General features: G+C 46.5%; 33 protein-coding genes (2 of these 33 only partly in view). 24 read left to right on the forward strand and 9 right to left on the reverse strand.

Translation table 11 applies throughout. From position 1 onward, the window contains the following. Nucleotides 1-119: the start of an NUDIX hydrolase gene (locus QMY49_RS07230; RefSeq protein WP_047517261.1), read on the reverse strand. It extends 298 nt beyond the left edge of the window; the window shows 119 of its 417 coding nt (coding positions 1-119); the start codon lies at nucleotides 117-119; its stop codon lies beyond the left edge, outside the window. A gap of 243 nt (nucleotides 120-362) precedes the next feature. After that, nucleotides 363-2,381: a methyl-accepting chemotaxis protein gene (locus tag QMY49_RS07235; protein ID WP_283313715.1), complete on the reverse strand. Its 2,019-nt coding sequence runs from the start codon at nucleotides 2,379-2,381 to the stop codon at nucleotides 363-365. 141 nt (nucleotides 2,382-2,522) lie between these two features. Between QMY49_RS07235 and QMY49_RS07240 the strand changes: the two genes are divergently transcribed. After that, the gene (locus QMY49_RS07240) at nucleotides 2,523-3,011 is read left to right on the forward strand and encodes an NlpC/P60 family protein (RefSeq protein ID WP_017817422.1); all 489 of its coding nucleotides are present in this window, start codon (nucleotides 2,523-2,525) and stop codon (nucleotides 3,009-3,011) included. Nucleotides 3,012-3,046: 35 nt separating this feature from the next. Here the strand turns inward: QMY49_RS07240 and QMY49_RS07245 are convergent, their stop codons facing one another. From QMY49_RS07245 to QMY49_RS07255, 3 genes are all read right to left on the reverse strand, one after another. Continuing rightward, nucleotides 3,047-3,391, reverse strand: coding sequence for a DUF3802 family protein (locus tag QMY49_RS07245; protein ID WP_005445842.1), 345 nt, complete (start codon nucleotides 3,389-3,391; stop codon nucleotides 3,047-3,049). Nucleotides 3,392-3,700: 309 nt separating this feature from the next. After that, on the reverse strand, nucleotides 3,701-4,663 hold the full coding sequence (locus tag QMY49_RS07250; RefSeq protein ID WP_005445843.1) for a GGDEF domain-containing protein: 963 nt from the start codon (nucleotides 4,661-4,663) through the stop codon (nucleotides 3,701-3,703). Further along, a complete protein-coding gene (locus QMY49_RS07255; protein ID WP_005445844.1) occupies nucleotides 4,663-5,631 on the reverse strand; it encodes a response regulator in 969 nt (322 codons plus the stop codon). The genes QMY49_RS07250 and QMY49_RS07255 overlap by 1 nt, the downstream gene beginning before the upstream one ends. A gap of 224 nt (nucleotides 5,632-5,855) precedes the next feature. Here QMY49_RS07255 and QMY49_RS07260 point away from each other — a divergent pair, with 224 nt between their 5' ends. Beyond that, nucleotides 5,856-6,722: a fructosamine kinase family protein gene (locus QMY49_RS07260; RefSeq protein ID WP_283313723.1), complete on the forward strand. Its 867-nt coding sequence runs from the start codon at nucleotides 5,856-5,858 to the stop codon at nucleotides 6,720-6,722. 252 nt (nucleotides 6,723-6,974) lie between these two features. Continuing rightward, nucleotides 6,975-7,169 carry a CPXCG motif-containing cysteine-rich protein gene (locus QMY49_RS07265; protein ID WP_005427574.1) on the forward strand — a complete coding sequence of 65 codons (195 nt, stop codon included), beginning with the start codon at nucleotides 6,975-6,977 and terminating at the stop codon, nucleotides 7,167-7,169. Between the two features lie 115 nt (nucleotides 7,170-7,284). Here QMY49_RS07265 and QMY49_RS07270 read toward each other — a convergent pair whose 3' ends face one another. Further along, nucleotides 7,285-7,896, reverse strand: a complete 612-nt coding sequence (locus QMY49_RS07270; RefSeq protein WP_283313727.1) for a riboflavin synthase subunit alpha — start codon at nucleotides 7,894-7,896, stop codon at nucleotides 7,285-7,287. 281 nt (nucleotides 7,897-8,177) lie between these two features. Between QMY49_RS07270 and QMY49_RS07275 the strand changes: the two genes are divergently transcribed. Together QMY49_RS07275 and QMY49_RS07280 are read left to right on the forward strand one after the other, a co-directional pair. Next, nucleotides 8,178-9,548, forward strand: coding sequence for an MATE family efflux transporter (locus QMY49_RS07275; protein WP_283313730.1), 1,371 nt, complete (start codon nucleotides 8,178-8,180; stop codon nucleotides 9,546-9,548). 106 nt (nucleotides 9,549-9,654) lie between these two features. Continuing rightward, a complete protein-coding gene (locus QMY49_RS07280; protein ID WP_283313731.1) occupies nucleotides 9,655-10,671 on the forward strand; it encodes a DUF3080 domain-containing protein in 1,017 nt (338 codons plus the stop codon). A gap of 7 nt (nucleotides 10,672-10,678) precedes the next feature. Here the strand turns inward: QMY49_RS07280 and QMY49_RS07285 are convergent, their stop codons facing one another. Then, nucleotides 10,679-11,521 carry a DNA ligase gene (locus QMY49_RS07285; RefSeq protein ID WP_005445862.1) on the reverse strand — a complete coding sequence of 281 codons (843 nt, stop codon included), beginning with the start codon at nucleotides 11,519-11,521 and terminating at the stop codon, nucleotides 10,679-10,681. Nucleotides 11,522-11,837: 316 nt separating this feature from the next. Between QMY49_RS07285 and QMY49_RS07290 the strand changes: the two genes are divergently transcribed. The 16 genes from QMY49_RS07290 (at nucleotide 11,838) to QMY49_RS07365 (ending at nucleotide 30,201) form a co-directional block, all read left to right on the forward strand. Continuing rightward, nucleotides 11,838-12,158, forward strand: coding sequence for an STAS domain-containing protein (locus QMY49_RS07290; protein ID WP_005445863.1), 321 nt, complete (start codon nucleotides 11,838-11,840; stop codon nucleotides 12,156-12,158). A 29-nt stretch (nucleotides 12,159-12,187) separates the two neighbouring features. Further along, nucleotides 12,188-13,036, forward strand: a complete 849-nt coding sequence (locus QMY49_RS07295) for an OmpA family protein (RefSeq protein WP_283313734.1) — start codon at nucleotides 12,188-12,190, stop codon at nucleotides 13,034-13,036. Next, complete coding sequence (locus QMY49_RS07300) at nucleotides 13,033-15,132, forward strand: SLBB domain-containing protein (protein ID WP_283313735.1); 2,100 nt, start codon at nucleotides 13,033-13,035, stop codon at nucleotides 15,130-15,132. The genes QMY49_RS07295 and QMY49_RS07300 overlap by 4 nt, the downstream gene beginning before the upstream one ends. After that, nucleotides 15,132-15,821, forward strand: coding sequence for an AAA family ATPase (locus tag QMY49_RS07305; protein WP_029788484.1), 690 nt, complete (start codon nucleotides 15,132-15,134; stop codon nucleotides 15,819-15,821). The genes QMY49_RS07300 and QMY49_RS07305 overlap by 1 nt, the downstream gene beginning before the upstream one ends. Nucleotides 15,822-15,833: 12 nt before the next feature. Then, on the forward strand, nucleotides 15,834-16,217 hold the full coding sequence (locus QMY49_RS07310) for an Hpt domain-containing protein (RefSeq protein WP_009700747.1): 384 nt from the start codon (nucleotides 15,834-15,836) through the stop codon (nucleotides 16,215-16,217). Between the two features lie 213 nt (nucleotides 16,218-16,430). Then, a complete protein-coding gene (locus QMY49_RS07315) occupies nucleotides 16,431-17,972 on the forward strand; it encodes a sigma-54-dependent transcriptional regulator (RefSeq protein ID WP_283313739.1) in 1,542 nt (513 codons plus the stop codon). Further along, nucleotides 17,947-19,023: a glycosyltransferase family 4 protein gene (locus tag QMY49_RS07320; protein WP_283313740.1), complete on the forward strand. Its 1,077-nt coding sequence runs from the start codon at nucleotides 17,947-17,949 to the stop codon at nucleotides 19,021-19,023. The genes QMY49_RS07315 and QMY49_RS07320 overlap by 26 nt, the downstream gene beginning before the upstream one ends. 152 nt (nucleotides 19,024-19,175) lie before the next feature. Further along, the gene (locus QMY49_RS07325; protein ID WP_283313743.1) at nucleotides 19,176-20,360 is read left to right on the forward strand and encodes a glycosyltransferase; all 1,185 of its coding nucleotides are present in this window, start codon (nucleotides 19,176-19,178) and stop codon (nucleotides 20,358-20,360) included. Nucleotides 20,361-20,370: 10 nt separating this feature from the next. Then, on the forward strand, nucleotides 20,371-21,543 hold the full coding sequence (locus tag QMY49_RS07330; RefSeq protein ID WP_283313745.1) for a glycosyltransferase family 4 protein: 1,173 nt from the start codon (nucleotides 20,371-20,373) through the stop codon (nucleotides 21,541-21,543). After that, a complete protein-coding gene (locus tag QMY49_RS07335) occupies nucleotides 21,536-22,957 on the forward strand; it encodes a lipopolysaccharide biosynthesis protein (protein ID WP_283313747.1) in 1,422 nt (473 codons plus the stop codon). Before QMY49_RS07330 ends, QMY49_RS07335 begins: the two co-directional genes overlap by 8 nt. Continuing rightward, nucleotides 22,954-24,339: an O-antigen ligase family protein gene (locus QMY49_RS07340; protein WP_039840926.1), complete on the forward strand. Its 1,386-nt coding sequence runs from the start codon at nucleotides 22,954-22,956 to the stop codon at nucleotides 24,337-24,339. The genes QMY49_RS07335 and QMY49_RS07340 overlap by 4 nt, the downstream gene beginning before the upstream one ends. Before the next feature lie 96 nt (nucleotides 24,340-24,435). Beyond that, nucleotides 24,436-25,560 (forward strand): glycosyltransferase, encoded by a 1,125-nt coding sequence (locus tag QMY49_RS07345; RefSeq protein WP_283313751.1) that lies wholly within the window; start codon nucleotides 24,436-24,438, stop codon nucleotides 25,558-25,560. Then, nucleotides 25,557-26,984, forward strand: a complete 1,428-nt coding sequence (locus QMY49_RS07350) for a GumC family protein (protein WP_283313754.1) — start codon at nucleotides 25,557-25,559, stop codon at nucleotides 26,982-26,984. Before QMY49_RS07345 ends, QMY49_RS07350 begins: the two co-directional genes overlap by 4 nt. A gap of 259 nt (nucleotides 26,985-27,243) precedes the next feature. After that, nucleotides 27,244-28,356, forward strand: coding sequence for a glycosyltransferase (locus tag QMY49_RS07355; protein WP_283313756.1), 1,113 nt, complete (start codon nucleotides 27,244-27,246; stop codon nucleotides 28,354-28,356). After that, nucleotides 28,353-29,552, forward strand: a complete 1,200-nt coding sequence (locus QMY49_RS07360) for a glycosyltransferase family 2 protein (RefSeq protein WP_283313759.1) — start codon at nucleotides 28,353-28,355, stop codon at nucleotides 29,550-29,552. The genes QMY49_RS07355 and QMY49_RS07360 overlap by 4 nt, the downstream gene beginning before the upstream one ends. Before the next feature lie 10 nt (nucleotides 29,553-29,562). Continuing rightward, on the forward strand, nucleotides 29,563-30,201 hold the full coding sequence (locus QMY49_RS07365; RefSeq protein WP_283313762.1) for a sugar transferase: 639 nt from the start codon (nucleotides 29,563-29,565) through the stop codon (nucleotides 30,199-30,201). A 29-nt stretch (nucleotides 30,202-30,230) separates the two neighbouring features. Here the strand turns inward: QMY49_RS07365 and QMY49_RS07370 are convergent, their stop codons facing one another. Next, nucleotides 30,231-30,620: an ATP-binding protein gene (locus tag QMY49_RS07370; RefSeq protein ID WP_009697747.1), complete on the reverse strand. Its 390-nt coding sequence runs from the start codon at nucleotides 30,618-30,620 to the stop codon at nucleotides 30,231-30,233. Between the two features lie 315 nt (nucleotides 30,621-30,935). On the opposite strand from QMY49_RS07370, the gene QMY49_RS07375 reads away from it, so the two are divergent. Both QMY49_RS07375 and QMY49_RS07380 read left to right on the forward strand, forming a co-directional pair. Beyond that, nucleotides 30,936-35,336: an SslE/AcfD family lipoprotein zinc metalloprotease gene (locus QMY49_RS07375; RefSeq protein WP_283313764.1), complete on the forward strand. Its 4,401-nt coding sequence runs from the start codon at nucleotides 30,936-30,938 to the stop codon at nucleotides 35,334-35,336. A 205-nt stretch (nucleotides 35,337-35,541) separates the two neighbouring features. Further along, a complete protein-coding gene (locus tag QMY49_RS07380; protein ID WP_283313766.1) occupies nucleotides 35,542-35,946 on the forward strand; it encodes a hypothetical protein in 405 nt (134 codons plus the stop codon). A 99-nt stretch (nucleotides 35,947-36,045) separates the two neighbouring features. Here QMY49_RS07380 and QMY49_RS07385 read toward each other — a convergent pair whose 3' ends face one another. After that, the gene (locus QMY49_RS07385) at nucleotides 36,046-56,439 is read right to left on the reverse strand and encodes a cadherin domain-containing protein (protein WP_283313768.1); all 20,394 of its coding nucleotides are present in this window, start codon (nucleotides 56,437-56,439) and stop codon (nucleotides 36,046-36,048) included. A 404-nt stretch (nucleotides 56,440-56,843) separates the two neighbouring features. On the opposite strand from QMY49_RS07385, the gene QMY49_RS07390 reads away from it, so the two are divergent. Continuing rightward, nucleotides 56,844-57,671 carry the 5' portion of a TolC family outer membrane protein gene (locus QMY49_RS07390; RefSeq protein WP_009696936.1) on the forward strand. Its footprint extends 483 nt past the window's final position, so the window shows 828 of its 1,311 coding nt (coding positions 1-828); its start codon is at nucleotides 56,844-56,846; the stop codon falls past the right edge of the window.

Below are 57,671 nucleotides of genomic sequence, written 5' to 3' on the forward strand. Positions count from 1 at the left end.
TCGTAATCGAGGGGTTCAACAGTGCCTTTCACCAACTGAACGCCTGCAAGAGGATGTTTGAAAAGAAGAATCTCGTTATTTTGGTCTCTTAATACCACTGGACATACTTTATCGACCAAAGAATCATTCCTCATTTTGTTGGCATTTTTGTTTTGCTTCTTCTGAGTACAAAGGCAAGTGACCTAGCGCAGAAAAGCTTACCAACTTCAACGTATATCGGTTGGCGTTAGATTACCTTTGCTTTTTGGGTGCAATGAGCCAATTTGCGATTTAGGTCACTCACTCTTGGAGTCGAAAATTAAAAAGGCAGAGCGATTACCCTGCCTTTGGTCGTAGTTCGGTTGCTCTTACCTAATGTTGGATCAACTCACTTTAAGCAGTTCGTATTTATGCAGCATCGTTTGTTGATGACCTGCGATGTCTGCGACTTGTTCCGAGCTCTCAACCATGGCCTCCAACTGAAGTTTGGTATGTTCACCTTGCTCAGAAAGGTGTGAGATAGCTTGAGAAACTTCAGCGGTAGCGCGTTCTTGCTCTTCTGTCGCAACAGAAATTTGGTCGACACGTTGCTGGATAAGCTGAACCGCTTCATTAATTTCAGTAAAGGTAGATTTCACTTGATGACTTGACTGTAACGCAGAAGACATTTCCTCACGTGAATCATTCACAGCCTTCCGAGAACGATCCGCTGCGATAACTAACTCATTCATCATTTCACGAATATTGGTGGTTTGCTGCGAGGTATCACTGGCGAGCTTACGAACCTCATCGGCAACGACCGCAAAGCCTCTTCCTTGCTCTCCTGCTCGCGCTGCTTCAATCGCTGCGTTCAACGCAAGTAAGTTAGTGTTGTCAGCAATGCCACTGATCATGTCAACCATTTCACGAATATGTTTTACGCGCAGATCGAGTTCCATCATAGATTGTTCGTTTGTGTTGAGAGAGCTCTCTAGTGATTCCAAACGCAGGCGATTTTGTTCCACAACACTCACACCTTTCACTGTATGTTCCGTCGCTAAATAAGAATCTTCAGACGAAGCATTAGTGACCGATGCAATCTCCCGAATCGACGCTTCTAACTGAGTGATCGTCGTCACCATGCTCATTAACGCTTCATTTTGCGTGGTTAAGCTTTGATTTGTTTGCTCAGCAGCACCGTGGCTGATTTCTGCAGTTTGGTACAAGATATCGCAATTACGAGTCACGGTAGAAATAGAGTCGTGCGTTGAGGCGATGACAAGATTGAGCTTGCGTGCGACTTCTTTGAGTTCAAACGGACCTACCTCTTGAGCTTTGTCGCGAAAGTCATGCTCTGTTAATGCCGACAAGCGATTCAGAATATTTCTAAGACCTCGATTAATCCACGTTCTTAGGCCAAACCACGTTACGAGGATAACCAGAGAGATAACACCAGCGGCAGTAACCACCATAAAAATAACGTTTTTAATTGTCTTCTGGACCACGGTTTCACGTTCTTTGATCAAAACGGAGGCCGCATCAGACACTTGATCGAGTAAATACATGGTTTCATTTGAAAGCTGAGAGGCACGTTGAAACTCGGCTTTTTGCTGCTCACTCCTTTCCAACTTTGCCAATATTAAACGGAGTACACCATCGTCCTTGAAGCCCGCCTGTACCATTTCATAAGGCGCAATGAGACTAGCAAACTCATTAACTTCTGGATGCCATTCTTTGAAATCATCAAAAGCGAGATTGATGCCAGCGATGCGATTGCGCATCTCCTTGAATTCTCGCTCAGCTTTTTCTAGCTCAGTTTGCATCATCATGACCAAAAAAGTGCTTTCCATTGAACTTGCAGAGGCGATAAAACGATTTGCTGCATCACTCGATTCAGGATTTTCATTACTAAGAAATGAACTGATGCGGTTCATCTCAGGTCCAATCGAGCTAAGACCGTAACGAAACCCGCCAACAGCCGAGTTAATGTCACTTTGCATCTGAATCACCGCAGACTGTTTGGATAAAATGGAGTTGGTGATTTGATGGAGTTCTGCGACATTTCCTTGGAGCATACTGGAGAGATGATCAGCAACGCCGGACGTTTGCTCGATTAGGTCGTCGCTTTGACTTGCCAGTTCTTCGATTTGAGATGTAATCAAAGGAAGTTCATTAGGATCGGTTATTTGCATTCCATAATTAAGCAGCTTCACCTGTTCCAACACGTTCCTGGTGAGTGTCGCGTTTGCCATTGCCATTGGTAACGCTTTTTGAGACAAGGCATTAAATTGGTCACCCACCTGCTCCACTCCTTTGAAACTTGAGACAGAAAGGGCTATAACAAGTGCGATGATAGTTAGAAATGTTGCACTGATAGTTTGAATCAGTGAAAAAGAAAGGCGTAAACGTTTGCGCTTTGTCATAATCAATGGATGTTCTTTCCTGAGTTTGAATCAACGTGTCCGCTTTTTCGTCACATAAGTGAGACAAAAACGTGATTTTCAGCCCATACTAGGTGTTGATTATGACGCTAATATTTCAGTTTTAAGTCATGGAGATGACCAGTGAGCAAGGTTCGTCATTTATTTTTTCCTTTAATAATCAGTGTGCTACTCAGTGCGTGCTCGTCAGGCCCAGATCCAGAAACACAAGTCAACGCCTCCCTGTCCGTCAATCAGCTGTTGTCCGACAATCAGGATTTATACCAATTCTATAATGAGTGGGAAGGCACGCCTTATCGACTAGGTGGAACTAAAAAGTCAGGCATCGACTGTTCGGCTTTTGTTCAAAAAGCGTTTGTTGAGGCATACAAAATGTCGCTGCCGCGTACTACCCGCCAACAGTCTAAACAAGGTGTTGAAATGAGTTGGTCGGACGCCCAACAAGGTGATTTGGTATTTTTCAAAACCAAACGAAGCACATATCACGTGGGCATTTATCTTGGGAACAAACAGTTCATGCACGCTTCTACTTCAAAAGGCGTGATCATTTCGAGAATCGACAACCCATATTGGGCATCGAAATTTTGGCAAGTAAGAAGAGTTACAATGTAACTCTTCTTGAATTTGAATGACGCAAGAAGAGAGAATCAGTCGTAGGTCGCTACCGCGGTATCAAACAGGTTTTTAACTAATGCGATGTACTCATCCAAAAAGGCAATCTGCTCATTTGTCGCTTTCTTTGACCATACACCCGCAAGTACTTCACCCAAATCTTCAACGACCGCATCTGCCTCTTTTAGCAACTTAAAACGCACGCTTGAATGCAACTCTGGGTTTTGCTCGAATATCGCCATGATGTTCGATGCAACCATGTCAGTCACAACATCTTCAATGCTTTCTGATCCTGTGTCACCGATTTCAGACGTGAAAATATCTAAGTTAAGTGACAAGTGCTCAATTAGAGCGAGATATCCATCGGTTTCTACAACCACTGTTTTTCTCCGTTTAATGCAAGCCTTCGAAGCTGAAAGCGAAATAGTTTCAATAGTAAGACATGCCGAGAAAATTTCATTAACTTATTTCATATTAATGAGAGTTGACGCACTAACTGGATGGTTTTCAACCAATTGAGTTCGGTACTGTTCACCTTTCGAGCTGATGCTTTCAGCAGTTTGTGAGTTATTTATACAAGGCAGAGGCATTTACTTAAAATGACTAGGCGACAAGCCTCTCGTCGCGATTAAAACGCCTTTATCTCGAATAAAATTTAACTACAAAAGTTCAACAATCCCTAGTATCCCCTAGTCGTCTTCATGACTACAAGTTTGGTTTCGACCATTTTCTTTAGCGCGATATAACGCAGCATCGGCACTCTTAAGCCATTGTGTGTGGCTTTCGAAATACGATTTATACTCGCAAACGCCGATACTGATCGTGTAGTTAATCAAAAAGTCTTCAACTTTCACGATTTCTTGTTCAATTCGCTTTCTTAAACGTTCTGCAAAGTAACAAGCTTGCTCTTGATTAGTATGTGGCAGCAAAACCGTAAACTCTTCACCACCAAAACGACCACATACATCGCTGCTACGCGCCGTTTTACGTAACAAGCTTGAGGTACGACGAATCACTTCGTCTCCCGTGTGGTGTCCATAGGTATCGTTGACCTTTTTAAAATGGTCGATATCAAAGATCACTAACGAGCTCGCCCCTTCAATCACTTTAAGTTGCGCAAATTCGTCCTTCAGAGATTGTTCCCAAAAAGCCCGATTAAATAGACCAGTCAGACCATCTTTACGGCTGATTTCCGATAAGTGTTGGTTAGTTTCTCTCAAATGGATACGGTTACGCGCCGTTTCTGAAACATCATTAATCTGAATTGCAATATGGCTAATTTCACCTGACAACGAGCGCAATGGCGTAATCACAATGTCTTGGAACATCAAGTTGCTGCTGTTAGAAACCGGAGAAAAGTTGTTGAACTTGAAAAGGTATGGCCGGTTTTCCCAGCTAGAAAATGAACGTGTTTCTAAATCTGCTGATGTCTTGAGTTTTGTCTCTAACCACCTTCTCGGAAGATCTTCAAAATGGTCAAATAAACACTCTCCGAGAATGTTTTGCGACAAAATACCACTGTACGACTGCATAAAGCTGTTCCAAACGCAGACTTTATAGTCTTGGTCGAGGACAATAAGCCCAGAGTCCATGGTATCCAGAATTTGGGTAACCCAGTGAAAGTCTGCTATGTCCAGCGTGATTTCGGACATTAGATTAGCTCCATGATTTCATAGATGATGTCTACGGATGATTTATCTATCAAAAACAGAACTTCACACTCAAAATCGAGTGATTCTGCCATGTAGGTGTATTCAATGGTAAAGAGTTCACCAGATTCGTTTTTCTCTTCGCTGTAAGGGGTAATGTTCTCGATGATTCCTGGTTGGCGTAACGAAAACTGCTTGTCTAACTGGCTCCCAAGAGAAGTTAGGAATGAAGACACCAGTAAGTTCGACACATTAAGGATGATTTCGTTGTGTGGCGTGAATTCAAGTAAGTATCCGAGTCGTTCGCCGATTTGGTTGATATCTTTACCACGCAGGCAAACCAACGCCTCTCCGTGTATACCTCCCCCTACGAACCTTTGTGCCACCGCAACTGAGCTGTCTCGCCCAATAACATCCACCAGCGTCATATGTAATTCACCGTAAGACAATGGACCAACGTGAGGGACCGGCAATTGAATAAACTCACGTAGATGGTCCGCCATAATTGCAGCGCCCTTACCTAATGCAATATTGGCAACTTCACGGAACTTTGCTAACGGCGTAACTTCTAACGTATGTTGAGGTTCAATTTCAGTGTGAGCACTAACGGCATAATGAAGACCGAGCGTTTCATAGAGAGGAATAACCTGTTCTTCGGATAATGGTTTAGCAATGAAATCCATCGCCCCAAGATCTAAGCAGCGTTGTTTAGCCTCTTGCTGAACATCACCCGAAATGATGACAATTTTGGTTTGGTATTGACTAACAGGCAGGGACTCTAGTACTTCGAAGCCATCCATGACTGGCATGGTCAAATCGAGGAACAAAACGTCAATATTTTGTTCCGCTAGGATTTTCAATGCCTCGTGACCATCTTGGGCTTCGAGTAGGTGCAATGATGTATCTTGTACGATGGATCGGGTAATCAACTTTCGTGCGACCGCCGAGTCATCACAAATCAGTATTTTCATGCCACCAATGGAACTAAAGTCAAAAAAATAATAATACTAGCTGTGCTGTTTTAGCTCCATATGTTAAGCCGATAAATCATAGGGTTATAGGCGACGTGATTCACACTTATAAACATTTTCTACTATATGCGGAAGAATTATTGTCGAAGTTTGCTTAACTACGCGTCAATGTTCCGCCGTTTATCCTAAACTATTGTTGGTCAAATAGATAAGCGAGGTTTTGTATGTGGCAAGCAATATCGCAACAGCTTTCTGATACCTTGATGTTCGAATATCAGATCACCGAGAAGGTGAAACTTTCCGGTGGAGACATCAGTGAAAGCTATATGATCAATGACGGAGAGCAGCGCTATTTCGTCAAAATTAATGATCGGGATTTCTTAGCCAATTTTGAAGTAGAAGCAGAAAGCCTTCACCTATTGCGCGAAACCTCTACTCTATTTGTCCCAGAAGTCGTTTTGGTCGGTAAAACCAAAACGCACAGTTTTATCATCCTCAATTTCCTTCCCACTAAAACGCTTGAAGATAGCGATAACAGCTTTAAATTTGGTGAACAATTAGCGCGCCTGCATTTATGGGGTGAACAGAAAGAATTTGGCTTCGACACAGACAACTACATAGGCTCTACACTTCAGCCAAACCAATGGCATAAAAAGTGGTCAGTATTTTTCGCGGAACAACGCATCGGGTGGCAGTTACAACTGCTTAAAGAGAAAGGCGTTTCTCTGGTAGACATCGATGACTTTATTGACGTCGTGAAACAGCTTCTCGCTAATCACTCCCCACAACCTTCCCTACTGCATGGTGATCTATGGAACGGCAATGTGGCGCTCACACCCGCCGGTCCTATTTGTTATGACCCTTCTTGTTATTGGGGAGATCGAGAATGTGATCTTGCTATGACCGAGCTGTTTGGCGGTTTTCAACCTGAATTTTATCTAGGATATGAATCAGTTGCGCCACTTCCAATCGGTTATCAAGAACGCAAAGACATTTACAATCTTTATCACATCTTGAATCATTGCAACCTATTCGGCGGGCATTATCTTGAGCAAGCGCAATCGATAATTAAGAAGATAATTTCCTATTGATTTGGAAGGGAAAGATCATTACTGAGTGTAAATTTTCGACGCATATCACCCTAGATAATGACCTCAAGTCCAACGTTGGGTTTGGGGTCAACTTTTGTACTTATTTCGACTCAATTAGCAACCATAGCGCCTAATATTCTAAGTAACTCGGCTTACGTTGTATCTCTAACCCTAAGAGGCAAGCGAGTAACTAAGGGCTGTATTTTCTAAACAACAAAGTATTAAAAGCCCTGCAATACTAGGAGTTTATGTATGCAAAATTACACTGAAAGACATGTGAAATGTCCCCATTGTGGGCACTCAATCGGCATCACCCTTGATGCAAGTAACGGTAACCAAGAGTTCTATGATGACTGTCCGGCTTGCTGTCATGCCATTCATCTCAATATGAAAGTTGATGAATTGCAGCAGAAAGTTGAATTGTTCATCGACGACAATTACGAGTAATTACGCAAATCCCCCCCCAATCGAAATATGAAAAGGAGCCGCAAGTGCTCCTTTGTTATTTATGTCCGTTTATTTTGACTACCTCGATAAACCAAGCTCGCTATTTCTTACAGACTTAAAGCTGCTTCGCTGCTAATACACGCTCGACCGTATCAACAATCGCTTGTGTTTGTGGGTCAAATTCTACGTTGATCTTTTCACCGACTTGGCGACGCCCGAATAGGGTTCTCTCTAACGTTTCTGGAATTAAATGAACGGAGAAACGATTATCTTCGACTTCACCAATCGTGAGCGAACATCCGTCTAAACCAATGTACCCTTTCGCAAGTACGTATTTCATTGATTCTTGTGGTAGCGTAAACCAAATCGTGCGGTTGTTTGGTGTATCAATCACTTCAGCGATTTCTGCCATTAAGCTAATGTGCCCTGACATGCTATGACCGCCGATCTCATCACCAAACTTAGCAGCGCGCTCAATATTCACACTATCGCCTGCTGTCAATTCGCCAAGGTTGGTCAGCGCTAGCGTCGCTTGCATTAGGTCAAAGCTGATTTGCGATCCTTCAATTTTCGTTACTGTAAGGCAACAACCGTTGTGCGCAACAGAGGCACCAATTTCAAGACCTTCACTTAGCGCGCCTTCAAGTTCAATAACGTGAGTTTGAAAACGATCTTTCTTGTCGATATGAACGACTTTAGCCGTACCCTGAACGATTCCTGTAAACATACTTTTTACCTATTTTTTAGAAGCGACTGATAGCCAAGACAAACGTCCGCAGATGATTTTTATAATCGTCTATCAATTAACCAAAAATCCACATCTTGTGGGTATGGTATCTGAGCATACAATTGTTTATCATCTGCGCGGAGTTCCTTCGAGGCATTTTTTCACCTTATAGTGACTAAAATCAACCATCAGATCAGTTCATCACGTCTTTTGTCCTCAAGCGCTCTCTATCTTTTCAAATAATTTCTTTTACAACATATTGTTCCGCTCTGGAGTATTTCGTGCATCGCTATAAAGAAGAAGCATCGAGTCTTATCAAATTAGCAACCCCTGTGTTGATCGCTTCTGTCGCGCAAACAGGCATGGGCTTTGTGGATACCGTAATGGCTGGTGGAGTCAGCGCGACCGACATGGCGGCGGTATCTGTGGCAGCAAGTATTTGGCTTCCATCAATTCTGTTTGGTGTGGGCTTATTAATGGCGCTTGTACCAGTAGTCGCTCAGCTGAACGGCTCTGGTCGACGCGTTAAAATCCCATTTGAGATCCAACAAGGCATTGTCCTTGCGTTGCTTATCAGTATTCCTATTATCGGCGTACTATTCCAAACGCAGTTCATTCTTGGGTTTATGGACGTTGAAGCCGCTATGACAGAAAAGACGGTGGGTTACATTCATGCTGTGATTTTTGCTGTACCAGCATTCTTGTTGTTCCAAACCTTGCGTAGCTTTACTGACGGTATGTCTCTGACCAAGCCAGCGATGGTGATTGGTTTTATTGGCTTGATGCTGAATATCCCGCTTAACTGGATTTTCGTTTACGGTAAATTCGGAGCGCCGGCACTAGGCGGCGTGGGCTGTGGTGTTGCTACGGCAATTGTGTACTGGGTTATGTTTGGCTTACTGCTTCTATATGTGACGACGTCTGGTCGACTAAAAAGCATCAACCTGTTTGGTGAGTTCCATAAGCCTCAACTAAAAGCACAGATTCGCTTGTTCAAACTGGGTTTTCCAGTTGCTGCGGCGTTATTCTTTGAAGTTACCCTGTTTGCTGTGGTTGCGCTTTTAGTCTCGCCACTAGGTTCGATCATTGTTGCCGCACACCAAGTCGCAATTAACTTCTCTTCGCTGGTATTTATGTTACCAATGAGCGTGGGTGCGGCAGTAAGTATTCGCGTTGGTCACCGTTTGGGTGAAGAAAACGTCGATGGTGCTCGTGTTGCTTCTCGCGTAGGTGTCATGGTGGGTCTTGCGCTTGCTATGATGACAGCGATTCTAACCGTCATCTTCCGTGAACAAATTGCCCTGCTTTACACCAATAACCCAGAGGTAATTGAGTTGGCGATGGTGCTATTGCTGTTTGCAGCAATCTACCAATGTACAGATGCGGTGCAAGTGATAGCGGCCGGTGCTCTGCGCGGCTACAAAGACATGCGTGCTATCTTCAATCGTACCTTTATCGCATACTGGTTGCTTGGTTTGCCAATCGGCTATGTGCTCGGACGTACAGATTGGATTGTGGAACCAATGGGCGCTCAAGGCTTCTGGTTAGGCTTTATCATTGGTCTTTCTTCAGCTGCGTTCCTATTAGGTATTCGTCTACGTTGGATGCACCGCCAAGATCCAGAAGTACAACTGAACTTCTCTCAGCAATAATTCGGACTTCAACGCCCCAAATATTAAAGCCAGCACTCGCTGGCTTTTTTGATCTCTCCCGCGTGTCACAAAGTATACTTATCTGAGTGATTAAAAAGGAAATGCTGTGAGAAGTTCACTTGTTGCTACGGCGCTTTTGCTAACGACAATCTTACTCGGTGGGTGTAACGAATGGTTTAACCCAGAGAAAGCTGTATTCGAAAAATACAATCAACGCCTGGCGAATGTGTTAGATGTATCAGAATCTCAACTAGAAGCCTCTCCTGCCGTTACCATTCCTGATAAAAGAGAGCTATTCCAAGAGCTCCCCCGCCTATCACTTGGTTTGCTAGAAAGCTACCAATTACGCCAATGTGGTCTGTTTAACTTGCTCGCAGAAAAGAACTCGCAACTGGGTAAGGTCCAAGATGCTTTTTATGACTTCGATTACCAAACGAGTTTGCTTAGAACGTTGAATGGCTGTTTGAGTGATTACCCTCTAAGTGATGAAGAAAGTGCAAAGCTTAACGGGTTGTACGATCAGAAATGGCATCATCTAACAATACACCTCGACAATATGCTGCTTACCAGCGATGCGATGCGCAAACAACTTACGGGCTCTGAATGGTTGCCGTTGGACAGTAAAGACCAAGTCGCCCATGTGCGAGACGCTTTCCTTGCGCTGGACGAGATGTATCAAACACCTTATCGCACCCTTTCGCGCTTACCCGACGTAACCATAGTGAATTATCAAGAAGAGATTGAAAAAACACGCCTTGTTGGTCGACTCTATTACACACTCATTGATGCGACCCAGTGGCTAGAACAAACCACGCAAATGCTTAAAGCAAACCAAAACAAAATTATTTGTGGTGAGAATCGTGATACCACGCAATTTCGTTATTTGAGGAACGTCTTTCAGTCCATTTATGTCGCCGAGGTTCAACCATACATGGCGTTTGTCGATAGTACCTATCAGCAACTTGACGGTGGAATCAACTTAGTCGAACAGAGAATGGCGGCGCACGGTGCAAGTTACGGAATTGAAAATGCACATGAGCAGTTCAGACTTCAGACCATGGATCACGTGCAATTCTGGAAAAGTTTGTTCAAAAGATGTGGTGTTCAAGTAGGAAGCCAATAGAGCATCATCAATGAGGCACTCGCTCTCTTAAGAATCGCGCGAATCTCGGCTTGCCGTTATGCGTATAGCCGTTGTATCGGAAAGTAATCGTTGCCCCAATTCTTGGCGGGGACTTCCTCACGTCATCAGTAAAACCGCTGCCAATGTAAAACTCTGTGCCGTCAGCTAACCTTACCAGTACTGCCCCCATCATCCCTAACAATCGCCCTGTTCCTGGCTTATAACCGATGACCGTCGCTTCAGCATCCTCAAAGCGTTTAAGCTTGAGTAAATCACTGCCTCTTCCCGCCTGATAACGGCTTGATACCTTTCTCAACATCACACCTTCACCATCAGATTGCGAAATTTGGTCAAGTTGTTCGAACAAATGTTTCTCATCTTGAATCGCACGATGCTCAACATACTTAATATGAGGTGCGTCGATGGCAAATACCAAATCTTGAATGTTGTAGTAACGCTTCCTGTAGTCACCCGCCGAATAAGGCATATCAAACAACATAAAGTCTATACGTTGCCATGCACTTTCAATTGGGGTTTTATCTAACACGGTTTGTTGAACAAGATGGAAGTTGCCCCGCCCAGCCCATAGCTCCCCATCTAAGGGATAATCAGGCAAGACGCGAATAAACCAATCAGGCGCGTAAATACGATTTCCATTTCGTGTCACTAAATGTTGTCCCGTCCAGTAAGCACGAATGCCGTCGAGCTTTTCACTATACCAATATTGGGAAACATCAATTCCATCTTGGTAGGAATCAGCGAGTGAAACAGGTGGTTGTAAATTTGGATCAGCATGAGGCTGGGCGGAAGCAATTACAGCGAGGGCAATCAATGTCATTCTTAATGGCATGTGGGAACCTTGTACAAAAAAGCATCTCTATTGAACCGTACTAAGCTCAAATACCCAACTTACATTTACCAATCTACGATCGAGAACAACACCAATAAGCAATTAAGTGCAATCTAACACATAAAGATCAGACAGATTTGGCACTTTCAAATGCTTGCCGCCTTTGTCTTTTTTGACTCTCAAAATGAGAAGAAAGCCATTATCAAAATAAGAGCGTCTCAGAACCTCCATTAACCAACTGTTTATATTGATATTTTTTATTGGCACATTCTCTGCTCTATTCAAATCAGGACATAATGAGAACGGAGAATGGAACATGGAACTGCGCAAACAAGAAACTGCACCCAATACATTGATGGTTGAGTTTTTCGGTGACCTCGACGCCAAAGGTTGTCGTCAAGCCCAGCACCAAATCGATGAAGTAATCCACAGTGACGATCACAAGGAAGTGGAAATCAACCTGCAACACGTCCAATTTCTTGATTCTTCAGGGATTGGTGCCATTGTTTATTTATATAAGCGCCTAGTTGAACGTGAACGCAGTATGTGTATTGAAAATGTATCGGGACAACCATTAGAAATCATGAGCCTGTTGCGTATCAATCACGCTATCCCGGTCAATTCTAAAGGTCATTAATAAAAATACCGGTTAATACGGAGGTTGGCATGGTGAAACTTATACGACAAAGCGTGTTGTGCGGTCTCGTTGTCGGCATGTTTGGTTGCTCGACGTTCAACTACCCCGATCACGGTCAGGGTGGCATGGCGGAAAGCTACCAAGATATTTCTATCGAGAATTATCAGTTTTCACCAGTAATGCCAGACGAGCCTCTTGGACCTGAGCACGGTTTACGTTTTGATTGGCAACTAACCAAGCTGCATTTGGACGCGTTAATCCAGGAGGGCGCGCGCTGGTGTTTTCCTGCAGCCGTGGTACAGGCGCTTGAAAAACAAAACCGCATCGCACGTGAGTTGGAAGGAGGATTGCTTCTTGATGCCGCCAATGACATCGTGATTCAACGCCGTCGCCTAAATCAGCTTGAGCAACAACTCGATTACGTTCTGTCACAAACCACGTGTAAACCGCCACAAGATATCGAAGCGCTACGTAGTGACCTCAATATCGTTGCCGACATCTATGACTTACTGAACGTAGACAATCAGTTTGCTGTAGACTCCGCGGAAATCAACCCTAAATACATGGGGCATCTTGCTGAAGCGGCGTATATTCTCCGCGATCACCCTTCTTTGTCATTGGTTGTAACCGGACACGCAGACGCAACAGGCACACCAGAATACAACCAAAAGTTGGCACAAGCCCGAGCAGAGCAAGTGAAACGCTACCTCAACGTCTTCGGAATCACCTCAGATCGTGTGCAAACCAAATCTGTGGGAGAAACACTCCCCCTTTACGAAGGACAAACTCCTGCAGTTCGTTTGACGAATCGTCGCGTGAGCATTGAAGTTCTAAACGCTAAATCAGACACAAGCGCAGAAATGGGAGGCAGACTATGAGAATCCTCAAAGTCATTACCACCCTACTGATGCTGTGCTTAATCACCATAAATACAGCTTGGGCAGCGGAAGATGACGTGGTTAAAGTCGGCGACTTGGTACAAATCAACCTGCCCGGTGAAGCATCTCTGAATAAAGGTTTTCAAGTTGATAAACGTGGTCGCATCAATCTGCCAGAAATCGGTCCAGTTTTTGTTGCGGGTTACAACGAGACTCAGCTTCAGAACGTCATTACCGACAACCTTAAAACTGTATTCCGCGATGTAAGCAACGCACGTGTGTTCATCAAACAACAACAACTTTTGATTTCAGTACAAGGCTACGTGGTTAAGCCGGGCGAATACACGCTTCCATCGGGCTCAAATATTCAGATGTTCCTCTATGAAGCTGGCGGTCTACGTGCCGGTGCTCAACTTGATAAAATCATCGTAAAACGTGGTAACAAGAGCATTGAGTTCGACTACAAACGCTTTCTCGACACGGGGGACGATTCAAAACTACCAGCCCTAGAATCATTAGACGTGCTCTTCGTCCCTGCCTCACCTTTGGTTGGTAATATCGAGCAAGAATTCGATGCTGCGAAACTGGCAAACTCAGGTGACAGCGCTGATTCTGCTCGTGCGATTAAAGTCTTCGGTGAAGTAAACGCACCGGGCTCATTTACCTACAAACCCAACACGACACTTGTCGATGTGGTCATGCGCGCTGGCGGTGTTACTCGTTACGCTAGTGTGGAACAAATCCGCGTTATCACCAACAACACACCGATTATGTTTAACCTTAAGCGCTACCTAGATACAGGTGACCAAAGTTTGCTGCCAGAGATCCTTCCGGGCGCAACCATCTTTGTGCCAAAGCAGGAAGAAGAAATCAAAGCCGGCGCGAACGTGGTTTATGTAATGGGTGAAGTGGCTCACCCTGGTGCCTACGAAGGCAAAAAAGGCGCGAGCTTTATGGACATCCTTGCCAACGCAGGTGGTCCAACGCGCTTTGCAGAATCTCGCCAAATTCGCGTTATCAAAGCGGATGGTGGTGTCATCAATTTCGACTTAACCGCTCACACCGAAGGGCTGTCTGAGCAAAAAGTACCGACAGTTGGACCGGGTGACGCTATCTTCGTCCCTGAAAAAACCGACATGAACGAAAAGTCATGGTTAAAGGTTGCACCAAGTCGTGCGGTCGCTGTAATGGGTGAAGTCGTTCGCCCGGGTCGTATCGAATGGTCAGACGAAATGGACTTGATCGATTTGATTGCTCATGTAGGCGGTCCGACTCGCCGTGCGGACACCAGTAAGATTGAAATCTCTAACAACGGAAAAGTGACCAAGTTTGATTTGGATAAATACATTCTACAAGGCTCGCCACATTCTAAGCTACCAAATGTATCAGCGGGCACAGTGGTTCGTGTTCATGCGCTACCAGACGATCCATCAGACAACAAATCACAATGGGTCAGCCAAAGCTCTGACGCATCGATTTACGTGTTCGGTCAGATCAACGCACCGGGTCGTTACCGCTTTACCAAAGAGATGCATTTCCTAGATATCTTGTCTGCGGCTGATGGCCCTACCAAAGATGCCGACATTCATAACATCCGAGTGACGCATCGTGGTTTGGGTTACGCAAAAGTAAGCAAACTTAACCTGTCGCTTTACTTTGAAACTGGCGATGAATCGATTCTGCCAGATGTACGTCCTGGCGATACCATTTACATTCCAGAGAAAGACAAGAACTGGCTTGACCGCTCTAAAGAATCCACAGTTCGCGTGCTGGGTGAAGTACATGCACCAGGTCGCTATGTCTTCAATGACAACATGACCATTCTTGACCTACTTGCTGAGGCTGGTGGACCGAGTGACAGTGCTTACGTTGAGAAGATCAGTGTGGTTAACATGTCTTGCTGCCAAGGTCAGGCGCGTGTGTTTAACTTGGTTGAATTCAGCAAAACCGCCAACATTTACGACCTGCCTGTGATTCGTGCCGGTGATACGATTTACGTTCCGCACAAAGACGAAAGTTTTGCCGAGAAAGCCCGTGCGGGGTTGCGTGACTTGTTACAAATCACCACCACCATAGTGTTAATAGGAGCGCTGTAATGACTATCCCTGCAACACATGCTGAGATTGAGCAAATTTATCTTCAAAGCGAACTCAAGGGCTACAGGTCAATTAGTGTTGTGGCTTGTCAGTCTGAAGATGGGGTTACGTCTGTGGCTTCTGCACTGGCGGAGCGTTTGATTCTTGCAGGTCATAAAACACTTTATGTCGACTTGAACCTGTTCAAGCCCGCTTACCGCACAGTTCATGCTTTTGAAGAAGAACCGGAAGAAGTAGGACAATTAATCTCTCGTGAAGAAGACCATCAAACGCTGGTAGGGTTAACTGTCCCTTCCCTTGCGAGCACACAACTTGCCTATCGCGACCCAACCATGCTGCGAAAGGCGGTCGATAATTGGCTTGAGCAATACGACCGAGTAATAATTGATACTTCACCGCTGCTGAGCATGAACCGCAGCAACATTCCCGCACAAGTCGTTGCAGGCGTTTGCGATACTTGTGTACTGGTTGCCAGTTACGGTTCCACCACTACGAGCCAAATCGACCAAGCAAAAACGCTGTTAGAAACCAGCAATGCCAATCTGCTAGGCGCTGTGCTCAACATGAAGCACAACGCAGGTTTAAAAGACGAACTGATTCATCAGGTGAAAAAACTGCGCTTTTTGCCAGAGAAGCTGAAAGCGAAAATATCGAAACAAATAAAGAACAGCGAATTATTTACCTTATAGGGAGCGCGCACTATGAATACTCAAACTGATGTAACGTTAGAGCAAGAATTGGTCGATGAGTTGATTCTTCAGCAAATGATCAAAGACACCTGTGCGGAAATCATGCCTACCTTAATCGAGCACTATATTGAGGAATCTCGTGAGCGCGTCGAAAAGATCAAGCAGGCACTCAACAGCCAAGACAAAGAAGCAATGGAGTTTGAAGTCCACACGCTTGGTAGCTCTGCACTTGCCTTGGGTAATCGCACTCTATCGCGTCACGCTCGTACCATCGAGAAATACTGTGTTGAAGGTGATACAAAACAAGCTTTTGAGCTTTGCCAATCATTACCAGAACTGGCAGAACAGTCTTTTACGGCGCTAAACCAAAGAAAAGAACAAGGATTTGAAGACTAGCAACAAATTTCAGGGATTTAATTAACTAAAAAATAAAGAATTTTCTGCAATCCTCACAGCGTGTGCTAATACTTAAATATAAAGATTCTCAAAATGAGAATCGAAAAGAAGCCATCAGCTTGAGACAAGAAAAACAAAATCATCACGACAACACGTATCTCAAGCCGACTTAACGCATTAAAACAACGATTTGAAGAAAGTTGGGAAAGGATTATGAGACCAAGGGTGTTACTGGTAGAAGACTCTACTTCACTAGCCATACTTTATAAGCAGTACGTCAAGGATGAGCCTTACGACATCTTCCACGTAGAAACGGGGCGGGAGGCGATTCAATTCATTGAGCGCAGCAAACCGCAACTTATCATTCTCGACCTTAAACTTCCGGACATGTCAGGCGAAGACGTATTGGACTGGATTAATGAAAACGAGATCCCGTCCTCTGTCATCATCGCAACGGCGCACGGCAGCGTCGATCTCGCGGTCAATCTGATTCAGAAAGGTGCGGAAGATTTCCTAGAGAAACCCATCAATGCAGACCGTTTAAAAACCTCAGTCGCTCTTCACTTAAAACGAGCGAAGTTAGAAAATCTCGTCGAGAACATTCAATCGACCTTCGATCGCCACAACTACCACGGTTTTATTGGCTCTAGCCTACCGATGCAAGCTGTGTATAAAACCATTGACGCGGTTGCTCCAACCTCTGCAAGCGTGTTTATCGTTGGTGAAAGTGGTACGGGTAAAGAAGTGTGTGCAGAAGCTATTCATCAGCAGAGCGATCGCAGAGACAAACCCTTTATCGCCATCAACTGCGGTGCCATTCCCCGAGATCTAATGGAAAGTGAAATCTTTGGTCATGTCAAAGGGGCATTTACCGGTGCAACCACAGACCGTAAAGGTGCTGCAACGCTTGCTCATGGCGGTACCCTGTTCCTCGACGAATTGTGCGAGATGGAATTAGAAATGCAGAAAAAGTTACTGCGTTTTCTACAAACCGGAACCTACACACCACTTGGTGCGACTAGAGAAATGAAAGTGGATGTACGTATTATCTGCGCAACCAACCGAGACCCATTAACCGAAGTGGAAGAAGGTCGTTTCCGTGAAGACTTATATTATCGTGTGCACGTTGTCCCCATTGATATGCCCCCACTTCGTGAACGTGGTAGTGACATTGTCACACTGGCTAAACACTTCTTAACCACATACGCCAAACAGGACAAGAAGAAGTTCAACAATATCGACAGCGAAGCGCAACATGTGATTAAGCATTACGACTGGCCTGGCAACGTGCGCCAACTGCAAAACATCATTCGTAACATTGTGGTATTGAATAATGAAGACAAAGTTTCGCTCGCACATTTGCCCGCTCAACTGACTCGCAAACCGGCGAAAGAGCGTAGCACAACAATAGAACATGATGCACGCTATAACGATTCATCTTTTTCTCCTTTAGAGAATCCACCTGCAGGCACTGTTAACTTGAGTACTTCGGAGCGAGAAAGCATGCCAGTTGCTACTGAGGAGAGTAGTCTGGTGCCCTCAGCCTCTGTCACACCAGTAGCGTCACCATACTTTAATTCCGATGGCACGATCCGCCCTATGTGGAAAGTGGAACGCGAAGCCATTCAAAATGCGATAGCTTATTGTGATGGTAACGTGCTTAACGCGGCGGTGATGTTGGAACTGAGCCCATCTACGGTCTACCGCAAAAAACAAGCGTGGGAAGCGGATGAAGCTAATCTCGAACAATCTTGAGATCCCTGTCGTTGGCGAAGTTTGGATACTGCTGGATAGCCGCATTTACGGTGGCATTGAAAGCCATGTAGTCGAACTCGCCACTGGGTTGCAATCCTTTCATGTTAACGTACGAGTTGTGTTGGTGGTGGAATACGATCCACCACCAACACTTATCGACAAATTAAACCAAGTTCAAATACCAGTGAGTTATTTGTGGCACCTATGCCCAAAGTCAGAACGGTCAAAAACCATTCCAGTAAAACAAATTACTGGTGCAGTGGCTGAGCATCAACCCAGCGTTATTCATACCCATGGTTACAAAGCGGCACTGTTAGCCAGAAGCGCAAAGTTATTTACTCGAACCTTCCCTCGCCTCATATCGACATTTCATGCAGGAGAAACACCGAAAGGTAGAGTCTGGCTTTATGATTGGCTTGATCGATACTCAGCTTGCCTTTCTGATCATTGCTTCGCCGTTAGCCAAACCATTCAAAGTAAGATTCCATCTCAATCAGAGCTATTGAACAACTTTGTATCGATTCCCAATCAGCATTGTCGTTATAAACAAATCGCGTTTGTGGGTCGCCTCAGTCATGAAAAAGGTGCAGACCGCTTCATTGATATTGCCCGTCATATTCCTGATGTTGAGTTCTCTATTTATGGTGACGGCCCAGAAAAGCCGAGACTGATAGAAAACGCACCAGCCAACGTGATATTTCACGGTCATCAAAATGACATGGATGCCGTTTGGTGCAATATCAGTGCTCTTGTCATCTCATCACGCTATGAAGGTTTGCCAATGGCGGCGTTAGAAGCGATGGCCCGAGGTATCGTTGTGGTCAGTCTTGACGTTGGTCGCCTTCCTGACCTCATCGAAGATGGTCAAAATGGCTTCCTCGCTTATGATATTCCCGCACTAACTGACAAACTTAATCACTGGTTGGGAATGAGCCATAGCGAACAATACCCAATGCGTCACAAAGCGATTGAGACCATCAAAGATCACTATTCCTCCCGCAACATCATTCCTATTCTGATTGAACGCTACCAAATTGAGAATCATACTTGATGCATATCCATTCTCAAATTGAGAAGTTTCGCGCTCAGTTTTCACCTATGTATCACTTTCCATTCAAAAACAGATAGTTAAACTAATGGCATATTTTGGCATCTCGGTTGCAATAGCTAATTCAAACAGATTGGCTAACCGAGGTAACGACGATGACTACTCCAAAACGCATTCTTTACGTTCATTATGGTGATAACTGGATTCGCGGTAGCGAAGTCGTATTGCTTGACCTCATCACAAACATTGACCACGACCAGTACCAACCGATTGTTTGGTCAAACTGCGAACCTTTGATTGAGAAATGCCAATCTCTAGGCATCAAAGCGGAACATTCAAACTTCAGCCTTGTTGGAGGTTGGAACACGCCTCGCTGGGACATCAGCGGTTGGAACGATTTGATCAAACAAGGCACGGCATTGATCGAAAAGCACAACATTGACCTTGTCCATGTAAACAGTGGTGGTCCGTGCCAATGGATGTGCCTAGCCGCTCGTATGAACCACATCCCTTTGATGACGCAACTACACTGCCACTACACCTTGCGTGACCGCTTCTCACTGGGTCTACACCTCTCTCCAAAATTGATTTGCGTGAGTAAAGATGTGGGTCACGAGATTCTCAAAGATGGCTACCCAGAAGAACATCTTCATGTCGTTCATAACGGTGTGTCATTGGAGAGTCACGATGCACCCATCAATGTTAAAGATCGTCTGGGTATTCCCCAGCAAGCGTTCACCTTTATTTCGGTTGGATCTCTCATTAAACGCAAAGGCTTTGACCGCTTAATCCAAGCTATGCGTATGCACAACTACCATCAACATAATCCACATTTGGTGATTGTTGGTGATGGTGAAGAACGTGTCGCGTTGAAGCAGTTAGCCATAGATTTGGGTGTGGAGGATCGTGTGCATTTTGTTGGTGAACAACATAACGCCGGAGACTGGATGAAAGGTAACGTAGATGCCTTCATCAGTGGCGCTTACGAAGAGGCGTTTGGTCTTGTTCTTGGTGAGGCGGCACTAGCAAAGCTACCAATCATCGCACCAAAAACAGGTGGCATCCCGGAATTGTTTGAGCACAACCACAGTGCCTTATTGTTCGCCAATCACGGTATGGCGAGTCTGTTAAATGCAATTCAGCAGATGATTCAAGATGCGCCACTACGCAATAAGTTAGCGGAGAATGCGCATCAACACGCGAATCAGCATCTGACGGTTTCTGCTTCAGTCAAAGCGATTGAAGACATTTACCGCGATGAGCTCTTGCAGAGAGAACCAACACCAATGCCCGTCACCCACTGCATGAAACCCATTTCGCGCTGGCTAAACATCAACTAAGGAGCTGACCATGAAACGTGTATTGATGTTTGACGCTATCACAATGCAAGGCGGTTCGAAAATTGCCAACGCCGAGTTGATTAAACAGTGTGACCAACGTGACGTGATTAGCTATATCGCAACGACAAATCCAGAACATTGGATTTCAACACTCAGCTCAAATCCTCGCGTACAGGTATTGAAAATCAAGCGATCTCCAATCACGTCTCATCATGGTATCGCTTATTGGCTGATGAACTGCTTTTACCTAGTTCAACTGATTCTGGTGACGCTCAAGCTACCGAAACTCGATTGGTTTATGGGCTTGTCTTCACCAAACAACGACATGCCCATGTACTTGCTTCGTCTATTCAATCGCAAACCTATCGTACAAATGGTGCATGGCCCTGTGGGCGTGTCTCGCTCATCTGGCTACTGCTTAGTAAAAGCGGCTGCCATTCATTATCTTGCAAACACGCGCGCCTCTATGATCGATGCTCTTATGGCTTACCTAAAAATGCCTAAGCCAGCCGTTGAACGCTACTGGACAACTCTAAATACTGCATCATTCGTCAATGGTCTTTCTTCAAAGCGCTCACCAAAGCAAGCAAACCCAATTTCTAATCGCGTATTTTGGGCCGCAAGTCTATTGAAATGGAAAAATGTGGATTTATTGCTCGATGCGATGAAACTGGACGACTCATGCCACCTAAATGCAACCATTTGCTACATCAAACCAAACATCGAAGGCGTCGAGTGCTCTGAGCCAGATTTCAATCAATCAAACATTTCATGGCATGAGTCACCAGAGAACCTGGATGAACTTCGCGCGCAATGCGGTGTGTTTGTTTCTACCAGTAACAACGAACCGTTTGGGTTATCAATTTTAGAGGCGTTAGCCGCTGGTATGTGTGTCGTGATTCCTCATGATGACAGTTATTGGGATCGAGTACTAACTCACGGGAAAAACTGCATCAAGTACACACCAAAAGACGCCGCATCTCTGCACAATGCAATTGTCCTGTTGAATGAATCGCCATGGTTGAAAGTGACAATGGGGTTAGAGGCACTGCACGTTGCTCGCTTATATACAGCGGAACGTTGTTACTTCTCTATTACCCAGCAGCTTTGCAAAGATCCATCAAGCAAAGAACAACAAAACGCAAAGAAGCGTGACAACGTCAAAGGATATGACCATGTCTAAAGCCATGACCAACATGTCGTTGTTCGCCATTGCGTTGGTGATCAACAAAAGCATCAGCTTAATTATGCTGCCAGTGCTTCCTCAGTTTCTCTCACCAGAGCAAATGGGCAAACTTGAGTTACTAACTTCTTTCGGTGTTGTCACTGCCCTACTTGCGAGCATGGCAATGCACGAAGCCCTTTACCGTTTTGTTGGTGTAGAGAAAGACAACGAGAAGAAAGCAACCATGCTTAACCAGATCTACTCGCTTTCTGTTTGGATCGCAGCGGCGATTGGTTTGGTTTTACTGTTTGCGATTCTAGTTGCCCCGATCCCTGGCCCATTTTCTCAGCTTGAATTTATCGCGCTGATGTTCGCAATTATCTTGGAAGGCGCGATTGGTATCGGTACTGCTTGGCTGCGCATGCAAGATGATAAAGCGAAAACACTGCTAAGCGTGATGGTGACCACCACCGTTCTTCAAGTTGTATTTATTGTCGCCGCTTTATTGATTCACCCACACGTCATTTCTGTCTTGCTTGGTGGTCTGCTTGCTGCCGTAATCCAATTTACCTGGTTGCACATTATCAATAAATACAAAGTCGTCATGCCTGACATAGCGCTCGCGAAACAACACCTGCATTACTGTATCCCTGTCATGATGTCTGCGCTAGTTGCGTTTTGCTTGAACGGTGCTGAGCGTTGGTTCATCGGCGCTAATGCTTCACTGGCAACACTTGGGGTGTACGCAATTGCGGTTAAATTTGCCATTGGCATGTGTATTTTGGTTCAGCCATTCGGTATGTGGTGGATGCCACGTCGCTTCGCGTATCTGGAGCGTAATCGTGGTAAAGAAGCCGTTCGGATTTCTCACTTCGGTATGATTTATATTGCGGCACTCACGGTGTTGGTCGCAACCCTTGCCTTCATTATGATCAGCCAGTTTTTACCAGAAACATACCAAGAAGCTGCGCTTTACACATTATTCCTTCTACCAATCGCCATGATAAAAGAATGGAGTGAACTGCTGAACATCGCGATTCTTTACAAACGTCGCACTCGTTGGTTATTAGGAATTAACATCGTTGCCGCTGGTGTTGCAATTGCTCTTCTGTTTGCGCTTTCTTCCCTTGGTATCTATGGCGTATTCATCGCGCTTTACTATGCCCAACTCACCAAACTGGCGATGACGTTCGTGATTGGACAACAGTGCATGTACCTTCCTTTCCACCTAAGTTTGATGGTCGCATTACAAATCATCTCAGGAGTGGCACTGTTCCTGCTTTACTCTACTCAATCCATCGGAAGTGCGATTGTGATTTGCATTCTGACATGCACACTGTTTGCTGGTATCGCCTTCCGATACATGTCTAAGGAAACACGCAATAACCTTATGATGAGGTTAAGAACGGAAGCGAAAAGAGTGACGTTATGAATGCCACGGATGTGAGACCAACCCAAATCATCGCTGCGACAACCGTTACTGTGGTCATCGCTTTAGCGTGGTTAGTGATGCCGCATCCAATTTTAATTGTCGCAATTTGTTTTGCTCCGCTTGCCATCTTGTTTGTCCTCAACCAAACCTTTTGGCTGGTGACTCTGTTCGTCATCTTCTCTTTCTTTCGAATACACGAAGCGTTTCCCGTTATCTACAACTTCAAAATCCCATTGTTGTTGTCTTTAGGCGCACTTGGCGCGTTATCTTTTCATCTATTAATCAGTCGTCAGCTATCGGTTTTCTGGCACCCTTCTTTAAAGTGGCTGTTCATCTTTTGGGCGTTAGTCATCATCGGTATTGTGTTCGCCTCTGCGCGCGACATCGCGATTACCGTGTTTAAGAATACGTATTGGAAGATCATTGTGATGACACTGGCGATCACTTGGCTTATCACCACACCCAAACAGCTCGCACAAATGTCAAAAGCAATTATCGTTGCTGGGTTGTTGGTCGGACTCGTTGCTCTTTATAACGCCACCAACGGTATTGATATTGTCGAAGGAACGCGTGTGTCGATTGGTCGTTCGTTTGGCTCGGTATTAGGTGACCCCAATGACTTAGCGCTGGTTTTGATGTTCCCCCTCGCCTTTACGGTGAGCCAATTGGTCGAGAAACGATCGTCCATGTGGTTGCGAGGTTTTGCACTGCTCACTTGTATCATCCTGTTTATGTCGATCCTTGAGACACAAAGCCGCGGTGGCTTATTGGGAGCACTCTCAGTCTTCGCCTATTTCGCGTTCAAACACATCAAGAGTAAGGCATTGGTTGTCTTTCTAGGTTTGGTCGCAGCTTTGATTCTTTATGCTGTTGCAGGGATCTCCGGGCGAGCATCGGGGGGTGCTGCAGAAGCCGGTATTGATGCCTCTGCAATGGGACGTTTGTACGCTTGGGAAGCGGCTTTCAAAATGGCACTCGACAATCCGATAACCGGCGTTGGTTTAGAGAACTTCTACTACAACTACTTCTTCTACAGCCCGCATTGGGATGGCATTAACCACGCGGTGCACAGTACTTGGTTTGGTGTACTGGCTGAAACCGGTTTTGTTGGTTTAGCGGTTTTCATTACTCTGATTGTTTCTCTGGTCAAAACGTCATTAAGTTCAATCTCACTTCTGACTGAAAAGTCCCACTTCACGCTTTCTGTAGGTGCAAACGCCGTATTGAGCGGACTTATTGGCACCATAGTGTCGGGAACCTTTCTCACCCAAGGATTTACTTGGCCGATTTATATACTTGCCGCGCTAACCATAGTGATAAATCGCATCGTTCAAACTGATTGTCAAAATGAGAAACCGTCACCCTCTCAAATCAAGAAATAACCTAACCTATTGTTTTAATGAAACTTAGCCCCTTGGCACGCATCGTGATACGTCTTTGAGTAACAACAACGAATCAATTGGCTCAAGGAGAGAACGATGACAGATATCGTAGTATTTGGAGAAGACTTCGGCGGCTTGCCATCTTCCACTCAACATCTGATAAAGCACCTAGCGAACAACCATCGTATTCTTTGGGTCAACTCGATCGGCTTAAGACAACCAAAGTTCACACCAAAAGACGCTAAACGCCTCGTCACCAAACTGACTGGATCATTCAAACAACAAGACGAGGTTCAAACGCCTTTCGGCCGAGAGGATGTCTCAAACATCCACACCATCACTTTGCTGACGATCCCTGCTCCCAAATCTAAATGGGCACGTAACGTCGCGACGAAAATGATGAAACATCAGCTGAGCAAAAAACTGAATGAACTCGGCTTTCAACATGCCGTTTTTTGGACGTCACTGCCTACCGCTGTGGATATTTGTCGAGAAATGAGTACCAAAGGCATTGTTTATTACTGTGGTGATGACTTTGGCGCACTCGCGGGTGTCGATCATCGAACCATTTTGGAACATGAAGCTGACTTGATTGAGAACGCAGACCTTATTTTGGCTGCCAGCGATAAGCTTGCCGCGGAGCTTCCGCAAGAGAAAACCGTGACTCTACCGCATGGTGTGGACTTCAGTTTGTTTTCAGAGCCAACGGCGAAAGCACAAGATATGCCAAACAATGGTCGTAAGGTACTGGGTTTTTACGGCAGCCTATCAGAATGGTTGGATTACCGTTTAATAGAACAAGTCGCCGATCAAGCCCTGGATTGGGATTTGGTCTTTATTGGTCCAAATGAATTTCCTCACAACCCGTTGCCACAACGAAACAATATCCATTACCTAGGTCCGCGAGCACATCAAGATTTACCTAGCTACTCACAACATTGGGATGCGAGTTGGCTACCGTTCGTCGATAACGCACAGATTCAAGCCTGTAATCCACTTAAACTATTGGAATACCTCGCCACAGGAACACCGGTCATCAGTACGGCTTTCCCAGCACTTAAGCCCTACCAACACATGCTGCATGTTGTGGCGGATGTGGATGATGTTCGTGCGAGCCTGAATCACTTACTCCCACCACCAGAGGGTTCACTCTCGATCATCCAACAACAAAGTTGGCAATCAAGAGCACGTCAAGTTGAGCGATTAGTGAGGGCGTTATGAACGATTTAAGAGACAACATCACCTTATTACTGCATGGTGCATGGCGACGTCGCTATCTGATTGTTATTCCTATGTTGGTATTGCCTATCTTAGGCTTTGTCGTCAGTAAAATGATGCCAACGAAATATGTGGCACACACTAGTATGCTGATTCAAGAAACAGCCAAGATGAATCCATTCCTCGAAGATCTTGCCGTCTCAACCATGCTGAAAGATCGCTTGAGCGCGTTAAGTACCCTATTGAAAAGCCGTCATGTGCTGTATTCGGTTGCTCAAGAACAAGGCTTGATTGATGACACCATGGGACCGAAAGAACAAGAGTCCATCATTAAAGAGCTTGCCAATCGCCTCACGGTGCAACAGCTTGGTAAAGACTTCATTCAAATCCAGTTAACCAGCAGTAAGTCTGAAGGTATGGAAGATATACTTGGCTCCGTCAGCGATCATTTTGTAGAACAACTTCTTGCCCCAGAGCGATCTTCGATTAAAGACTCAAGCCACTTTCTTACCATGCATATTGATAAACGTCGTGAAGAACTGGATAAAGCCGAGCAAGCCTTTGCCGAATACAAAAACGCCTATTCGCACGCAACACCAGAGATGCAGGCACAAAGCCTGACTCGTTTAGCGAGCCTAAAGCAGACATTGGCAGAGAAAGAAGCGGAACTGGCTGGTGTAAAACGCAGCATGGGTAGCTTGGACCAACAACTTTCTAAGACCAACCCAGTGATTGGTAAAATTGAAGAACAAATCATCGAGATCCGCAGTGAACTAACCCTACTTCGTGCCAAGTACACAGAAGCGCACAGTATGGTCCAAGGTAAATTGCGAGAATTGAATCGCCTAGAACAAGAGCGCGCCGTTCTACTCAACTCAAAACAACCTGAGATGAACAGTAACCAGCTTTGGGATATCGCCAGCACCGCAACGGTAAGTAATATTGGTGATGCGCAACCTCTGCTTGTTTCTCAGCTCCATCAATTGCAAATCATGCGCGGTCGATATGAATCGCTTCAAGAAGAGACAGCGAGTCTGCAAAGCATGATTCAAGAGTTAGAAACCAATGCGAATCGATTTGGTAGCACCGCAACTGAAATCAATCGACTGGCAAGAGATGTGACAGTCAAACGCCAATTGTACGAAGAACTGGTTGAACGTTATGAAATGGCCCAACTCACCGGTTCTTTGGGTGTATTTGAAGAAAATAAACGCGTGAAAGTCATTGATGAGCCTTACACTCCCACAATTCCAGCTAATTTACCCGCTTTTATGTTCGTTATCTTAGGGTTCATTGGTGGTGCTGGATTAGGTATCGGATTAGCAACCATTGCGGAACTGGCAGATAACTCGATTCGCTCACGAAAATCCCTTGAAAAACACCTGGGCGTCCCCGTGATTACCACTATCCCTAAAGTAATCTTCTAGCCAGAATTTTAAATTTCAGCATCATGTGAAGGCACTCGTTCGTTGAGTGCTTTCTCATCCCCATTCCCATTAAATCAAGCAATTAACTGGGAATTTCTTTCATCCGCGAATTCTGAATTTCAAAATGAGAATATTCTTTTCTCATTTTGATGTTCAGCACCTAAAAATTATTAACTTGTTGTTTTTGCTTACTTTAATTTTTGGCACATAGCGTGCACAAGTCAACATGTAGAAAAACAAATATATCGAGGACTCAGGAATGGAAAACTCAGACACTCGAACATCAACCAAGAACGGCAATGTGATTGTACACGTCGTCCAACATCTCGCCCCCGGCGGATTAGAAACTCTGGTACTAGAGATGCTTCGTTTTGCTAAAGCAGAAGACTCCGTTTTTGTGGTTAGTCTTGAGGGGAACAAAAAGGTTGCATTTCGTCATTGGAGTAAGTTGTTGGATTACCGAGACCAACTTTGCTTTCTCGATAAAGCGCCAGGTTTTAGCCTAACCACACTCCAAGCATTGAAACATATACTCAAAAGACTCAACGCAAATGTGGTTCATACTCACCATATCGGTCCCTTGCTGTATGGCGGGATTGCGACACGATTGCTAGGCATTAAAACCTTAATCCACACGGAGCATGATGCTTGGCACTTAAACAACCAAAAAGCAGCTAGATTACAAACAGTATTACTCAAGAGTCTTCGCCCCCAAGTTGTTGCAGACGCTGAGTTTGTCGCTGACCAAATAACCAACAAGCTAGGCTATCTTCGAGTCAGCACCATTCATAATGGGATTGATTGTGAAAAGTTCACCAATGGTAATCAAAACCAAGCCCGTGAGCGCTTTTCGCTTCCCACTGATAAGTTCATTGTCGGAACAGCAGGTCGTTTAGAAGCCGTTAAGGGGCAAGAGATCCTAATCAAAGCCTTCTCACATCTACCAACACATACACACCTTGCTATTGCAGGAAGCGGTAGCCAAAGAGAGCTATTAGAAGCGCAGGTACGCACTTTGGGACTTGAAGACAGAGTAACGTTCTTGGGCTTGGTTAGTGACATGCCGCACTTTTACCAAAGCTTAAATGTCTTTTGTCTACCTTCACTTCAAGAGGGTTTTCCACTTTCAACCCTAGAAGCACAAGCCTGCGGCGTCCCTTGCATTGCCAGTGACGTTGGAGCAGTAAAAGAGACGCTATGCCCACAAACAAGCGCATTGGTTGAGCCAAATAAAGTTCCCGTTCTAGCGGATGCATTGTCACAGCATTTATCAGAAATACCGCGTTCGCCTAGAGCCCATATTCTTAAGCATTTCGATATCCGCAATATGGTTAACCGCTACGCGATGTTAGCTCAAGGAGAGAACTTATGATTGATTTACTTTGGACCACTGGCTTCGTTTTATCTGCGCTATTAATTGTCTACCATCACGTTGGCTACCCTCTTGTTCTGAACTGGCTTTCAACACGTCGTGAACAGCGCAAGGTAGCGAAGAAAGCAACGGTAAAAGAGCGTTGTTACAAAGCATCCAAAAACGACTGCATCTTACCTACGATGACAATCGTTGTACCTGCCTACAACGAAGAACAATGGATCGCAGAAAAGATCCGAAACCTTGCAAGCCTTGACTATCCGCGAGATAAATTAACGATTGTCATTGCCTGTGATGGATGCTCCGACAACACAGCAGAGATAGCACAGAACACCATTCAAGAAGCGATCTGTGCTGACACTTTATTCATCATTCGAGACCACGCAATCAATCGTGGCAAAGTGACGCTCATCAACTCTGAAATGAAAAACATAACCACTGAGATTACCGTCCTTAGTGATGTTTCTGCCCTAGTCTCTTGTGATTCCTTACTGCTAGCGAGCCAACACTATCAAAATGAGAATATCGGTGTAGTCAATGCGACTTATCAAATCATGGCGACACAAAACCAAGGTGAAGCAGCTTACTGGCAGTACCAATCTAATGTGAAATACAAAGAGTCGTTGATTGGCTCAACCATTGGTTCTCACGGCGCGTTCTATACATTTAGAACCAAACTGTTCACGCCGCTCGAACCTGAGATCATTAACGATGACTTCATTTTACCAATGCGTATCGTACTACAAGGTTATGCATCCATTTATGAACCTAGGATGCTGGCTCTTGAGCTAGAAGAAAGCTCTGATAACTCTGACTTCAAACGACGCCTACGCATCTCTGCAGGCAATATGCAGCAGTTCTTGAAACTTAAAAAGCTGCTGTTACCCCGCTATCGTGGCACTGCATTTGCATTTTTATCAGGAAAGGTACTGCGTCTTGCGACTCCTTACCTAATGATCATGTGTTTGGTGAGTTCATTACTGCTAATTCACTACCCAGCGTTTCAATTTCTAATGCTGGCACAACTGGCAGTCTACTCAGCTGCTCTCTTCACTTACTTAGTACCAGTATTAAATTTGTTTAAGCCATTTAAGTTAATCAATTACTTAGTGGTTGGACACATAGCTAACTTCGCAGGCGGACTACGCTACCTACTTGGAATGGAAAACGGACGCTGGAAGCGCATTAATCAATAAGGAAAGCATCATGAAAACTTCACGCTACGACTCAAATATTCATCTAGCAAAACGCGCTTTCGATGTAGTTGTTTCACTGCTCATCTTGCTCGTCACCATGCCGATTATGCCTTTGATTGCGTTAGCAATTGTAATGAACTCAAAAGGCCCTGTGATTTATCGTCAGCTTCGTGTGGGTCGTTGTACACCAGACAAGATGGAGCTGTTTGAAATCATGAAGTTTCGCACTATGTATGTCGATGCCGAGCAACGTTCTGGCGCGGTATGGGCTTCAGAGAATGATCCAAGAATCACACCTGTCGGTCGATTCTTACGTAAGACACGCTTAGATGAACTGCCACAGTTATTCAATGTGCTAAAAGGTGAAATGTCGTTGATTGGTCCTCGTCCTGAGCGCCCTGCTTTTTACCAAAAGCTAGAAGATGAGATTCCTTACTTTGTTGAACGCACTTACGGTGTTCTACCAGGCATCACAGGGTTAGCACAAGTCAATCAAGGCTACGACTCATGTATTGAGGATGTTCGCCGTAAAGTCGGCTTCGACCACAGCTACGCATTGAGCCTAAGCTCATTTTACTCGTGGATTTCGATGGACATCGCCATTATGAGCAAAACACTGGTTGTCATGATCGATGGCAGGGGTCAGTAGTATTCTTGAGACCAAAAGAGGTTAAAACGTTATTCTTGCCATTGGCGACGCATGTTTTCGATCGTCGCTGATGGCACATCGTGAATGCTTTGATATTGCTCACGACACACATGCACTTCCACTTCAATTTGCTTTTTCTCACAATACTTTAGGTAGCGCTTCATTTCCCAGTGACGAACAAAGGTATTGCTGACAATCACCACCTTACCTTTATTAAGCCACTTACGGGTTTGTTGAAAACACCATTCATGGGCATCCGCTAGCTTGGTACCATCAAAAACGTATTCTCCAATTTCATTCTCAAAATACATGTCAGCTTCAAAGTGTTTCGCTTTGAGCTGTTTGGACAATTTCTTAGCAAGCGTTGTCTTTCCAGAGCCTGGTAAACCACGAATAAGAAGGAGTTTTGCGTTGGTCATGATCGGATGATTTCAGTGAAAAACCAGCAAACTGTACGCTATTTTTGCAGAAAAGAAAGTCCAACTAACCACTAGGCTTATTCATTCTGTGAATCCCACCCTCAGTTGTGACAATTTGTTCAATACAAAGCTAATCTTTTTGTTCCCTCCTGCCGCTTTTAAAACTAGAATGCGCGCGCATTTATCGAGCCCTAAAAACTTACTAAAAGTTAATTACTTAACAACATAATCTCGATAGCTCTGAGCTTTAAAATAAAGTAACTCTCAACCAACTCGCCATCCAAATGACGATGGCACTTCATAAGGGTTTAGTCTTTGAAACGAAGTCTTCTTTCAATCCTTGTCGCTTCGCTGCTGCTTGGCTGCGGTGGCGATGAAAGCAACAACTCAACAAATACCACACCACCGACTGTTGAACCTGATTTACCGCCAGATCAACCAGATATAGGTGTAACCACGTATCAAGGTAAACTGTTTATTCATAGTAAACAGTTAACCGGTGATCTTGAGTGTGATGATCAGGATATCAGTGAGTCAGGCTACTTCACTTATACCGCTTCTGAAGGCACATTCACCTGTCAATTCGGTGGTATTACTCTAGGTACGTTCAACTACCTAGTGCCACAACAAACACGTGAAGGTTCACAACCATCTGAGTTAACTCAAGCGTATGATCTTAAAGATGTGCTAGGTAAACACGCAAGTAATGTCACTAAGCTGTTAAACAAGATCGACACATGCCCTACTCAAGATACACAAGTGTGTTTAGATGAAATCAACAGCTACGATATCCAAGACCTGTATCTAAGCGAAGATCAAGCGGCGATTGATGAGTTTCTCAATCCAAGTGTCGCGAATGAGGGTGAGCAACCAAGCGCGCACGTTGATCCAGAGCTTCAGCCAGAAGTCACCCCAGGTGCAAGTAACAACTTAACCGGGTCGTTTGTTTCTGCCAACGCCGAAGCAACTTATGAATACAAGCCAAGCGCTGCAAACAAGCCACTAACGACAAGTCGCTTGATGGACTCGCAAGGCTACCCCCTTGCCGGTGTTGAGTTCTTCAGCCACTCTGCCCGTGGTATGACAGATGCAAACGGCGAGTTTGAATACCTATGGGGCGAGAACCTGATCTTTGGTATCGATACCTTCACACTCGGGCAAGTTAAAGGTAACAAGGTAAATTACCAACTTGCGGATTTAAGTGACAATCCGTTGGTAAAACAAAACCTAGAGGCGTTTGTTCGTCGTTATGGTATTCAGACTGACAGCAACATTGAGATCAACGATAACGTTCGTCAGGTATTTGCACAGTACCCTAACGTAATCAATGAACTGATCAACCTTAGCTTACCAAACGGCGCAAAGATTGAAGGTACTAACTTCACGACGCCAAACGAGTTTGCTGCACAGTTTAGCCAAGGTTTAACGCAGATCATCGATGGACAGTTGAAACAAGCACCACAGTGGTCAGGCTTTGCGGCACCTATGTTGCGTACCGTTCGCGCTACAGGGAGCAATTATGTAACGCAATCTCTGCATCAAATTTATGCAGGCGTGGATAGCGTGCACATCTTCCATGATAACCATGGTTGGGGCGGTTCTGGTTATACACGTGCAATGCGTAACTTCAACCTAACCAATGAAGCATTCCCAGTGCTAATGCCACGTAATGACAACAGTTACTGGCTTCCTTTTGGTGAAGAGGCCGCTTGGACACGTGGCTCAGGTAAAGACAAGAAAGCTTACATCGTAGATGCAACGACCATTGATGAAACATCGACGGTCAAGATGCTGCGTCCGGAAAAAATCTCGAAACAAACAGCGACCTTCAATTTACCAACCATGACCGCGGGTATGATTGGTTCAGGTAAAGTAGTGTTCTTGGGTAACGCGATGTACACCTCTATTTTCTCGTGTCCACAAAACTACTGGGCAGGCGCAGATTTGGGCATTGAAAGCGAGAAACAAACATGTCGCTACAGCACGCCACACAACCAAGTTGCTCAAGACGCAGATACTCGTACCGACAACGGCAGCATGCAAAAGATGTTCGGCAACTTGATCAATTGGCTGGTACCAAACGCATCACAAGATTCGATTGCCATTGCAACGAACATCAGCAAGGGGCACGCTTTCCGTTGGGACCGCAAAGAGGGTCAAATCTACGACTTCTTCGTTAACCCAAGCTACCAACTTGGTGATATGGAACTGCTAAATAGTGGTTCATTCAGCACTCTTGATGCAACGACGACTCCGCTATTACTGCTTCAATCTTATGAGATTAAAACCGATGGCTATGATACCAAATCCGTCGTTTCTGATATTCAACAGCCTAAGTTGGATGCAGATGACGTCACAGCGCTGATCGAATATGTAAACAACGGCGGCAACATCATCTTCTTTGATGCTCTAGAGGCAAGTAATCCTGAGCCTATCGCTCGTTTAGCTGATGCCGCTGGCGTCTCTGTAGGTGGTGCAAACGTTGCGAAGACCTTCCAGTCTCTTTGTTCAGATAGCTACTGGTGTCATAGTACATCGGGTCCAAACGTCCCTAACCTACACACAGTGGCGGAATTCGATCTTGTGGTTTATGAGCGTTATGCCGATACCACAAAAATTGAAATCAATGACAATGGCACCGTCACATGGCCGGGTAATATCGACATGCCAACGCTTGAGATTCCGTTGTACAAGGTAACTGTTGGCGACCAAGAGCAACAGCGCTATGCCTTCCACATGGTGAAATCTGAGCAAGAGAAACAAACAGCCATCGCGGAACTGCAAAAGAACTTCCCTGGCGTGCCATTGTGTAAGGACGAATACCAATACGAAGTTAACTGTATTGAAGTACGTAAAGGTCATGGTATTCCGAGCCGAGGTAACCACCACCGTCCTGACTTCACTCGCTATGAAATGAGTCCTGAAGTCGTCGATAGTATGGTCAAGGCTGCAAACCTAGGTGCAAACATTGATCGCTTATTCTCTCACGAGCTTTACTACCGTAGTAAAGGTGAGATTGGTGAACGCTTGTCGCAAGCGGAGTTAACATCAACTTACGACAACCTATCAGTTTGGCTATGGAATGACGAACAGTACGAGTATAAACAGGACGTACAAGACGAGCTTGGCTTCAAACGCGCAGTCGAAATACTGAACTGTTACACCAATAACACTCACCAAGGCGGAAGTGCATGTGGGCAAGAGACACAAGAGCAGTTAGCTAAATGGTCAATGATTACAGAATCAGGCGAACTTAACCCTTCTTACCCACTAAACTGGATGGAAAAACCGTTAACTCGCATGATGCTAGGTCGCTCATACTGGGATTTAGACATCAGTGTTGATACGACAGGCTACCCAGGTCGACCATTGCAATCTGGAAGTTCGGCTAGTGTCGATATTCACACTAACAACAAAACCGTAATTGGCACCGCTGGCAGTATGCAATCGACAGGTTTGTGGGCTCCACAACTTGAAAATGTGACGATTTCCGGGGGCGTAAAAGCTTCGATTAACGTGGCGTTAGTTGATGATCTGACAGGGCGCGCGAATCATGAGTTGAGTTTGAAACGTCCACCTCGCGTTCAGAAGACCTTCCAATATGACGGGGCGCAATTAACCTTTAAAGTCCCTTATGGTGGTTTGATTTACATCCAGCCTCTTGAAACAGCTCAAGGTGACGTGGTGACATTCAACTTTAACGGCGTACTACAAGCATCTTGGTGGAAAGATGGCAAATGGGTAAACAACATCAATGCTGACGTACCACTTGCCGAAATCGATTCTGGTCATTTCATCTACACCACTCCTGTCAACAACGTACAGGAAACTGATGTACCTAAATTCGCTGATGAACTGAATGCCTTCGCAAATCATGCAAGCGACTTTTACGGACGCGATCAGGTGACGGAAGATGGCAAGCATCGTCGATTTACCTATGATGCTCTCTTAGCGAACCGACACCGCTTTGTGAATGATGTGCAAATCTCTATTGGTGCAGCACACTCTGGTTACCCAGTACAAAGCAACAGCTACTGGCCGACATGGACAGTGGTTCCAACGAACCCAACGAATGATTGGTTGCTATGGCACGAAGTGGGTCATAACTTAGCATCAGCACCATTTATGGTAGCTGGCTCAACCGAGGTGACCAACAACATTCTTGCGTTATACATGCAGGAGCAACGCGAAGCGAAGCCATACATGGACCGCATCGCAAGTGACTTATCTAAGTCACCTCTATGGCTAGACCGCTTTGAAGGTCACGCTTGGAGTGAGGCAGATGTCGGTATGCGCTTAGCCATGTTCGGTCAGTTGAAGCTTTGGGCAGAAGATCACTTTAACATCGACACTTGGTACTCTAATCAAGCATCTAAACCAAGCATTTTTGGTGAAGATCAGGGTTGGAACTTCTTCAAGTTGGCTCACCGCAAAGCTCGTGGTGACAGTGTTGGTGACCACGGTATTAACTACTGTTCAACGCAGAGCAGCCAGTTAAGCCAAGGCGATTTGCTGATGGCGTGTACGTCTTATTTAACCCAGTACGATTTGACAGATTACTTCCGCAAGTGGAATCCATCAGAAACTAAAGCCAACTTACCAAATGGCAGTGTTGATTACTCTGGTGGCTTAACACAAGTAGGCTTCAATGCCGTAGCGGCAATGAAACTACCAAAACCAGACAAATCCCCTTCTGAGTATTTGTCCGTTGAGTAAACCGCTGTAAATCAAAAGCCGACAGAATTCGACTCTGTCGGCTTTTTTGTTCATCGCGCTTTTAGTGCTCAAGCGGGATCACCCTGTACGGACTTGCTTCTCAAGATAACCAATTCACGAATATTTACATATCCCGTTGTAATCAGATAAGAAAAACCGCGGTCTGCCATTGAGAACTTATTCATTACTCTTTAAAGGACTCCAAATGAAAGAAACACTGCCACTTAAACTCAAAAAACAGTTAGGACTAGGATTATTAGCATTGCGATTAAGTATCGCCTTGGTGTTTATTATGTGGGCACTAGATAAAGTCTTTGTTCCAGAACACGCAATGAAAGTATTTGCCGGCTTTTATGGTTTAGACATTTCAAGTGGAATCTCTGTCGCGATGGGGCTTGCCCAATTAGTATTTATTGGGATTTTTGTCGCTGGCTTATGGAAAAATATAACCTACCTTGCCATTTTAGTTTTACATGCTGGCTCCACCTTTACTTCGTTTGCTAAATACCTAGACCCATTTAACAACCTGCTGTTCTTCGCTGCGTGGCCAATGCTCGCAGCTTGCTTCGCGTTGTACCTGCTTCGAGAGCATGACATCTACACTTTGTAGTAAAACACAGAAAACGCCAATAAAGGCTTATACCTGACTGAAAACAAAAAAGGTCTAGCATTACGCTAGACCTTTTTTTCATACCTTCAGTTGGTTTGATTACATATCTTTAAGTTGAGAATCCAGACTTGCAATCAGGTGTGAAGTGACGTCATCAACACTTGCTCCATCAAAATGGATATCTAATGTCGTTCCACCTTTAGAGATACTCAAGTTAGAGTCTGTTGCTCCATCTTGCGTAACTTCCACATGGTAATTACCAACATCGCCAGTGTGATCGCCCGACTTCAGATCATCCAGTAACGAACCAAGTTCATCCTTAGATAGATCCTCGAACAAGTCAGAGAAATCAAGAGAGTCTTCGTTTGCATTGAAGTCTTTTACTGTATCTGTCTCATTTGCAACATCCACCCACTTGAAGATGTCTGCACCATCACCACCGGTAAGGATATCGTTACCCAAACCACCGATCAGGATGTCATCACCTATACCGCCGTCCAGCGTATCTGAGCCACCTTGCCCGAATAGGATATCGTTGCCTTCACCTCCAGACAGGTTATCCGCTCGGTCGCTTGAACGAGATTGCTCAAATTCAGCTTGGTTGTCAGTAATGTAGTTATGAACATCTTTCTCGGTAACAAGACCAACATCTTTACCTAATTGACCAGCAACATACTCTTGTAATGCGGATACACCTTGTTCATCACTAGAACCAAATCGAATTGCATCACCGAAGATAATATCGTCACCAGCTTGACTATCGATGTCATCTCTACCTTGAAGCAGAGCAACTTCCTTACCAAGGATAACTTCAGCCAACTGTGAAACATCAATGTTGGTTCGCACTGTATTGTCTGAGTCGTAGTTTTCGAGTGTGCTTGCGTCCAAGTTGTTACCAAGACCAATCGCATGCACTTCACTGAACTCTTCCAATGCTTTGTACATATTATCAGCTTGAGCGGTAACACTATTGCTGTAGTCATAGTAACCCGTGTTGCTGTACATGTAGCCAAGGCGGTCGCCAGTCGACAAAGAATAAACCTCTGTGTTGCTCGCAATAACCGTTTGGTTGTTGTAAGTCACAACATCACCACGTTGATAATCGCTTGGTAACACGTCTCCCAAAGTAATAATTTTGCCATTTTCAGCACCAATCACCACATTAGTCATCGAAGCCAAATCATAAGCGCTATTGTGGTCAGCTTGGTTCGGCGTACCATCAGAGATAAAGTATGTGACGTTATTTGCATCACTATCTTTACCTGCAAACCAATCTAGCACTGAATCAAATGCAGCTTCATAGTTTGTGTTACCACTGCCATTGTCTCTATTGTTTGCAAATGCAGTCGCGATTTTCGTTGAAGCGTCTGGGTCACTCAAATCAACTTCCAACAGCAACTTATCATTCGTTGCAAACGTTGTTAGCAAGACATTCACTTTACCCGAATGAGAACCGGTAGCACTGCTGATCAAGGTATCAAGAACCGTTTGAATCTCAGTCTCTGCTTTACCTACGTCATACCCCATACTGCCTGAAGTATCTAGAACAAAAGCAATGTTGTAATCCTCGCCCTCAACAATCTGCAGACCTTGGACATCACCAACAATAATGTCGTCATCAGTTGTACCGGTAATATCGTTATCACCGTGCGTACCGGTAACGTATTCGTAATCGCGAACTGAAACTCGAGCCGATTCGGTCTCAGTCGCTTGGTCATTATTTGATGACTCAACCGATGTTGCAGTGACACTTAATGGGAAGTCCAGGCTACCTTCAAAATCGTACGGTACTTTTACATCAAAGTTAGCTTGACCTTGAGCATCGAGGTTCACGATATAGCCACCGCTTGGCTCTTCCGCAACAGCTTGACCATTGACGTACAACTCAACACCATCAGGTAGACCATCAACAAGGACAGTTTGAGCTAATGACTCACTGCCATCAGTGTCAGCTAAGTCAACATCCACTTCAATCGGCACCCAACGATCTTGTAGAACCTCGTAAGTGCCATCTTTATTTATCTCAATCACCTTATCCGCGAAGACAACGCGCTCGATTTCGTACAGGTGATCACCACGGTCCTCAAAGCCCGTATTGTCATTTTCTGAATCGATTGAACGCTTGTCTAGGAAGATCCAATACGGAACTTGGCCACTATGGTTGTTCTTAAACGTAAACTGGTAGTCACTGAAGTTACCAGTTAGGTAAACCGTGTCTTTACCATCATATTGCGTTGTAGATCTTCCATCGTCACCGTAGAAAGAGTCATTTTGTCGACCACCAACAAAGACATCATCACCAGCGCCACCATAGAAGGTGTCGTTGTAATTTGTACCGACAAATAACGAATCAGTATCTGAAGTGTCATTGTTGCTACCCAAGGCTACATTCGCGACCGGATTCACTCCTTGTTGAACGCCATCTAAACCAATTGCATCTGCGATGACTTTGTTCTGAGCCGGCGTATTGTTTGTTGCCGATGTCACCAAGCTGTGATTAGACTCAACCGCGTCGGTTTTCGACATATCACCCACAGAGATACTGATTGTTGGCTTATCTGCTACCGCTACGACGTCAATATCTAGTGTTTCAGTCGCTCCAGTATTTGTCGTGTACGTAATTGTCGGTACGTCACCTGACCAATCTTTTACTGGGTCAAACGTGTAACTACCATCTTGGTTCACAACCAGCGTGCCGTTGCTCAGCGATACCGTCTGACCAACCGCATAATCAGTGTTGTTAACCGTGATATGGTCAACCAGTAGAACGTTATCGCCATCTGAATCATTCAGCAGGACGTTACCTTGTAACTGCTGATCTTCGTCTGTTGTAACAACATCACTTGCTGTATTCGTTGGCAAGTTTTCATGCACAACTACATTGATCGTCGCCGTAGAGTCAGCAGTATCACCATTAGACTCTTCTGTTGCTGTCGCAGTTACCGTGATAGTGAAATCATCATGAGAACCTGCAGGAGGAGTCACCGTCAGTCCGTCTAGCGCCCATCCGGTTACATCTACCGCATCCCCGCTAGCAATAGTAATTGAGTTAGTGCCATCCGAGATCACCGCGCCTACAGGAATACCTTTCAATGTCACTTCAAGCGATTCTGAGCCGTCAGTATCATTTAGATTTGCTCTAATTTCAGATAGAGGAATCGCAGTATCTTGAGGACCTTCGTTTACTTGGTAGGTCTCGTAGACTTCAACACCATTCACTTCTTGTAGTGCAGAGGTTCTGATATCAGTCGCGTCTAACGCGTTAACATCACTAACCACAACCAAGTTACTATTGCTTAGGTTAACTGGCGCTTGACCATTGATAGAAACATCGACGTTGAAGTTACCCGGACCACTTTGATTGTGATGGTAAATCTCTAGCGGGTAGAATCCAGAAACAGTAGGTACGAATGCACCACCCGTAATTGTACCTTGAGCATTACCCCAACGAGCTTCATCGACCAATGACCCACCAACTGTGATTGCAAGGCTATCGTCCGCGCGACCAGTGAAGTCGTAGCTTGTACCCGCTTCTAGGTAAACCAATCCTGTCACAAGTACTGCTTCATTTGCGGCTGTCGCATAAGACGACGTATCTTGCACATTCGAAGTTGTGGATTGATTACCGTTAGCAGAATCAAGAGCATCAATTGCATTGATAAGAACCTGACCTGTGACACCTAGCCCATTACCAGAACCCACTACGACGTTGTTCCAAGACGTAACATTGAACTCTTGCAGAGGTACCGACAAGCCTGGCGTTACGGTGCTCAAGGTTGGCGCATCAGCGTCAGGGGTGACATCAATGGTTAGCGTCGATTGTTGACCTTCGTTCTGACCATCTGTTGGTTTAAAGCCAATTTGAGCATAATGACCAGATTGATCACCAACATTGGTACCGCCAAAGCTACTATCACCAGACTCGTTTGTCTCCGGAGTAAATCTCACACCGTCAGCGTCAAACTGCGACTTATCGAGAACTTGATCTGCTTGAACAGCCTGCCAATCACCCTGAGCGTCTTTGTACTCAAGTAATCCGTCAGTCGGCAGCGAGGTAATCTGAATCGATAGTGAAGCGTCTGCAGAATCCACATCCGTCACACCGAAAGATGCCCAATCAAGCAATACATCTGCGCCCTGCGCATCTTCATTCATAGTCACAGTTGTTGGCGTAGATTCTGGGGCGTTGTCATTAAGATCTTGCTCATTGAGCGTCACGTTGATGTCAGTGCTGGTATCAGCGCCTGAGCCATCAGTACCCGTTGCCGTCACAACAATATTGTGAACATTTTCTAGTGCTTCAAAGTCATTCGCTGCTGCGGCTGCACCTGCGGTGGTCAGTGTGATTTCACCGTTAGCGTTAACCTCGAACCAGCCGTTATCGTTACCCGAAGTGATCGCGTAAGACACGTTGCTGCCATCCGCGTCTGTCGCTGAAACAGTACCAATCACCACGTCTTCAGCAATGTTCTCGTCGTAGTTAAACTCGTAGCTGTTATCACCAAATACTGGTGCATTGTCGTTCACGTTCTGCTCGTTAAGCGTCACGTTGATGTCGGTGCTGGTATCGGCTCCTGAGCCATCAGTACCCGTTGCCGTCACGACGATATTGTGGATGTTCGCCAGCGCTTCAAAGTCATTCGCCGCCGCGGCTGCACCTGCGGTAGTCAGCGTGATTTCACCGTTAGCGTTGATCTCGAACCAGCCGTTGTCGTTACCCGATTTAATTGAGTAAGTGACATTGTTGCCATCCGCGTCTGTAGCACTTACCTGACCGATAACCGTGCTCTCTGAGATGTTCTCGTCGTAGTTAAACTCGTAGCTGCTATCACCGAACACTGGTGCATTATCATTCACGTTTTGCTCGTTAAGCGTCACGTTGATGTCAGTGCTGGTATCAGTGCCTGAGCCATCAGTACCGGTTGCCGTCACAACAATATTGTGAACATTTTCTAGTGCTTCAAAGTCGTTCGCCGCCGCGGCTGCACCTGCGGTGGTCAGCGTGATTTCACCGTTAGCGTTGATCTCGAACCAGCCGTTGTCGTTACCCGAAGTGATCGCGTAAGACACGTTGTTGCCATCAGCATCTGTAGCACTTACCTGACCGATAACCGTGCTCTCTGAGATGTTCTCGTCGTAGTTAAACTCGTAGCTGCTATCACCGAATACTGGTGCATTATCATTCACGTTCTGCTCGTTAAGCGTCACGTTGATGTCGGTGCTGGTATCGGCACCTGAGCCATCAGTACCCGTTGCCGTCACAACAATATTGTGAACATTTTCTAGCGCTTCAAAGTCGTTCGCTGCCGCGGCTGCACCTGCAGTGGTCAGCGTGATTTCACCGTTAGCGTTGATCTCGAACCAGCCGTTGTCGTTACCCGATTTAATTGAGTAAGTGACATTGTTGCCATCCGCGTCTGTCGCTGAAACAGTACCGATCACCACGTCTTCAGCAATGTTCTCGTCGTAATTAAACTCGTAGCTGCTATCACCGAACACTGGTGCGTTATCGTTCACGTTCTGCTCGTTAAGCGTCACGTTGATATCAGTGCTGGTATCAGCGCCTGAGCCATCAGTACCGGTTGCCGTCACGACGATATTATGGATGTTCGCCAGTGCTTCGAAATCATTCGCCGCCGCGGCTGCGCCTGCGGTGGTCAGCGTAATTTCGCCGTTTGCGTTGATCTCGAACCAGCCGTTGTCGTTACCCGATTTAATTGAGTAAGTGACATTGTTGCCGTCCGCGTCTGTCGCTGAAACAGTACCAATAACCGTGCTCTCTGAGATGTTTTCGTCGTAGTTAAACTCGTAGCTGCTATCACCAAATACTGGTGCGTTGTCGTTCACGTTCTGCTCGTTAAGCGTCACGTTGATGTCGGTGCTGGTATCAGCGCCTGAGCCATCAGTACCGGTTGCCGTCACGACGATATTATGGATGTTCGCCAGCGCTTCAAAGTCGTTCGCTGCCGCGGCTGCGCCTGCGGTGGTCAGCGTGATTTCACCGTTTGCGTTGATCTCGAACCAGCCGTTGTCGTTACCCGAAGTGATCGCGTAAGACACGTTGTTGCCATCCGCATCTGTCGCACTTACCTGACCGATAACCGTGCTCTCTGAGATGTTCTCGTCGTAGTTAAACTCGTAGCTGCTATCACCGAACACTGGTGCATTGTCGTTCACGTTCTGCTCGTTAAGCATCACGTTGATATCAGTGCTGGTATCGGCGCCTGAGCCATCGGTACCCGTTGCCGTCACGACGATGTTGTGGATGTTCGCCAGTGCTTCGAAATCATTCGCTGCCGCGGCTGCACCTGCGGTGGTCAGCGTAATTTCACCGTTTGCGTTGATCTCGAACCAGCCGTTGTCGTTACCCGATTTAATTGAGTAAGTGACATTGTTGCCGTCCGCATCTGTCGCACTTACCTGACCGATAACCGTGCTCTCTGAGATGTTCTCGTCGTAATTAAACTCGTAGCTGCTATCACCGAACACTGGTGCATTATCATTCACGTTCTGCTCGTTAAGCGTCACGTTGATATCAGTGCTGGTATCAGCGCCTGAGCCATCAGTACCGGTTGCGGTCACGACGATATTATGGATGTTCGCCAGTGCTTCGAAGTCATTCGCCGCCGCGGCTGCACCTGCGGTAGTCAGCGTGATTTCGCCGTTAGCGTTAACCTCGAACCAGCCGTTATCGTTACCCGAAGTGATCGCGTAAGACACGTTGCTGCCATCTGCATCTGTCGCTGAAACAGTACCAATCACCGTGCTCTCTGAGATGTTCTCGTCGTAGTTAAACTCGTAGCTGCTATCACCGAATACTGGTGCATTATCATTCACGTTCTGCTCGTTAAGCGTCACGTTGATGTCGGTACTGGTATCAGCGCCTGAGCCATCAGTACCGGTTGCTGTTACGACAATATTGTGAACATTTTCTAGTGCTTCAAAGTCGTTCGCCGCCGCGGCTGCACCTGCGGTGGTCAGCGTGATTTCACCGTTAGCGTTGATCTCGAACCAGCCGTTGTCGTTACCCGAAGTGATCGCGTAAGACACGTTGTTGCCATCAGCATCTGTAGCACTTACCTGACCGATAACCGTGCTCTCTGAGATGTTCTCGTCGTAGTTAAACTCGTAGCTGCTATCACCGAATACTGGTGCATTATCATTCACGTTCTGCTCGTTAAGCGTCACGTTGATGTCGGTGCTGGTATCGGCACCTGAGCCATCAGTACCCGTTGCCGTCACAACAATATTGTGAACATTTTCTAGCGCTTCAAAGTCGTTCGCTGCCGCGGCTGCACCTGCAGTGGTCAGCGTGATTTCACCGTTAGCGTTGATCTCGAACCAGCCGTTGTCGTTACCCGATTTAATTGAGTAAGTGACATTGTTGCCATCCGCGTCTGTCGCTGAAACAGTACCGATCACCACGTCTTCAGCAATGTTCTCGTCGTAATTAAACTCGTAGCTGCTATCACCGAACACTGGTGCGTTATCGTTCACGTTCTGCTCGTTAAGCGTCACGTTGATATCAGTGCTGGTATCAGCGCCTGAGCCATCAGTACCGGTTGCCGTCACGACGATATTATGGATGTTCGCCAGCGCTTCAAAGTCGTTCGCTGCCGCGGCTGCGCCTGCGGTGGTCAGCGTGATTTCACCGTTTGCGTTGATCTCGAACCAGCCGTTGTCGTTACCCGAAGTGATCGCGTAAGACACGTTGTTGCCATCCGCATCTGTCGCACTTACCTGACCGATAACCGTGCTCTCTGAGATGTTCTCGTCGTAGTTAAACTCGTAGCTGCTATCACCGAACACTGGTGCATTGTCGTTCACGTTCTGCTCGTTAAGCATCACGTTGATATCAGTGCTGGTATCGGCGCCTGAGCCATCGGTACCCGTTGCCGTCACGACGATGTTGTGGATGTTCGCCAGTGCTTCGAAATCATTCGCTGCCGCGGCTGCACCTGCGGTGGTCAGCGTAATTTCACCGTTTGCGTTGATCTCGAACCAGCCGTTGTCGTTACCCGATTTAATTGAGTAAGTGACATTGTTGCCGTCCGCATCTGTCGCACTTACCTGACCGATAACCGTGCTCTCTGAGATGTTCTCGTCGTAATTAAACTCGTAGCTGCTATCACCGAACACTGGTGCATTATCATTCACGTTCTGCTCGTTAAGCGTCACGTTGATATCAGTGCTGGTATCAGCGCCTGAGCCATCAGTACCGGTTGCGGTCACGACGATATTATGGATGTTCGCCAGTGCTTCGAAGTCATTCGCCGCCGCGGCTGCACCTGCGGTAGTCAGCGTGATTTCGCCGTTAGCGTTAACCTCGAACCAGCCGTTATCGTTACCCGAAGTGATCGCGTAAGACACGTTGCTGCCATCTGCATCTGTCGCTGAAACAGTACCAATCACCGTGCTCTCTGAGATGTTCTCGTCGTAGTTAAACTCGTAGCTGCTATCACCGAATACTGGTGCATTATCATTCACGTTCTGCTCGTTAAGCGTCACGTTGATGTCGGTACTGGTATCAGCGCCTGAGCCATCAGTACCGGTTGCTGTTACGACAATATTGTGAACATTTTCTAGTGCTTCAAAGTCGTTCGCCGCCGCGGCTGCACCTGCGGTGGTCAGCGTGATTTCACCGTTAGCGTTGATCTCGAACCAGCCGTTGTCGTTACCCGAAGTGATCGCGTAAGACACGTTGTTGCCATCAGCATCTGTAGCACTTACCTGACCGATAACCGTGCTCTCTGAGATGTTCTCGTCGTAGTTAAACTCGTAGCTGCTATCACCGAATACTGGTGCATTATCATTCACGTTCTGCTCATTGAGCGCCACGTTGATGTCGGTGCTGGTATCAGCGCCTGAGCCATCAGTACCCGTTGCGGTCACGACGATATTGTGGATGTTCGCCAGCGCTTCAAAGTCATTCGCCGCCGCGGCTGCACCTGCGGTAGTCAGCGTGATTTCGCCGTTAGCGTTGATCTCGAACCAGCCGTTGTCGTTACCCGATTTAATTGAGTAAGTGACATTGTTGCCGTCCGCATCTGTCGCACTTACCTGACCGATAACCGTGCTCTCTGAGATGTTCTCGTCGTAGTTAAACTCGTAGCTGCTATCACCAAATACTGGCGCGTTATCGTTCACGTTCTGCTCATTGAGCGTCACGTTGATGTCGGTGCTGGTATCAGCGCCTGAGCCATCAGTACCCGTTGCCGTCACGACGATATTGTGGATGTTCGCCAGCGCTTCAAAGTCATTCGCCGCCGCGGCTGCACCTGCGGTAGTCAGCGTGATTTCACCGTTAGCGTTGATCTCGAACCAGCCGTTGTCGTTACCCGATTTAATTGAGTAAGTGACATTGTTGCCATCCGCGTCTGTAGCACTTACCTGACCGATAACCGTGCTCTCTGAGATGTTCTCGTCGTAGTTAAACTCGTAGCTGCTATCACCGAACACTGGTGCATTATCATTCACGTTTTGCTCGTTAAGCGTCACGTTGATGTCAGTGCTGGTATCAGTGCCTGAGCCATCAGTACCGGTTGCCGTCACAACAATATTGTGAACATTTTCTAGTGCTTCAAAGTCGTTCGCCGCCGCGGCTGCACCTGCGGTGGTCAGCGTGATTTCACCGTTAGCGTTGATCTCGAACCAGCCGTTGTCGTTACCCGAAGTGATCGCGTAAGACACGTTGTTGCCATCAGCATCTGTAGCACTTACCTGACCGATAACCGTGCTCTCTGAGATGTTCTCGTCGTAGTTAAACTCGTAGCTGCTATCACCGAATACTGGTGCATTATCATTCACGTTCTGCTCGTTAAGCGTCACGTTGATGTCGGTGCTGGTATCGGCACCTGAGCCATCAGTACCCGTTGCCGTCACAACAATATTGTGAACATTTTCTAGCGCTTCAAAGTCGTTCGCTGCCGCGGCTGCACCTGCAGTGGTCAGCGTGATTTCACCGTTAGCGTTGATCTCGAACCAGCCGTTGTCGTTACCCGATTTAATTGAGTAAGTGACATTGTTGCCATCCGCGTCTGTAGCACTTACCTGACCGATAACCGTGCTCTCTGAGATGTTCTCGTCGTAGTTAAACTCGTAGCTGCTATCACCGAACACTGGTGCATTATCATTCACGTTTTGCTCGTTAAGCGTCACGTTGATGTCAGTGCTGGTATCAGTGCCTGAGCCATCAGTACCGGTTGCCGTCACAACAATATTGTGAACATTTTCTAGTGCTTCAAAGTCGTTCGCCGCCGCGGCTGCACCTGCGGTGGTCAGCGTGATTTCACCGTTAGCGTTGATCTCGAACCAGCCGTTGTCGTTACCCGAAGTGATCGCGTAAGACACGTTGTTGCCATCAGCATCTGTAGCACTTACCTGACCGATAACCGTGCTCTCTGAGATGTTCTCGTCGTAGTTAAACTCGTAGCTGCTATCACCGAATACTGGTGCATTATCATTCACGTTCTGCTCGTTAAGCGTCACGTTGATGTCGGTGCTGGTATCGGCACCTGAGCCATCAGTACCCGTTGCCGTCACAACAATATTGTGAACATTTTCTAGCGCTTCAAAGTCGTTCGCTGCCGCGGCTGCACCTGCAGTGGTCAGCGTGATTTCACCGTTAGCGTTGATCTCGAACCAGCCGTTGTCGTTACCCGATTTAATTGAGTAAGTGACATTGTTGCCATCCGCGTCTGTCGCTGAAACAGTACCGATCACCACGTCTTCAGCAATGTTCTCGTCGTAATTAAACTCGTAGCTGCTATCACCGAACACTGGTGCGTTATCGTTCACGTTCTGCTCGTTAAGCGTCACGTTGATATCAGTGCTGGTATCAGCGCCTGAGCCATCAGTACCGGTTGCCGTCACGACGATATTATGGATGTTCGCCAGTGCTTCGAAATCATTCGCCGCCGCGGCTGCGCCTGCGGTGGTCAGCGTAATTTCGCCGTTTGCGTTGATCTCGAACCAGCCGTTGTCGTTACCCGATTTAATTGAGTAAGTGACATTGTTGCCATCTGCATCTGTCGCTGAAACAGTACCAATCACCGTGCTCTCTGAGATGTTCTCGTCGTAGTTAAACTCGTAGCTGCTATCACCGAATACTGGTGCATTATCATTCACGTTCTGCTCGTTAAGCGTCACGTTGATGTCGGTACTGGTATCAGCGCCTGAGCCATCAGTACCGGTTGCTGTTACGACAATATTGTGAACATTTTCTAGTGCTTCAAAGTCGTTCGCCGCCGCGGCTGCACCTGCGGTGGTCAGCGTGATTTCACCGTTAGCGTTGATCTCGAACCAGCCGTTGTCGTTACCCGAAGTGATCGCGTAAGACACGTTGTTGCCATCAGCATCTGTAGCACTTACCTGACCGATAACCGTGCTCTCTGAGATGTTCTCGTCGTAGTTAAACTCGTAGCTGCTATCACCGAATACTGGTGCATTATCATTCACGTTCTGCTCGTTAAGCGTCACGTTGATGTCGGTGCTGGTATCGGCACCTGAGCCATCAGTACCCGTTGCCGTCACAACAATATTGTGAACATTTTCTAGCGCTTCAAAGTCGTTCGCTGCCGCGGCTGCACCTGCAGTGGTCAGCGTGATTTCACCGTTAGCGTTGATCTCGAACCAGCCGTTGTCGTTACCCGATTTAATTGAGTAAGTGACATTGTTGCCATCCGCGTCTGTCGCTGAAACAGTACCAATCACCACGTCTTCAGCAATGTTCTCGTCGTAGTTAAACTCGTAGCTGCTATCACCAAATACTGGTGCATTGTCGTTCACGTTCTGCTCATTAAGCGTCACGTTGATATCAGTGCTGGTATCAGCGCCTGAGCCATCAGTACCGGTTGCTGTTACGACAATATTGTGAACATTTTCTAGTGCTTCAAAGTCGTTCGCCGCCGCGGCTGCACCTGCGGTGGTCAGCGTGATTTCACCGTTAGCGTTGATCTCGAACCAGCCGTTGTCGTTACCCGAAGTGATCACGTAAGACACGTTGTTGCCATCAGCATCTGTCGCACTTACCTGACCGATAACCGTGCTCTCTGAGATGTTCTCGTCGTAGTTAAACTCGTAGCTGCTATCACCGAATACTGGTGCATTATCATTCACGTTCTGCTCGTTAAGCGTCACGTTGATGTCGGTGCTAAGCGGTGTACCTGGGTCATCTGTTCCTGTTGCTGTAACAACAATATTGTGAACGTTCGCCAGCGCTTCAAAGTCATTCGCTGCCGCGGCTGCACCTGCGGTGGTTAGCGTGATTTCGCCGTTAGCGTTGATCTCGAACCAGCCGTTGTCGTTACCCGATTTAATTGAGTAAGTGACATTGTTGCCGTCCGCATCTGTCGCACTTACCTGACCGATAACCGTGCTCTCTGAGATGTTCTCGTCGTAATTAAACTCGTAGCTGCTATCACCGAACACTGGTGCATTATCATTCACGTTCTGCTCGTTAAGCGTCACGTTGATATCAGTGCTGGTATCAGCGCCTGAGCCATCAGTACCGGTTGCCGTCACGACGATATTATGGATGTTCGCCAGTGCTTCGAAGTCATTCGCCGCCGCGGCTGCACCTGCGGTAGTCAGCGTGATTTCGCCGTTAGCGTTAACCTCGAACCAGCCGTTATCGTTACCCGAAGTGATCGCGTAAGACACGTTGCTGCCATCTGCATCTGTCGCTGAAACAGTACCAATCACCGTGCTCTCTGAGATGTTCTCGTCGTAGTTAAACTCGTAGCTGCTATCACCGAATACTGGTGCATTATCATTCACGTTCTGCTCGTTAAGCGTCACGTTGATGTCGGTACTGGTATCAGCGCCTGAGCCATCAGTACCGGTTGCTGTTACGACAATATTGTGAACATTTTCTAGTGCTTCAAAGTCGTTCGCCGCCGCGGCTGCACCTGCGGTGGTCAGCGTGATTTCACCGTTAGCGTTGATCTCGAACCAGCCGTTGTCGTTACCCGAAGTGATCGCGTAAGACACGTTGTTGCCATCAGCATCTGTAGCACTTACCTGACCGATAACCGTGCTCTCTGAGATGTTCTCGTCGTAGTTAAACTCGTAGCTGCTATCACCGAATACTGGTGCATTATCATTCACGTTCTGCTCGTTAAGCGTCACGTTGATGTCGGTGCTGGTATCGGCACCTGAGCCATCAGTACCCGTTGCCGTCACAACAATATTGTGAACATTTTCTAGCGCTTCAAAGTCGTTCGCTGCCGCGGCTGCACCTGCAGTGGTCAGCGTGATTTCACCGTTAGCGTTGATCTCGAACCAGCCGTTGTCGTTACCCGATTTAATTGAGTAAGTGACATTGTTGCCATCCGCGTCTGTCGCTGAAACAGTACCGATCACCACGTCTTCAGCAATGTTCTCGTCGTAATTAAACTCGTAGCTGCTATCACCAAATACTGGTGCGTTATCGTTCACGTTCTGCTCGTTAAGCGTCACGTTGATATCAGTGCTGGTATCAGCGCCTGAGCCATCAGTACCGGTTGCCGTCACGACGATATTATGGATGTTCGCCAGTGCTTCGAAATCATTCGCCGCCGCGGCTGCGCCTGCGGTGGTCAGCGTAATTTCGCCGTTTGCGTTGATCTCGAACCAGCCGTTGTCGTTACCCGATTTAATTGAGTAAGTGACATTGTTGCCGTCCGCGTCTGTCGCTGAAACAGTACCAATAACCGTGCTCTCTGAGATGTTTTCGTCGTAGTTAAACTCGTAGCTGCTATCACCAAATACTGGTGCGTTGTCGTTCACGTTCTGCTCGTTAAGCGTCACGTTGATGTCGGTGCTGGTATCAGCGCCTGAGCCATCAGTACCGGTTGCCGTCACGACGATATTATGGATGTTCGCCAGCGCTTCAAAGTCGTTCGCTGCCGCGGCTGCGCCTGCGGTGGTCAGCGTGATTTCACCGTTTGCGTTGATCTCGAACCAGCCGTTGTCGTTACCCGAAGTGATCGCGTAAGACACGTTGTTGCCATCCGCATCTGTCGCACTTACCTGACCGATAACCGTGCTCTCTGAGATGTTCTCGTCGTAGTTAAACTCGTAGCTGCTATCACCGAACACTGGTGCATTGTCGTTCACGTTCTGCTCGTTAAGCATCACGTTGATATCAGTGCTGGTATCGGCGCCTGAGCCATCGGTACCCGTTGCCGTCACGACGATGTTGTGGATGTTCGCCAGTGCTTCGAAATCATTCGCTGCCGCGGCTGCACCTGCGGTGGTCAGCGTAATTTCACCGTTTGCGTTGATCTCGAACCAGCCGTTGTCGTTACCCGATTTAATTGAGTAAGTGACATTGTTGCCGTCCGCATCTGTCGCACTTACCTGACCGATAACCGTGCTCTCTGAGATGTTCTCGTCGTAATTAAACTCGTAGCTGCTATCACCGAACACTGGTGCATTATCATTCACGTTCTGCTCGTTAAGCGTCACGTTGATATCAGTGCTGGTATCAGCGCCTGAGCCATCAGTACCGGTTGCGGTCACGACGATATTATGGATGTTCGCCAGTGCTTCGAAGTCATTCGCCGCCGCGGCTGCACCTGCGGTAGTCAGCGTGATTTCGCCGTTAGCGTTAACCTCGAACCAGCCGTTATCGTTACCCGAAGTGATCGCGTAAGACACGTTGCTGCCATCTGCATCTGTCGCTGAAACAGTACCAATCACCGTGCTCTCTGAGATGTTCTCGTCGTAGTTAAACTCGTAGCTGCTATCACCGAATACTGGTGCATTATCATTCACGTTCTGCTCGTTAAGCGTCACGTTGATGTCGGTACTGGTATCAGCGCCTGAGCCATCAGTACCGGTTGCTGTTACGACAATATTGTGAACATTTTCTAGTGCTTCAAAGTCGTTCGCCGCCGCGGCTGCACCTGCGGTGGTCAGCGTGATTTCACCGTTAGCGTTGATCTCGAACCAGCCGTTGTCGTTACCCGAAGTGATCGCGTAAGACACGTTGTTGCCATCAGCATCTGTAGCACTTACCTGACCGATAACCGTGCTCTCTGAGATGTTCTCGTCGTAGTTAAACTCGTAGCTGCTATCACCGAATACTGGTGCATTATCATTCACGTTCTGCTCGTTAAGCGTCACGTTGATGTCGGTGCTGGTATCGGCACCTGAGCCATCAGTACCCGTTGCCGTCACAACAATATTGTGAACATTTTCTAGCGCTTCAAAGTCGTTCGCTGCCGCGGCTGCACCTGCAGTGGTCAGCGTGATTTCACCGTTAGCGTTGATCTCGAACCAGCCGTTGTCGTTACCCGATTTAATTGAGTAAGTGACATTGTTGCCATCCGCGTCTGTCGCTGAAACAGTACCGATCACCACGTCTTCAGCAATGTTCTCGTCGTAATTAAACTCGTAGCTGCTATCACCGAACACTGGTGCGTTATCGTTCACGTTCTGCTCGTTAAGCGTCACGTTGATATCAGTGCTGGTATCAGCGCCTGAGCCATCAGTACCGGTTGCCGTCACGACGATATTATGGATGTTCGCCAGTGCTTCGAAATCATTCGCCGCCGCGGCTGCGCCTGCGGTGGTCAGCGTAATTTCGCCGTTTGCGTTGATCTCGAACCAGCCGTTGTCGTTACCCGATTTAATTGAGTAAGTGACATTGTTGCCGTCCGCGTCTGTCGCTGAAACAGTACCAATCACCGTGCTCTCTGAGATGTTTTCGTCGTAGTTAAACTCGTAGCTGCTATCACCAAATACTGGTGCGTTGTCGTTCACGTTCTGCTCGTTAAGCGTCACGTTGATGTCGGTGCTGGTATCAGCGCCTGAGCCATCAGTACCGGTTGCCGTCACGACGATATTATGGATGTTCGCCAGCGCTTCAAAGTCGTTCGCTGCCGCGGCTGCGCCTGCGGTGGTCAGCGTGATTTCACCGTTTGCGTTGATCTCGAACCAGCCGTTGTCGTTACCCGAAGTGATCGCGTAAGACACGTTGTTGCCATCCGCATCTGTCGCACTTACCTGACCGATAACCGTGCTCTCTGAGATGTTCTCGTCGTAGTTAAACTCGTAGCTGCTATCACCGAACACTGGTGCATTGTCGTTCACGTTCTGCTCGTTAAGCATCACGTTGATATCAGTGCTGGTATCGGCGCCTGAGCCATCGGTACCCGTTGCCGTCACGACGATGTTGTGGATGTTCGCCAGTGCTTCGAAATCATTCGCTGCCGCGGCTGCACCTGCGGTGGTCAGCGTAATTTCACCGTTTGCGTTGATCTCGAACCAGCCGTTGTCGTTACCCGATTTAATTGAGTAAGTGACATTGTTGCCGTCCGCATCTGTCGCACTTACCTGACCGATAACCGTGCTCTCTGAGATGTTCTCGTCGTAATTAAACTCGTAGCTGCTATCACCGAACACTGGTGCATTATCATTCACGTTCTGCTCGTTAAGCGTCACGTTGATATCAGTGCTGGTATCAGCGCCTGAGCCATCAGTACCGGTTGCCGTCACGACGATATTATGGATGTTCGCCAGCGCTTCGAAGTCATTCGCCGCCGCGGCTGCACCTGCGGTAGTCAGCGTGATTTCGCCGTTAGCGTTAACCTCGAACCAGCCGTTGTCGTTACCCGAAGTGATCGCGTAAGACACGTTGCTGCCATCTGCATCTGTCGCTGAAACAGTACCAATCACCGTGCTCTCTGAGATGTTCTCGTCGTAGTTAAACTCGTAGCTGCTATCACCGAATACTGGTGCATTATCATTCACGTTCTGCTCGTTAAGCGTCACGTTGATATCAGTGCTGGTATCAGCGCCTGAGCCATCAGTACCGGTTGCTGTTACGACAATATTGTGAACATTTTCTAGTGCTTCAAAGTCGTTCGCCGCCGCGGCTGCACCTGCGGTGGTCAGCGTGATTTCACCGTTTGCGTTGATCTCGAACCAGCCGTTGTCGTTACCCGAAGTGATCGCGTAAGACACGTTGTTGCCATCAGCATCTGTCGCACTTACCTGACCGATAACCGTGCTCTCTGAGATGTTCTCGTCGTAGTTAAACTCGTAGCTGCTATCACCGAACACTGGTGCATTATCATTCACGTTCTGCTCATTGAGCGCCACGTTGATGTCGGTGCTGGTATCAGCGCCTGAGCCATCAGTACCCGTTGCGGTCACGACGATATTGTGGATGTTCGCCAGCGCTTCAAAGTCATTCGCCGCCGCGGCTGCACCTGCGGTGGTCAGCGTGATTTCACCGTTAGCGTTGATCTCGAACCAGCCGTTGTCGTTACCCGAAGTGATCGCGTAAGACACGTTGTTGCCATCAGCATCTGTAGCACTTACCTGACCGATAACCGTGCTCTCTGAGATGTTCTCGTCGTAGTTAAACTCGTAGCTGCTATCACCGAATACTGGTGCATTATCATTCACGTTCTGCTCGTTAAGCGTCACGTTGATGTCGGTGCTGGTATCGGCACCTGAGCCATCAGTACCCGTTGCCGTCACAACAATATTGTGAACATTTTCTAGCGCTTCAAAGTCGTTCGCTGCCGCGGCTGCACCTGCAGTGGTCAGCGTGATTTCACCGTTAGCGTTGATCTCAAACCAGCCGTTGTCGTTACCCGATTTAATTGAGTAAGTGACATTGTTGCCATCCGCGTCTGTCGCTGAAACAGTACCAATCACCACGTCTTCAGCAATGTTCTCGTCGTAGTTAAACTCGTAGCTGCTATCACCAAATACTGGTGCATTGTCGTTCACGTTCTGCTCATTAAGCGTCACGTTGATATCAGTGCTGGTATCAGCGCCTGAGCCATCAGTACCGGTTGCTGTTACGACAATATTGTGAACATTTTCTAGTGCTTCAAAGTCGTTCGCCGCCGCGGCTGCACCTGCGGTGGTCAGCGTGATTTCACCGTTAGCGTTGATCTCGAACCAGCCGTTGTCGTTACCCGAAGTGATCACGTAAGACACGTTGTTGCCATCAGCATCTGTCGCACTTACCTGACCGATAACCGTGCTCTCTGAGATGTTCTCGTCGTAGTTAAACTCGTAGCTGCTATCACCGAATACTGGTGCATTATCATTCACGTTCTGCTCGTTAAGCGTCACGTTGATGTCGGTGCTAAGCGGTGTACCTGGGTCATCTGTTCCTGTTGCTGTAACAACAATATTGTGAACGTTCGCCAGCGCTTCAAAGTCATTCGCTGCCGCGGCTGCACCTGCGGTGGTTAGCGTGATTTCGCCGTTAGCGTTGATCTCAAACCAACCATTATCATTGCCTGACTTGATCGAATAAGTGATATTGCTACCATCGACATCATTCGCACTGACCTGACCAATTACTACATTTTCGTCGATGTTCTCATCGTAATTAAACTCATAACTATCTTGAGTGAACACCGGAGCATCTTGGATTGGATTAACCGTCACCGCAACCGTTGCATCGTCTGTTAGCTGACCATCTGAGATGGTGTAGCTAATCGTTGCGTCGCCATTGAAGTTTTCGGCAGGCGTGAACACCAACTTACCATCTACGATGGTAACGGTGCCTTGCTCTGCTGGTACCGATGCCGCTGTGATAGTCAGCGTATCGTTTTCTGGATCGCTGTCGTTCGCCAATACATCGATAGTAACCGCGGTATCTTCATCTGTTGCAACAGTGTCGTTTACTGCCACTGGTGCGTCGTTAACTGGATTAACCGTCACCGCAACTGTTGCATCGTCTGTTAGCTGACCATCAGATACGGTGTAGCTAATTGTTGCGTCGCCATTGAAGTTTTCTGCAGGTGTGAAGACCAGTTTGCCGTCAACAATCGCCACCGTACCTTGCTCTGTTGGTACTGACGCATTGGTAATGGTTAATTGGTCATTCTCTGGATCGCTGTCGTTCGCCAATACATCGATAGTAACCGCGGTATCTTCGTCTGTTGCAACAGTGTCGTTCGCTGCCACTGGTGCGTCGTTGACTGGGTTAACCGTCACCGCAACTGTTGCATCGTCTGTTAGCTGACCATCTGAGATGGTATAGCTAATCGTTGCGTCGCCATTAAAGTTTTCGGCAGGCGTAAACACCAACTTACCATCCACGATGGTAACGGTGCCTTGCTCTGCTGGTACTGACGCATTGGTAATGGTTAATTGGTCATTCTCTGGATCGCTGTCGTTCGCCAATACATCGATAGTAACCGCGGTATCTTCATCTGTTGTAACAGTATCATCCACTGCCACTGGTGCGTCGTTGACTGGGTTAACCGTCACCGCAACCGTTGCATCGTCTGTTAGCTGACCATCTGAGATGGTGTAGCTAATCGTTGCATCACCATTGAAGTTTTCAGCAGGTGTAAACACCAACTTGCCGTCAACAATCGCCACCGTACCTTGCTCTGCAGGCACTGACGCATTGGTAATAGTTAATTGGTCATTCTCTGGATCGCTGTCGTTCGCCAATACATCGATAGTAACTGCAGTGTCTTCATCCGTTGACACAGTATCGTTCACCGCCACTGGTGCGTCGTTGACTGGGTTAACTGTCACCGCAACCGTTGCATCGTCTGTTAGCTGACCATCTGAGATGGTGTAGCTAATCGTTGCGTCACCATTGAAGTTTTCGGCAGGCGTGAACACCAACTTACCATCGACGATTGCAACGGTACCTTGCTCTGCAGGTACTGACGCATTGGTAATGGTTAATTGGTCATTCTCTGGATCGCTGTCGTTCCCCAAAACATCGATAGTAACGGCGGTATCTTCATCTGTTGTAACAGTGTCGTTTACTGCCACTGGTGCGTCGTTGATCGGGTTTACCGTTACAGTAACCGTGGCTTCATCAGTTAGTGCGCCATCCGTTACTACATAAGTAACCGTCGCTTCACCGTTAAAGTCTTCTGCAGGTGTGAATATCAACTTACCATCAATAATCTCTACTGTGCCTTGTTCTGCCGGAACAGTTGCCGATTCAATACTTAGTGAATCACTATCTGCGTCTTGGTCGTTAGCCAATACATCGATAGAAACCGAAGCGTCTTCATCGGTCAAAACGCTGTCATCTTCAGCAACCGGAGGACGAGGGTTGATTGCTGGCGATGTATTATCTGAATTTGCTGCGTTCAAAATAAGATCCGCGAGCGATAGGTTTTGAGTTTCAGACAAACCTAGTGCTGCGATACCCGTCGTTTCAAACAAAGTGCTAGCAAGTATTTCTGCCCCTGTACGCTCAACAGTCCCACTTTCTTGCAAACTGGAGCCGGCATTCTCACCCGCAGCTGGGGCAAACTCTTCATTCAGTAATGTCGGGTCTTGCCCGTCTCTAAGAGCGTCAATAATTTGAGCAACATCTTGAGTGATGTCCCGCTCGTCTTCTTCTGTTGCAACTTTAACTTGAAGTTTTTGTGGTTCATCTTCGATGACTGCAACAATCAGTTCGCCCGGTAATGGTCGCTCATTCTCGGCAAGAACCTTCAATTGCCCATTCAAATCTATTACGACTAACTGCTCACCAACTGGAACTAAGGAAGTACGATCCATATAAACCTCTGACATAAAAATACTGTCAACATTTTGACCAATGATACTTATTAGCTATATATTGCCCGAATATATTCCGCAATAACAGCGCATTAACACTTAATTTCAACTTTTGAGTCACATATTACTTATAAAAGTGTATATAGGACCTATTTGGGACTAGATCACAAACATACGGACACCAATTCTGTTTAAACCATTGAAAACATGATCTTTATCCAGAAAATAATTAGAACAACAGCTCATAAAGTGTAAAACTAATTATCCAACATTAATTATAGCAACTAGTCACATAGTTGATTGTTAATAGCATTGTGCGTTAGATTATTGACGCCTATAGAGTTGTCCCTATTTATAAGAACAATTTCTCGCCTTCAGACATGACTAAATCTAGGAGAAACAAAGTGAAGTGGACTCGTGCCAACGCCATATGCTTTGGTGTGCTTGCCGTTAGCCCTGCTTTCGGACAAACACTTGAGCAAGCGGTTGAAAATACACTTATTAGCAACCCAGACATCAAAAGTGCGTTTAATGAATTCGTAAGTAAGCGGTATGTGAATGAAGCCTCGAGCGGTGCTTATCTTCCTTCTGTCGACCTAGATGCAGGCGTCGGATATGAAGGGATAAACCCAGCAGAGAGTAATCGTAAGTCTACTGATTTAACGCGAAAAGAAGCGACAATTACGCTAACCCAGCTTATTTGGGATGGTTCAGCGACGCTTAACGACATTGACCGTACTGCAGCGGATGCTGAATCCGTTCGTTACCAATTATTAGCAGATGCTCAAGATAAAGCATTAGAGGTAGCTAAAGTCTACCTGGATGCCGTTAAAGCCTATGAAGTACTGACGCTTTCTGAAAATAACCTGAAAGTGCATAAGAAAATCTATCAAGATATCAAGAAACGTGTAGATTCAGGTATTGGTTCAACAGCGGACTTAACGCAAGTAGAAGCTCGTTTAGCTAAAGCACACGGTAACTTGGTAGCTGCTCAGAACAATTTGTTTGATACGCACACGATCTTCACACGTCTTGTAGGTCAAGCTCCGCAAGGACTTATCTTCCCTCGCGCAGATCAAAACTTCATTCCTTACACAGTAGATGATGCGATTGATTTGGCATTTAATTCTCACCCAGTGATTAAGATTTCAAAAGCGGATGTTGATTCGGCTAAGTTCCAGTACAAACAGTCTAAAGGTAACTACTACCCAACAGTTTCTGTAGAAGCTTCG

Origin of the sequence: Vibrio harveyi (genome assembly GCF_030060435.1) — a bacterium.
In the GTDB taxonomy this organism is placed as follows: domain Bacteria; phylum Pseudomonadota; class Gammaproteobacteria; order Enterobacterales; family Vibrionaceae; genus Vibrio; species Vibrio harveyi.

Bases quoted from the DNA above. Each gene is read 5' to 3' on its own strand.
- QMY49_RS07335 (WP_283313747.1), top strand. From the start codon at position 21,536: ATGTCTAAAGCCATGACCAACATGTCGTTGTTCGCCATTGCGTTGGTG.
- QMY49_RS07295 (WP_283313734.1), top strand. From the start codon at position 12,188: ATGGTGAAACTTATACGACAAAGCGTGTTGTGCGGTCTCGTTGTCGGC.
- QMY49_RS07250 (WP_005445843.1), bottom strand. From the start codon at position 4,663: ATGTCCGAAATCACGCTGGACATAGCAGACTTTCACTGGGTTACCCAA.
- QMY49_RS07290 (WP_005445863.1), top strand. From the start codon at position 11,838: ATGGAACTGCGCAAACAAGAAACTGCACCCAATACATTGATGGTTGAG.
- QMY49_RS07350 (WP_283313754.1), top strand. From the start codon at position 25,557: ATGAACGATTTAAGAGACAACATCACCTTATTACTGCATGGTGCATGG.
- QMY49_RS07270 (WP_283313727.1), bottom strand. From the start codon at position 7,896: ATGTTTACAGGAATCGTTCAGGGTACGGCTAAAGTCGTTCATATCGAC.
- QMY49_RS07365 (WP_283313762.1), top strand. From the start codon at position 29,563: ATGAAAACTTCACGCTACGACTCAAATATTCATCTAGCAAAACGCGCT.
- QMY49_RS07380 (WP_283313766.1), top strand. From the start codon at position 35,542: ATGAAAGAAACACTGCCACTTAAACTCAAAAAACAGTTAGGACTAGGA.
- QMY49_RS07325 (WP_283313743.1), top strand. From the start codon at position 19,176: ATGACTACTCCAAAACGCATTCTTTACGTTCATTATGGTGATAACTGG.
- QMY49_RS07305 (WP_029788484.1), top strand. From the start codon at position 15,132: ATGACTATCCCTGCAACACATGCTGAGATTGAGCAAATTTATCTTCAA.
- QMY49_RS07300 (WP_283313735.1), top strand. From the start codon at position 13,033: ATGAGAATCCTCAAAGTCATTACCACCCTACTGATGCTGTGCTTAATC.
- QMY49_RS07285 (WP_005445862.1), bottom strand. From the start codon at position 11,521: ATGCCATTAAGAATGACATTGATTGCCCTCGCTGTAATTGCTTCCGCC.
- QMY49_RS07385 (WP_283313768.1), bottom strand. From the start codon at position 56,439: ATGGATCGTACTTCCTTAGTTCCAGTTGGTGAGCAGTTAGTCGTAATA.
- QMY49_RS07340 (WP_039840926.1), top strand. From the start codon at position 22,954: ATGAATGCCACGGATGTGAGACCAACCCAAATCATCGCTGCGACAACC.
- QMY49_RS07315 (WP_283313739.1), top strand. From the start codon at position 16,431: ATGAGACCAAGGGTGTTACTGGTAGAAGACTCTACTTCACTAGCCATA.
- QMY49_RS07260 (WP_283313723.1), top strand. From the start codon at position 5,856: ATGTGGCAAGCAATATCGCAACAGCTTTCTGATACCTTGATGTTCGAA.
- QMY49_RS07320 (WP_283313740.1), top strand. From the start codon at position 17,947: ATGAAGCTAATCTCGAACAATCTTGAGATCCCTGTCGTTGGCGAAGTT.
- QMY49_RS07360 (WP_283313759.1), top strand. From the start codon at position 28,353: ATGATTGATTTACTTTGGACCACTGGCTTCGTTTTATCTGCGCTATTA.
- QMY49_RS07310 (WP_009700747.1), top strand. From the start codon at position 15,834: ATGAATACTCAAACTGATGTAACGTTAGAGCAAGAATTGGTCGATGAG.
- QMY49_RS07370 (WP_009697747.1), bottom strand. From the start codon at position 30,620: ATGACCAACGCAAAACTCCTTCTTATTCGTGGTTTACCAGGCTCTGGA.
- QMY49_RS07330 (WP_283313745.1), top strand. From the start codon at position 20,371: ATGAAACGTGTATTGATGTTTGACGCTATCACAATGCAAGGCGGTTCG.
- QMY49_RS07255 (WP_005445844.1), bottom strand. From the start codon at position 5,631: ATGAAAATACTGATTTGTGATGACTCGGCGGTCGCACGAAAGTTGATT.
- QMY49_RS07355 (WP_283313756.1), top strand. From the start codon at position 27,244: ATGGAAAACTCAGACACTCGAACATCAACCAAGAACGGCAATGTGATT.
- QMY49_RS07345 (WP_283313751.1), top strand. From the start codon at position 24,436: ATGACAGATATCGTAGTATTTGGAGAAGACTTCGGCGGCTTGCCATCT.
- QMY49_RS07265 (WP_005427574.1), top strand. From the start codon at position 6,975: ATGCAAAATTACACTGAAAGACATGTGAAATGTCCCCATTGTGGGCAC.
- QMY49_RS07235 (WP_283313715.1), bottom strand. From the start codon at position 2,381: ATGACAAAGCGCAAACGTTTACGCCTTTCTTTTTCACTGATTCAAACT.